The sequence below is a fragment of the Sporosarcina sp. P25 genome, from assembly GCF_002743235.1.
Lineage (GTDB): Bacteria > Bacillota > Bacilli > Bacillales_A > Planococcaceae > Sporosarcina > Sporosarcina ureae_B.
On the sequence record NZ_PDYV01000020.1, the window covers coordinates 1 to 56151 of the forward strand.

The 56151-nt window shown below is 42.1% G+C and carries 62 protein-coding genes and 2 riboswitches; of the genes, 17 read left to right on the plus strand and 45 right to left on the minus strand.

Annotated features, from left to right (window positions below; genetic code table 11):
• Positions 1 to 310 precede the first annotated feature (310 nt).
• A complete protein-coding gene (locus CSV70_RS13815) occupies positions 311 to 1213 on the minus strand; it encodes a DMT family transporter (protein WP_099661074.1) in 903 nt (300 codons plus the stop codon).
• A 125-nt stretch (positions 1214 to 1338) separates the two neighbouring features.
• On the opposite strand from CSV70_RS13815, the gene CSV70_RS13820 reads away from it, so the two are divergent.
• Entirely contained in the window at positions 1339 to 2061 is a 723-nt protein-coding gene (locus tag CSV70_RS13820; RefSeq protein WP_085131414.1) for an MgtC/SapB family protein, read from the plus strand.
• Between the two features lie 102 nt (positions 2062 to 2163).
• Here CSV70_RS13820 and CSV70_RS13825 read toward each other — a convergent pair whose 3' ends face one another.
• On the minus strand, positions 2164 to 3327 hold the full coding sequence (locus CSV70_RS13825; RefSeq protein WP_085131415.1) for an iron-containing alcohol dehydrogenase: 1164 nt from the start codon (positions 3325 to 3327) through the stop codon (positions 2164 to 2166).
• 104 nt (positions 3328 to 3431) lie between these two features.
• Here CSV70_RS13825 and CSV70_RS13830 point away from each other — a divergent pair, with 104 nt between their 5' ends.
• The gene (locus CSV70_RS13830; protein WP_085131416.1) at positions 3432 to 3689 is read left to right on the plus strand and encodes a DUF378 domain-containing protein; all 258 of its coding nucleotides are present in this window, start codon (positions 3432 to 3434) and stop codon (positions 3687 to 3689) included.
• Positions 3690 to 3730: 41 nt separating this feature from the next.
• Here the strand turns inward: CSV70_RS13830 and CSV70_RS13835 are convergent, their stop codons facing one another.
• The 3 genes from CSV70_RS13835 to pruA form a co-directional block, all read right to left on the minus strand.
• Positions 3731 to 4975, minus strand: coding sequence for a Glu/Leu/Phe/Val family dehydrogenase (locus tag CSV70_RS13835; protein ID WP_099627900.1), 1245 nt, complete (start codon positions 4973 to 4975; stop codon positions 3731 to 3733).
• 135 nt (positions 4976 to 5110) lie between these two features.
• Entirely contained in the window at positions 5111 to 6304 is a 1194-nt protein-coding gene (locus CSV70_RS13840) for an ornithine--oxo-acid transaminase (RefSeq protein ID WP_099661075.1), read from the minus strand.
• A 33-nt stretch (positions 6305 to 6337) separates the two neighbouring features.
• Positions 6338 to 7882: an L-glutamate gamma-semialdehyde dehydrogenase gene (gene pruA, locus CSV70_RS13845; protein WP_099627898.1), complete on the minus strand. Its 1545-nt coding sequence runs from the start codon at positions 7880 to 7882 to the stop codon at positions 6338 to 6340.
• A gap of 180 nt (positions 7883 to 8062) precedes the next feature.
• Here pruA and CSV70_RS13850 point away from each other — a divergent pair, with 180 nt between their 5' ends.
• A complete protein-coding gene (locus tag CSV70_RS13850; protein ID WP_099629268.1) occupies positions 8063 to 9364 on the plus strand; it encodes a sigma 54-interacting transcriptional regulator in 1302 nt (433 codons plus the stop codon).
• A 73-nt stretch (positions 9365 to 9437) separates the two neighbouring features.
• Here the strand turns inward: CSV70_RS13850 and yugI are convergent, their stop codons facing one another.
• The 4 genes from yugI to CSV70_RS13870 form a co-directional block, all read right to left on the minus strand.
• Positions 9438 to 9812, minus strand: a complete 375-nt coding sequence (gene yugI, locus CSV70_RS13855; RefSeq protein WP_085131421.1) for a S1 domain-containing post-transcriptional regulator GSP13 — start codon at positions 9810 to 9812, stop codon at positions 9438 to 9440.
• A gap of 117 nt (positions 9813 to 9929) precedes the next feature.
• Positions 9930 to 10196, minus strand: coding sequence for a DUF1871 family protein (locus tag CSV70_RS13860; protein ID WP_099629267.1), 267 nt, complete (start codon positions 10194 to 10196; stop codon positions 9930 to 9932).
• 114 nt (positions 10197 to 10310) lie between these two features.
• Positions 10311 to 10532, minus strand: a complete 222-nt coding sequence (locus tag CSV70_RS13865) for a hypothetical protein (RefSeq protein WP_085131423.1) — start codon at positions 10530 to 10532, stop codon at positions 10311 to 10313.
• 29 nt (positions 10533 to 10561) lie between these two features.
• The gene (locus CSV70_RS13870; RefSeq protein WP_099661076.1) at positions 10562 to 11152 is read right to left on the minus strand and encodes a peptidylprolyl isomerase; all 591 of its coding nucleotides are present in this window, start codon (positions 11150 to 11152) and stop codon (positions 10562 to 10564) included.
• A gap of 495 nt (positions 11153 to 11647) precedes the next feature.
• On the opposite strand from CSV70_RS13870, the gene CSV70_RS13875 reads away from it, so the two are divergent.
• Positions 11648 to 12889: an MFS transporter gene (locus CSV70_RS13875; RefSeq protein ID WP_099629266.1), complete on the plus strand. Its 1242-nt coding sequence runs from the start codon at positions 11648 to 11650 to the stop codon at positions 12887 to 12889.
• Between the two features lie 121 nt (positions 12890 to 13010).
• Positions 13011 to 14864 carry a transglycosylase domain-containing protein gene (locus CSV70_RS13880; protein WP_099661077.1) on the plus strand — a complete coding sequence of 618 codons (1854 nt, stop codon included), beginning with the start codon at positions 13011 to 13013 and terminating at the stop codon, positions 14862 to 14864.
• 45 nt (positions 14865 to 14909) lie between these two features.
• Here the strand turns inward: CSV70_RS13880 and CSV70_RS13885 are convergent, their stop codons facing one another.
• Complete coding sequence (locus tag CSV70_RS13885; RefSeq protein ID WP_085131426.1) at positions 14910 to 15482, minus strand: DUF5366 family protein; 573 nt, start codon at positions 15480 to 15482, stop codon at positions 14910 to 14912.
• Between the two features lie 160 nt (positions 15483 to 15642).
• Here CSV70_RS13885 and CSV70_RS13890 point away from each other — a divergent pair, with 160 nt between their 5' ends.
• Genes CSV70_RS13890 through mnhG form a run of 7 tightly spaced genes read left to right on the plus strand, consistent with a single transcriptional unit; the run spans position 15643 to position 21433 of the window.
• Positions 15643 to 18072, plus strand: a complete 2430-nt coding sequence (locus CSV70_RS13890) for a Na+/H+ antiporter subunit A (RefSeq protein ID WP_199171628.1) — start codon at positions 15643 to 15645, stop codon at positions 18070 to 18072.
• Positions 18059 to 18481, plus strand: a complete 423-nt coding sequence (locus CSV70_RS13895) for a Na(+)/H(+) antiporter subunit B (protein ID WP_085131428.1) — start codon at positions 18059 to 18061, stop codon at positions 18479 to 18481. Before CSV70_RS13890 ends, CSV70_RS13895 begins: the two co-directional genes overlap by 14 nt.
• On the plus strand, positions 18481 to 18822 hold the full coding sequence (locus CSV70_RS13900; protein ID WP_085131429.1) for a Na(+)/H(+) antiporter subunit C: 342 nt from the start codon (positions 18481 to 18483) through the stop codon (positions 18820 to 18822). Before CSV70_RS13895 ends, CSV70_RS13900 begins: the two co-directional genes overlap by 1 nt.
• Positions 18815 to 20299, plus strand: coding sequence for a Na+/H+ antiporter subunit D (locus CSV70_RS13905; protein WP_085133555.1), 1485 nt, complete (start codon positions 18815 to 18817; stop codon positions 20297 to 20299). The genes CSV70_RS13900 and CSV70_RS13905 overlap by 8 nt, the downstream gene beginning before the upstream one ends.
• Before the next feature lie 6 nt (positions 20300 to 20305).
• Entirely contained in the window at positions 20306 to 20788 is a 483-nt protein-coding gene (locus CSV70_RS13910; RefSeq protein ID WP_085131430.1) for a Na+/H+ antiporter subunit E, read from the plus strand.
• Positions 20785 to 21066, plus strand: a complete 282-nt coding sequence (locus tag CSV70_RS13915; protein ID WP_085131431.1) for a Na(+)/H(+) antiporter subunit F1 — start codon at positions 20785 to 20787, stop codon at positions 21064 to 21066. Before CSV70_RS13910 ends, CSV70_RS13915 begins: the two co-directional genes overlap by 4 nt.
• Positions 21050 to 21433 carry a monovalent cation/H(+) antiporter subunit G gene (gene mnhG / locus CSV70_RS13920; protein ID WP_085131432.1) on the plus strand — a complete coding sequence of 128 codons (384 nt, stop codon included), beginning with the start codon at positions 21050 to 21052 and terminating at the stop codon, positions 21431 to 21433. The genes CSV70_RS13915 and mnhG overlap by 17 nt, the downstream gene beginning before the upstream one ends.
• A gap of 18 nt (positions 21434 to 21451) precedes the next feature.
• On the opposite strand, the gene CSV70_RS13925 is transcribed toward mnhG, so the two are convergent.
• On the minus strand, positions 21452 to 21694 hold the full coding sequence (locus CSV70_RS13925) for a hypothetical protein (protein WP_085131433.1): 243 nt from the start codon (positions 21692 to 21694) through the stop codon (positions 21452 to 21454).
• A 70-nt stretch (positions 21695 to 21764) separates the two neighbouring features.
• Positions 21765 to 23279, minus strand: coding sequence for a leucyl aminopeptidase (locus tag CSV70_RS13930; RefSeq protein ID WP_099629264.1), 1515 nt, complete (start codon positions 23277 to 23279; stop codon positions 21765 to 21767).
• A 158-nt stretch (positions 23280 to 23437) separates the two neighbouring features.
• Here CSV70_RS13930 and CSV70_RS13935 point away from each other — a divergent pair, with 158 nt between their 5' ends.
• The gene (locus tag CSV70_RS13935) at positions 23438 to 23914 is read left to right on the plus strand and encodes a divergent PAP2 family protein (RefSeq protein ID WP_085131435.1); all 477 of its coding nucleotides are present in this window, start codon (positions 23438 to 23440) and stop codon (positions 23912 to 23914) included.
• Positions 23915 to 24167: 253 nt separating this feature from the next.
• Here CSV70_RS13935 and CSV70_RS13940 read toward each other — a convergent pair whose 3' ends face one another.
• From CSV70_RS13940 to CSV70_RS13950, 3 genes are all read right to left on the minus strand, one after another.
• On the minus strand, positions 24168 to 24494 hold the full coding sequence (locus CSV70_RS13940; RefSeq protein WP_085131436.1) for a YuiB family protein: 327 nt from the start codon (positions 24492 to 24494) through the stop codon (positions 24168 to 24170).
• Positions 24495 to 24710: 216 nt separating this feature from the next.
• Positions 24711 to 25928 (minus strand): NAD(P)/FAD-dependent oxidoreductase, encoded by a 1218-nt coding sequence (locus CSV70_RS13945; protein ID WP_099661079.1) that lies wholly within the window; start codon positions 25926 to 25928, stop codon positions 24711 to 24713.
• 235 nt (positions 25929 to 26163) lie between these two features.
• Positions 26164 to 26529 (minus strand): HesB/IscA family protein, encoded by a 366-nt coding sequence (locus CSV70_RS13950; RefSeq protein ID WP_085131438.1) that lies wholly within the window; start codon positions 26527 to 26529, stop codon positions 26164 to 26166.
• Positions 26530 to 26649: 120 nt separating this feature from the next.
• Between CSV70_RS13950 and CSV70_RS13955 the strand changes: the two genes are divergently transcribed.
• The gene (locus CSV70_RS13955) at positions 26650 to 27354 is read left to right on the plus strand and encodes a DUF2225 domain-containing protein (RefSeq protein ID WP_198166070.1); all 705 of its coding nucleotides are present in this window, start codon (positions 26650 to 26652) and stop codon (positions 27352 to 27354) included.
• Positions 27355 to 27414: 60 nt separating this feature from the next.
• Here CSV70_RS13955 and CSV70_RS13960 read toward each other — a convergent pair whose 3' ends face one another.
• A complete protein-coding gene (locus tag CSV70_RS13960; protein ID WP_085131439.1) occupies positions 27415 to 27654 on the minus strand; it encodes a NifU family protein in 240 nt (79 codons plus the stop codon).
• Between the two features lie 83 nt (positions 27655 to 27737).
• Here CSV70_RS13960 and CSV70_RS13965 point away from each other — a divergent pair, with 83 nt between their 5' ends.
• Positions 27738 to 28064: a YuzD family protein gene (locus tag CSV70_RS13965; protein ID WP_085131440.1), complete on the plus strand. Its 327-nt coding sequence runs from the start codon at positions 27738 to 27740 to the stop codon at positions 28062 to 28064.
• A gap of 163 nt (positions 28065 to 28227) precedes the next feature.
• Here CSV70_RS13965 and CSV70_RS13970 read toward each other — a convergent pair whose 3' ends face one another.
• Positions 28228 to 29295, minus strand: a complete 1068-nt coding sequence (locus tag CSV70_RS13970; RefSeq protein ID WP_085131441.1) for an NAD(P)/FAD-dependent oxidoreductase — start codon at positions 29293 to 29295, stop codon at positions 28228 to 28230.
• A 139-nt stretch (positions 29296 to 29434) separates the two neighbouring features.
• On the opposite strand from CSV70_RS13970, the gene CSV70_RS13975 reads away from it, so the two are divergent.
• Positions 29435 to 29671 (plus strand): YuzB family protein, encoded by a 237-nt coding sequence (locus tag CSV70_RS13975; RefSeq protein ID WP_085131442.1) that lies wholly within the window; start codon positions 29435 to 29437, stop codon positions 29669 to 29671.
• Positions 29672 to 29808: 137 nt separating this feature from the next.
• On the opposite strand, the gene CSV70_RS13980 is transcribed toward CSV70_RS13975, so the two are convergent.
• The 15 genes from CSV70_RS13980 to CSV70_RS14045 form a co-directional block, all read right to left on the minus strand.
• Positions 29809 to 30576: a TIGR01457 family HAD-type hydrolase gene (locus CSV70_RS13980; protein ID WP_099661080.1), complete on the minus strand. Its 768-nt coding sequence runs from the start codon at positions 30574 to 30576 to the stop codon at positions 29809 to 29811.
• Positions 30573 to 31019 (minus strand): DUF86 domain-containing protein, encoded by a 447-nt coding sequence (locus CSV70_RS13985; protein WP_085131444.1) that lies wholly within the window; start codon positions 31017 to 31019, stop codon positions 30573 to 30575. The genes CSV70_RS13980 and CSV70_RS13985 overlap by 4 nt, the downstream gene beginning before the upstream one ends.
• 97 nt (positions 31020 to 31116) lie before the next feature.
• Positions 31117 to 31470 (minus strand): YutD family protein, encoded by a 354-nt coding sequence (locus CSV70_RS13990; RefSeq protein WP_085133557.1) that lies wholly within the window; start codon positions 31468 to 31470, stop codon positions 31117 to 31119.
• Between the two features lie 18 nt (positions 31471 to 31488).
• Entirely contained in the window at positions 31489 to 32454 is a 966-nt protein-coding gene (gene lipA / locus CSV70_RS13995) for a lipoyl synthase (protein ID WP_099627890.1), read from the minus strand.
• Between the two features lie 196 nt (positions 32455 to 32650).
• The gene (locus CSV70_RS16355) at positions 32651 to 32785 is read right to left on the minus strand and encodes a methionine/alanine import family NSS transporter small subunit (RefSeq protein WP_232319208.1); all 135 of its coding nucleotides are present in this window, start codon (positions 32783 to 32785) and stop codon (positions 32651 to 32653) included.
• The gene (locus CSV70_RS14000; protein ID WP_085131446.1) at positions 32786 to 34306 is read right to left on the minus strand and encodes a sodium-dependent transporter; all 1521 of its coding nucleotides are present in this window, start codon (positions 34304 to 34306) and stop codon (positions 32786 to 32788) included.
• A 160-nt stretch (positions 34307 to 34466) separates the two neighbouring features.
• Positions 34467 to 36035 (minus strand): Na+/H+ antiporter NhaC family protein, encoded by a 1569-nt coding sequence (locus tag CSV70_RS14005; RefSeq protein WP_085131447.1) that lies wholly within the window; start codon positions 36033 to 36035, stop codon positions 34467 to 34469.
• A 193-nt stretch (positions 36036 to 36228) separates the two neighbouring features.
• Positions 36229 to 36404: riboswitch (Lysine riboswitch) on the minus strand.
• A 55-nt stretch (positions 36405 to 36459) separates the two neighbouring features.
• A complete protein-coding gene (gene yunB, locus CSV70_RS14010) occupies positions 36460 to 37227 on the minus strand; it encodes a sporulation protein YunB (protein WP_085131448.1) in 768 nt (255 codons plus the stop codon).
• 47 nt (positions 37228 to 37274) lie between these two features.
• On the minus strand, positions 37275 to 38654 hold the full coding sequence (locus CSV70_RS14015; RefSeq protein WP_233191823.1) for a bifunctional metallophosphatase/5'-nucleotidase: 1380 nt from the start codon (positions 38652 to 38654) through the stop codon (positions 37275 to 37277).
• A 5-nt stretch (positions 38655 to 38659) separates the two neighbouring features.
• Positions 38660 to 39484, minus strand: coding sequence for a sulfite exporter TauE/SafE family protein (locus CSV70_RS14020; RefSeq protein WP_099627888.1), 825 nt, complete (start codon positions 39482 to 39484; stop codon positions 38660 to 38662).
• Positions 39484 to 40344 (minus strand): DUF72 domain-containing protein, encoded by an 861-nt coding sequence (locus CSV70_RS14025; protein WP_085131451.1) that lies wholly within the window; start codon positions 40342 to 40344, stop codon positions 39484 to 39486. The genes CSV70_RS14020 and CSV70_RS14025 overlap by 1 nt, the downstream gene beginning before the upstream one ends.
• Before the next feature lie 174 nt (positions 40345 to 40518).
• The gene (locus CSV70_RS14030) at positions 40519 to 40872 is read right to left on the minus strand and encodes a rhodanese-like domain-containing protein (RefSeq protein WP_199171627.1); all 354 of its coding nucleotides are present in this window, start codon (positions 40870 to 40872) and stop codon (positions 40519 to 40521) included.
• A gap of 163 nt (positions 40873 to 41035) precedes the next feature.
• The gene (locus CSV70_RS14035) at positions 41036 to 41272 is read right to left on the minus strand and encodes a glutaredoxin family protein (RefSeq protein ID WP_099629261.1); all 237 of its coding nucleotides are present in this window, start codon (positions 41270 to 41272) and stop codon (positions 41036 to 41038) included.
• A 247-nt stretch (positions 41273 to 41519) separates the two neighbouring features.
• A complete protein-coding gene (locus CSV70_RS14040) occupies positions 41520 to 42497 on the minus strand; it encodes an NAD(P)H-dependent flavin oxidoreductase (protein WP_099627884.1) in 978 nt (325 codons plus the stop codon).
• A 179-nt stretch (positions 42498 to 42676) separates the two neighbouring features.
• Positions 42677 to 43141 (minus strand): MarR family winged helix-turn-helix transcriptional regulator, encoded by a 465-nt coding sequence (locus CSV70_RS14045; RefSeq protein WP_085131455.1) that lies wholly within the window; start codon positions 43139 to 43141, stop codon positions 42677 to 42679.
• Positions 43142 to 43352: 211 nt separating this feature from the next.
• Here CSV70_RS14045 and CSV70_RS14050 point away from each other — a divergent pair, with 211 nt between their 5' ends.
• Positions 43353 to 43736 (plus strand): hotdog fold thioesterase, encoded by a 384-nt coding sequence (locus CSV70_RS14050; RefSeq protein ID WP_085133558.1) that lies wholly within the window; start codon positions 43353 to 43355, stop codon positions 43734 to 43736.
• Between the two features lie 108 nt (positions 43737 to 43844).
• Here the strand turns inward: CSV70_RS14050 and sufB are convergent, their stop codons facing one another.
• The 13 genes from sufB to CSV70_RS14115 all read right to left on the minus strand — a co-directional run bounded on the left by sufB (position 43845) and on the right by CSV70_RS14115 (position 55476).
• On the minus strand, positions 43845 to 45242 hold the full coding sequence (gene sufB / locus CSV70_RS14055; RefSeq protein WP_085131456.1) for a Fe-S cluster assembly protein SufB: 1398 nt from the start codon (positions 45240 to 45242) through the stop codon (positions 43845 to 43847).
• Between the two features lie 42 nt (positions 45243 to 45284).
• The gene (gene sufU / locus CSV70_RS14060) at positions 45285 to 45722 is read right to left on the minus strand and encodes a Fe-S cluster assembly sulfur transfer protein SufU (protein WP_085131457.1); all 438 of its coding nucleotides are present in this window, start codon (positions 45720 to 45722) and stop codon (positions 45285 to 45287) included.
• A complete protein-coding gene (locus CSV70_RS14065) occupies positions 45712 to 46941 on the minus strand; it encodes a cysteine desulfurase (protein WP_099627881.1) in 1230 nt (409 codons plus the stop codon). Before CSV70_RS14065 ends, sufU begins: the two co-directional genes overlap by 11 nt.
• Positions 46941 to 48248: a Fe-S cluster assembly protein SufD gene (gene sufD / locus CSV70_RS14070; RefSeq protein ID WP_099629260.1), complete on the minus strand. Its 1308-nt coding sequence runs from the start codon at positions 48246 to 48248 to the stop codon at positions 46941 to 46943. The genes CSV70_RS14065 and sufD overlap by 1 nt, the downstream gene beginning before the upstream one ends.
• Positions 48249 to 48266: 18 nt before the next feature.
• Complete coding sequence (sufC, locus tag CSV70_RS14075; protein ID WP_085131460.1) at positions 48267 to 49046, minus strand: Fe-S cluster assembly ATPase SufC; 780 nt, start codon at positions 49044 to 49046, stop codon at positions 48267 to 48269.
• Positions 49047 to 49313: 267 nt separating this feature from the next.
• The gene (locus CSV70_RS14080) at positions 49314 to 50495 is read right to left on the minus strand and encodes a dicarboxylate/amino acid:cation symporter (RefSeq protein ID WP_099629259.1); all 1182 of its coding nucleotides are present in this window, start codon (positions 50493 to 50495) and stop codon (positions 49314 to 49316) included.
• 422 nt (positions 50496 to 50917) lie between these two features.
• Positions 50918 to 51769 carry a MetQ/NlpA family ABC transporter substrate-binding protein gene (locus CSV70_RS14085; RefSeq protein WP_099629271.1) on the minus strand — a complete coding sequence of 284 codons (852 nt, stop codon included), beginning with the start codon at positions 51767 to 51769 and terminating at the stop codon, positions 50918 to 50920.
• 65 nt (positions 51770 to 51834) lie between these two features.
• Positions 51835 to 52503 carry a methionine ABC transporter permease gene (locus CSV70_RS14090; protein WP_085131463.1) on the minus strand — a complete coding sequence of 223 codons (669 nt, stop codon included), beginning with the start codon at positions 52501 to 52503 and terminating at the stop codon, positions 51835 to 51837.
• The gene (locus CSV70_RS14095; protein ID WP_099629258.1) at positions 52496 to 53521 is read right to left on the minus strand and encodes a methionine ABC transporter ATP-binding protein; all 1026 of its coding nucleotides are present in this window, start codon (positions 53519 to 53521) and stop codon (positions 52496 to 52498) included. The genes CSV70_RS14090 and CSV70_RS14095 overlap by 8 nt, the downstream gene beginning before the upstream one ends.
• Before the next feature lie 275 nt (positions 53522 to 53796).
• A riboswitch (SAM riboswitch) is annotated at positions 53797 to 53902 on the minus strand.
• Positions 53903 to 53951: 49 nt separating this feature from the next.
• The gene (locus CSV70_RS14100; protein WP_085131465.1) at positions 53952 to 54251 is read right to left on the minus strand and encodes a thioredoxin family protein; all 300 of its coding nucleotides are present in this window, start codon (positions 54249 to 54251) and stop codon (positions 53952 to 53954) included.
• Positions 54244 to 54597 carry a toprim domain-containing protein gene (locus CSV70_RS14105; RefSeq protein ID WP_085131466.1) on the minus strand — a complete coding sequence of 118 codons (354 nt, stop codon included), beginning with the start codon at positions 54595 to 54597 and terminating at the stop codon, positions 54244 to 54246. Before CSV70_RS14105 ends, CSV70_RS14100 begins: the two co-directional genes overlap by 8 nt.
• 62 nt (positions 54598 to 54659) lie before the next feature.
• The gene (gene gcvH, locus CSV70_RS14110; RefSeq protein ID WP_085131467.1) at positions 54660 to 55040 is read right to left on the minus strand and encodes a glycine cleavage system protein GcvH; all 381 of its coding nucleotides are present in this window, start codon (positions 55038 to 55040) and stop codon (positions 54660 to 54662) included.
• A gap of 76 nt (positions 55041 to 55116) precedes the next feature.
• Complete coding sequence (locus CSV70_RS14115; protein ID WP_099629257.1) at positions 55117 to 55476, minus strand: arsenate reductase family protein; 360 nt, start codon at positions 55474 to 55476, stop codon at positions 55117 to 55119.
• Positions 55477 to 56151: the final 675 nt, after the last annotated feature.

Genomic DNA, 56151 nt, shown 5'->3' on the forward strand with positions numbered 1-56151 from the left:
ATCACTTCCTAGCACTTCACTACAACTCGACACCCAGTAGATGAAAAATCGATTAGCTCGAGTTTCATTTGCTGGCATCAATTAAGATACTCATTTTGTTTATGTCATCGTTAGATGCATAAACTGTATTTCGTTAACGTTTCGCTGTTCAGTTTTCAAGGTTCGTGTTTGTTAGTCGTATAAAAGCGACTTCTCTATCTTACACTCGGTATTTGTCGAAGTCAACAACTTTTTTAAAAAAGTTTTTTATGTTGTTTTCGATTACGTCCGAAGCGACAAGAACTAATATACAATAGATCGTATAGAGAAATCAAGTGTTTTTCGTAAAAGTTTTTTTATTTATTGCTTTTACATCAACGACAAACAGCAAAATCCCTGTCAGGACAACGATTGCGCCTCCTAATTGAAGAGTAGTTATTTTTTCATGTAATACAAAGTATGCGGCGATTGAAGCCAGTACTGGTTCAAATAGAGTGGCGATTGATACTACATTTGTACTCACCCATTTGATCGCCCAGTTAAATAACGTGTGTCCCAACAGATTTGGTAAAATTGCTAGAGCTAAAAACCATCCCCAATCTGCAGTGGGGTACCCGAAGAAAGGCTCTTGCATGATAAGTATATAGAAAAACAGTGCAATCGAACTTACAGAGTAAACAAGAAAGGTGTACGTCACGAGCGATATTCTTTTACGCACGCTCTGACCGATTAATAAATACGCTGTGACAAATGCACAAGCGAGTAATGCAAGTAAATCCCCAAATAACGCTGCCCCACTTACTTGAAAATCTCCCCAACTAATAATGAAGCTTCCTGTTAATGCAATGAGAACAGCAGTCAGCATTTTCCCTGTAATGATTTCTTTAAAGAACAATGCAGTACCCGCTAAAGCAAAAATTGGTTGTAACGTGACTAAAACAGTTGAGCTGGCAACCGACGTGTAATTTAAAGATTCGAACCACAGTATAAAATGAACTGCCAGAAATATTCCTGAACTTGCGGTAAACAGCCAATCTCTTTTTGTTAATGACTTAAGTTCGCTACGATAGGAAAGTAAAAATAACGGAAGCATAATAACAGCTGAAAAAAACATACGATAAAAGGCGATGACTCCTGCATCTGCTGTAGCCAGTTTTACAAAGATTGCGGACAGTCCAACTGTAAGGACACCAATCGCAATGGGTATGTAGGGATGAATTGACGGTTTATTCAAAATATCACTTCTCTTTCTATCTCTCTTCCCATTACAATAGAAGAAGAGGCATGTACGAGTCGATTGCCGTATAAAGGAGAGTATATAGGTAATCTTCCTATTTTGTAAGTGAAGGGGGATAATTTATGTTAACGTTACTTGCTGATTCATTTAATGGAGAAGCACTAATTAAAATTAGTATTGCCCTAGTACTAAGTATTATTATAGGTGTAGAGCGGGAAATCAAAAAAAAGCCTATTGGTCTGAAAACAAGTGCAGTCATTGCTACCTTCAGTTGTTTGTTGACAATTATCTCAATGGAAGCTGCTTATTTAGTCCCCGCTCGTAATGATATTAATATCACAATGGACCCTTTACGGCTATCCGCACAAATTGTCAGTGGTATTGGATTCCTAGGTGCTGGGGCTATATTGCGTAGGGATAATGATAATATCACAGGGCTCACTACGGCTGCCATGATTTGGGGCGCAGCGGGAATTGGTATTGCGGTAGGTGCAGGTTTTTATATCGAAGCATTGTTCACTGTAGTTAGTGTAATGATCGTTATCGAGTTAGTAGCACCATTATTAGGCAGATTTGGTCCTAAGCGATTGCGTACTAAAGAAGCAAATTGTACGATCATTATTACGCAAAAATCTAAAATTGACGACCTCGTACGATACTTGAGTGAAGAACATATGGAAATTGACCATATGCGTATCAGACAATTTCAGACACCTGAACATCAATACCATCACGAATTACATTTCAAACTTATGGCACATCCAAAAAAATCTACTTCTTCACTTTATATAGAACTCACTACACTTTCCTATGTAGAATCGGTAGAACTCGTTATTTATCCATAATAAAACGCCAAGTCGACGTGACTTGGCGTTTTGAACTGAAAGCAAACTCTTATCAGGCTATGCTTTCTGTCTCTTTATTTTGTTGACAAATAACTACAGAAATTACAAACTAGCCTTCAATAAAGTGTGAACTTCATCTTTGGATAATTGAGCAAATCTACCAACCGGTCCATTTACAGCAGCTTTTTCTGCCATTAACTCCAATTTAGAGTCATCAATATCATAATCTGCTAACGTGACAGGTGCGCCGATCTTCTTCCAATAAGCACTTAAACGGTCGATTCCTTCCATTGCAATCTCTTCATCCGTCTTATCAGCTGAATCTACTCCGAATACATTAACAGCCAGCTGTACAAAGCGTTGTGGATTTTTCGGGAATGTTTGCTTCATCCAGTGCGGGAATAAAATCGCTAAACCACCGGCGTGAGGTATATCGTAGACAGCAGATACGGCGTGTTCGATAGTATGCGTACCCCAGTCCCCTTTTGTACCCATCGATAAGAAACCATTCAATCCCCAAACACCCGCAAACATCATAGATTCGCGAAGCTCTGTGTTCTCAGGATCTTTCACGAGTTGCTCTCCAGTCTTCATAACGGAACGCAATGCCGCTTCACATATTTCATCCTGGAACGAAGCATTGTTTGCAGTATGGAAGTATTGCTCGAAAATGTGGGACATCGTATCGACAATACCGTTGACTGTTTGATCTAGCGGTACTGACAATGTGTATTTAGGATCCAATATAGAGAACTTTGGATAGCTTAGCGGTCCACCCCAGCCATATTTCTCCTGTGTGTCTTCATTGGTAATAACAGAACCTGCATTCATTTCTGAACTAGTCGCAGTAAGCGTCAGCACTGTACCAAATGGCAGTGCTTCTTTAGGTGTTGCTTTGCCTGTTACGAAGTCCCATGGATCACCATCGTATTTTGCTGCAGAAGCAATTAACTTAGTACAGTCAATTACAGATCCTCCGCCTGCTGCGATAATTACATCTATATTATGTTCTTTACACAGTTCTGCGCCTCTTTTAGCTGTTGACAGTCGAGGATTCGGTTCCACGCCCGGCATATCTACTACTTCAAAATCATTGTCGTTCAATAATGTCATGATCTCATCATACAGGCCATTACGCTTAATACTGCCGCCACCATATACGAGAAGTACCTTTTTACCGTATCTTTCCAGTTCTTCAGGTAAATGTTTCAGTTGATCTTTACCAAATAATAATTTGGTCGGATTATTGAAAATAAAATTATCCACATCGTACGCCTCCTTCTTCTCATTCCCTATTATGAAAAAGATGTATGAACGATGCAAGTATAGTGTTCTAAAAACAGGATATACTTTTCATAGGAGGAGATAAAATGGAGACATTGCAAAAAGTCACGCTAGCGATTGCGTTAATTGGCGCATTAAACTGGGGCGTAGTCGGGATTTTTCGTTTTGATGTCATCGCCCAACTAACAGAAGGGGCCTATCAGCCATTAGCACGCTTTCTTTATATCGTCATCGGATTGTCCGGTCTTATGGCATTACAAGTTCTTTTTACGTATTGGCGCAGAGAAGAGGAACCGAAATCTACCGAAGAGATCCAATCTGCATCACCTATTAAACACATATAAAAGGCATCTCCTCACACTCGAGGAGATGCCTTTTACCATTTTTATACCCAGCCACGGAAACGGCTTGCTTCCGCTGTTTTACGTGCACCAACCATATATGCTGCTAAACGCATATCGATATTACGTGTAGTTGCGATGTTATAAACATTTTCAAATGCTTGAACCATCTTCGCTGTCATTTTTTCACGTACTTCTTCTTCAGACCAGTAATACCCCATATTATTCTGAACCCATTCGAAATACGATACAGTTACGCCACCAGCGCTCGCCAATACGTCTGGCACTAGTAGAATACCGCGATCTGTCAAGATTTTTGTCGCTTCCGAAGTAGTTGGACCGTTAGCCGCTTCGACTACGATGTTCGCTTTAATATTATGAGCATTCTTTTCTGTAATTTGATTTTCGATTGCAGCTGGAACTAGAATATCACATTCCATTTCGAGTAGTTCCGCATTTGTTAGCGTATTGTCGAATAGTGTAGTGACTGTTCCAAAGCTGTCACGACGATCAAGTAGATAGTCGATATCCAAACCATCCGGATCATACAATGCACCGTACGCATCGGAAATACCGATTACTTTCGCGCCTGAATCATGTAAAAACTTAGATAGGAAGCTACCCGCGTTACCGAATCCTTGAATGATAACACGCGCACCCTTCATATCAATATTACGGCGTTTTGCCGCTTCATTAATAATGATGGTAACCCCTTCAGCTGTTGCGCGCTCGCGGCCATGTGAACCGCCAAGCACGACCGGCTTGCCTGTAATGAAACCAGGTGAGTTAAATTCATCAATTTTACTATATTCATCCATCATCCATGCCATGATTTGTGAATTCGTAAAGACGTCCGGAGCAGGAATATCCTTTGCAGGTCCCATTACCTGACTAAGCGCACGCACATAGCCACGACTCAGACGTTCTAATTCACCCATCGACATTTCTCGCGGATCACATATGATACCGCCTTTAGCACCGCCGTATGGCAAGTCTACAATTCCCGCTTTCAGCGTCATCCACATAGAAAGCGCCTTCACTTCATCAGCGCTTACGTTAGGATGGAAACGAATTCCACCTTTTGTTGGTCCCACGGCATCATTATGTTGTCCGCGGTACCCAGTGAACACTTTTACTTTACCATCATCCATACGGATAGGTATACGCACCTCTACCATAAGAAGTGGTTCTTTCAATAGTTCATACATTCCTTCATCATAGCCTAGCTTTTCAAGTGCATCTTTTATAACAACTTGTGTAGACGTAAATAGATTCAGGTTTTCTGTCATTGTATGGCTCGCCTCTTTGTTTGTTATTGTCTTTCACGGACACATTATAACACGAGCATAGTCAAACATCCACACATCGATTCCAAATTTTTTGCGAATTTTTTGTGCAACGGAATTTTAGTGGCAGCATATTACTCACTTGTTAAATACTGTGCGAATTTTTCCCAATGCCCAATCTAACTCATCTTTCGTAATAATCAATGGTGGCGCGAAACGAATTACTGTATCATGTGTTTCTTTACATAATAAACCGAGCTCTTTTAGTTCCTCACAATATGGGCGTGCTGGTTCCGTTAATTCCATTCCAATAAATAACCCGCGTCCACGTACTTCTTTAATTGCAGGATGAGAGAGTTTCTTTAGCTCATCCATGAAATAGTTTCCTAGTTCTTTGGATTGTTTCGCGAGCCCCTCATCTTCCAACACTTCAATTGCTGCCAAGGATACTGCACAAGCCATAGGGTTTCCGCCAAATGTAGATCCATGAGATCCTGGATTGAATACACCTAAGATGTCATCATTCGCAAGTACACAGGAAATCGGGAACACGCCTCCGCCAAGTGCTTTACCAAGGATATACATATCCGGCGCGACACCATCATAGTTACAGGCAAACATTTCACCTGTACGACAGAGTCCAGCTTGGATTTCATCTGCAATAAAGAGGATGTTCTCTTTTTTACATAAATCCGAAGCTTCTTTCATGAATCCTTCAGGTGGAATAATGATTCCCGCTTCTCCTTGGATCGGCTCAATCAAGAAAGCAGCCGTATTGGAAGTAATAGCCGCTTTCAATGCATCGATATCCCCGTACTCTACTAACTTGATACCCGGTAGCAAGGGACCGAATCCTTTTTTATATTCAGCATCGGATGACAATGAAACCGCTCCCAGTGTACGGCCATGGAAATTCCCTACACACGCAATAATTTCCGCATGGTTGCCTGCTACACCTTTCACATCATACGCCCAGCGTCTCGCTGCTTTTAAAGCAGTCTCCACTGCCTCTGCGCCAGTGTTCATAGGCAATACCATATTTTTACCTGAAAGCGCCGCCATCTTTTCATACCACGGACCCAATTGATCATTATGGAAAGCACGTGAAGTTAACGTAACACGATCTGCTTGGTCTTTCAGCGCTTGAATAATTTTCGGATGACGATGTCCTTGGTTGAGTGCGGAATAGGCAGCCAACATATCCATATATTTATTCCCTTCAGGATCTTTAACCCATACACCTTCCGCTTCAGAAATTACAATCGGCAGCGGATTATAGTTATTTGCACCGTACTTTTTTGTTTGTTCAATAACAGTAGTCGTTTTCGTCATATCGGTTCACCCCTTCAAATTCACTTCAACGATTTACAGCATTTCCGAAGTAGTTTTCCCTTGCATATGCAACTGCAAGTAATCAGGTCCGCCAGCTTTTGAGTCAGTACCCGACATATTGAACCCACCAAATGGCTGGTATCCAACAATGGCGCCTGTACAACCTCTGTTGAAATATAGATTTCCTACGTGGAAGTCTTCACGAGCTTGCTCAATATGGTGGCGGTTTTTCGTGATGACTGCACCTGTTAGACCGTAGTCTGTATCGTTTGCAAATTCAATCGCTTCTGTAAATGATGAGGCTTTTGAGAGCGCGACAACAGGACCGAAGATTTCCTCTTGAGAAATACGCGCATTCGGATCCACGTCAGCAAATACGGTGGGTGCTATGAAATACCCTTTTGAATCGTCGCCCGTTCCGCCTGCAATGAGACGTCCCTCTTGCTTGCCGATTTCAATATACTCCATGATTTTATCGAATGCCGCCTGATCAATAACTGGACCGGCTGTGTTGTTTCCATCGATTGGATCACCCCAGTTATACGCCTTCGTGATTTCTTCTACGCGCTTCACTACTTCATCGTAGACATCCTCATGAATGATTGCACGGGAACATGCAGAACACTTTTGGCCACTGAATCCAAATGATGAAGAAACGATAGATTGCGCTGCCAGTTCCAAATCAGCTTCATTATCGACAACAATCGTATCTTTACCACCCATCTCCGCAATCACACGTTTCAACCAAATTTGACCGTCATGTACTTTCGCTGCGCGTTCGAAAATTCGTGTACCTACTTCGCGTGAACCTGTGAATGAAACGAAACGAGTGTCTTTGTGGTCGACCAAGTAGTCACCAATCTCAGAACCTGATCCTGGAATGAAGTTGACAACACCAGCTGGCATTCCCGCTTCTTCCAGTACTTCAATAAACTTATATGCAACGACTGTTGTTGTGGAAGCCGGCTTCAACAGCACGGTGTTTCCTGTTACAAGTGCACCTACTGTTGTGCCTGCCATGATCGCAAATGCGAAATTCCATGGTGAAATGACTACTCCTACACCAAGTGGTACGTAATCGAATCGGTTATACTCACCTGGTCTGCTCTCCACATGCATACCATCTTTTAAAGTAAGCATCTGTCGAGCGTAATATTCCATAAAGTCGATACCTTCAGCGACATCTGCATCCGCTTCATTCCAAGGCTTCCCTGCTTCTTTTGTAAGCAGTGCAGAAAACTCAAACTTGCGACGTCTGACGATGGCAGCTGCCTTGAATAATACGTCAGCACGAAATTCAGGCTTGACTTTTCTCCACGTTTCGAAAGCTTCTTTCGCGGTATTCATCGCTTGCTCTGCTAAATCGCGACTAGCTTGAGAGACATTACCGATGACCTCTTTTTTATCAGAAGGGTTAGTGGATGCTAACTTCTTATCTGTCATTATGCGTTCACCGCCGATAATTAGCGGATAATCTTGTCCTAGATAACTTTCTACGAGTTTTAATCCTTCTTCATACGCTTTGCGGTTTTCTTCCACTGTAAAATCTGTGAATGGTTCGTGTTTGTATGGAATCATTTGGAATCAAATCCTCCTTTATAAGTAGAACGCAAAATTTATTTGCGTTTGATAGCGTTTACATTTATAATGATGCAAGAAAACATTGCATATTGCAAGTGTTTTGTTGTAATTATTTTTAAATTCTACTAACTTAGCAACTAAAATACGATATGTACTTATGTTAGGAAGGTGTTTCACATGAACATATACGAAAATTTATTGAATATATGCAATCAGTTTGCAGTGGATCATGCAAATATCGGGATACACGCTGTAGATCATACAGGAAGGACTATTATCTATAATCGCAAAATGAAGGATATCGAAGGATTAAATCTCGAAGATATAAAAGACCATTCTATTTTGGAGCTTTTTAACTTTGAGAAAAATGAGAGTACGTTATTGAAAGTATTGCAAAGTGGAGAACCTCAATTACGCGTTAAGCAGAGATACTGGAATGCGAATAAAGTAGAAATCACGACAATGAATGACACGTACCCTATTTATGAACAACAAGACTTAATCGGTGCGATTGAGTTCGCTCAAGATATTACGGCATTGGAAAAATTCGTTTTACAACCTTTACGTAAAAATCGCGGACCGATTACATTTAATCAAATTACTGCCCATTCATCCGTTATGAAATCGGTCATTTCCACCGCTGAAAAAGCAGCAGCGGCTGGCTTGCCAGTATTATTGATCGGAGAAACAGGTGTGGGGAAGGACTATCTCGCCGAAGCTATTCACTACGGGTCTGTGGGAAACAAGCGGGTTTTCCACACTTTCCATTGTTTACATGCTGATACAGACATCATCCAACAACTCGAAGAAACACTGCAACAGCAATCGCCTATGACGTTATTTTGCGAACGTATCGATAGTTTATCGATCTCTTTACAACAAGCATTGCTATATGTCTTGCAGAAAACATCCAGACATCAATTCATTGCAAGTATTGGAGACGATCCAGTTGAGCTGATCGCATCGGGCACATTGCTAAAAGAGCTTTATTACTTTTTCGCGTCTTTCGCTATTAGGATTCCGCCTCTTCGGAAGCGACCGGAAGATATTATCCCTTTCGCTGAATCGTATTTAAAGAGTAGAATAGAGTCGCTAGGAACAGGTTTGACGAAGATTGATGACAAAGTGAAGGAATCACTTGTTGTATACGGCTGGCCAGGGAATTTGCGAGAGCTCGAGCTACTTCTCGACGAAGTTTCATCCATGCGCACAACAGAAAATACGCTGATTTTCGATATGTTGCCTCTGCAATTTAAGATGAAGGTGGAGTCTATAGCAAATGACGCTTCACAACCAAGAGATTTTATCGTGCAGAGCGGTTCGAAACTACTACCTTTTGATCAGTATTTACGAGAAGCCGAGAAGTATTATCTTCAAAAGGCAATGGAGCTACATGATCATAATATTACAAAAACCGCCAGCTCACTCGGTATGAGCAGACAAAACTTGCAGTATCGTTTGAGGAAACTGAAGGAATAGAGAAGTAGTCAAGATTTCAAAAACAAAAAGGACTGACGTAGAAGTTGTATGTACTTCTACGTCAGTCCTTTTATTAACGTCCGGATTGTTCAATCCAGCCCTGTAGTTTATCTTTCAGTGAATTAAAGCCATCCGCGTCTTGCTGATCTACGCGTTCTTGTAATGATTGACGAGAACGGGAGTGATTCAGGTAAGAACTTGGTGGCTCCTGTAATGCACGGATCGACAAACTAATTTTACTAGCTCCTTCATCCACATCCAATACTTTGACGTGAACTTCTTGCCCAACTTCCAAAAACTCGTTAATATCTTTGACGAATCCGTACGTGATTTCAGAGATGTGCACTAAACCTTGCGTTGAAGCATCCAGCGCCACAAACGCACCGTACGGCTGTATCCCGGTAACTTTTCCGGTCAGCTCATCTCCTACTGCAAATTTGTGAGACATGCAAAACAGCTCCCAATCTAAAATAGTATCTAGTCTGCCACTAAGGCCGTTTCATAGTATACCATATTTCAAAGTTTTGAACAAAAAAGAGCCATCCGAAAAGATGGCGTCGAATAGTTAATATTGAACGATGGATTTGGCTTCATATTTAACAGCAATCAATTTATAGGATATGTCCATACAATTCTCTAAAGGTATCCAAATTTCATGGGTGTGCTCATAGACATCACGAATATACTTAGCCAAGTCTGCTGGATGATCTACACAATGAAGTTCCTTCACTATTTCAGTGATTTCCACATTATATGCATATTCCCCTTCTTGGAATGGATCCCATTGTTTAAGAAGTGAGACTGCTTTTTTATTCATTTCACTGGTTTGCATGATTCGTCACCTGATTTGTATTTTCTTTTAATGATAGCACAACAGCTAGTAAGAAAACAGTTAGAGATATTTTGGCAGTTTACGAGGTATCGTGATGTAAAAAGAACATCCCGATCAATCGATGGGATGTTCTTGATTTTTAAGTTGTTGTCGTTCTTTTAAAATACGTTGTTCCAGCTCTCTCGTTTCTTCTTCCTGCCGTTTGGATTTCTTAATAACCCAACGAAATACGAACAGCATTAGCGTCATGAAGATGACGAAAGAAATCGCTGCCGGGATGTATTCTGATTTATCTTCAGGAAAATAAAGAAACGGCATTAATAGAACGAAGTCCATGCGAGTTTCCCCCTACGAATCAAATCTGCTTACTTTTGGATAATTTCGATTGATTCAATTTTAATTTCTTCTTTTGGCTTATTATCGCGGTTAGCTTTAGCATTGGCAATTTTGTCGACAACGTCCATTCCTTCTAACACTTGACCAAATACAGTGTGCTTTTGATCTAAGTGTGGCGTTCCACCGTTTTCTTCATATGCATCTGCAATTTCTTCAGGCCATCCGCCCTTTTTCAATTGTGATGCTGAAGCGCCTGCTAGTGATGATGCTTGTACGATGAAGAACTGGCTACCGTTAGTGTTTGGTCCAGCATTCGCCATAGATAGTGCGCCACGCAAGTTGAATAGATCCATCGTAAACTCATCTTGGAATGTGTTGCCGTAGATACTCTCTCCGCCCATTCCTGTTCCAGTTGGATCTCCACCTTGGATCATGAACTCAGGAATAACGCGGTGGAAAATAATACCGTCATAGTAGCCATTTTCTGCGTGCGTCAAGAAGTTTTCAACTGTTTTTGGAACTTGCTCTTTAAAAAGCTTTATTTTGATTGGCCCCATTGTGGTGTTCATCGTTACTAGTGCTTCGTTTTCTGCTACTTCAGTCGATAATTGTGAATACATGATATTCCTCCTCAAATTTGCGTGCTCGTTCATTTTGATGCGTATTTTCTACATGAAATCAGTCTATCATATATGGTGGGAAAATTCGATAATTGTAACTGTGACAGTTAGTTGACAAAGTTTATTTTGCTAAGAGAAAGCACAATATTAAAAGTGGACAACCTTGATGACTCCTAGGGAAATGCGAGTTCGCTCATTATTTTGTAGTACTGCTCATAGTTCATGTGTAACCGCTCTATGGCCACCTCCAACCGCTCTATATCGGTCCGTTACCGCTCATACTTTACATCACATCGCTCTATGACAAGCTATAACCGCTCATAGCACTCCGCTTTACTACTTCTCATGAATCCAAACAGCCAATATACATCCCATAACAAGATCAGTATTCCCCATTCGCTCTCACTTTTGATGTAAGCACTATATTTTCTTCGGCTACCGAATTGTTTTATACTTAATACCATCGAAGCTTTACAGGAGGAAGGCGGTTCAACGTTGAGTCGACATAAGAAAAATTTCATTATCATCTGGGTCACGAACTTTCTTGTAGCGGGGACGATGACGATGATTATGCCGTTCCTGTCGTTATACATTGAAACGTTTGGAGATTATTCTGACGCGTATGTCCAGAAGTGGGCAGGATTGATTTTTGGTGCTACGTTTATTACCGCGCTGATCATGTCACCTATTTGGGGACGTTTTGCAGATCGTTTCGGCTTTAAGCCCATCTTGCTCATTAATGGTTTCGGGATTACGATTTCGGTCTTTTTAATGGGCTTTGTCAATTCCGTAGAAACCTTTTTTGTCTTGAGACTACTGATGGGGTTGGTTACCGGTTTCTTACCGACTTCATTAGCTTTCATTTCTTCTCAAACACCTCGCGAGGAAGCTGGCAAGATGCTTGGGACGTTGCAAATGGGCGGTGTTGCGGGAATGTTATTTGGCCCCGTTCTCGGCGGTCTAATGGCCGATACGTTCGGTTTTGAGTATGCTTTCATCATTACGTCCGTTTCCGTTGTCATGGCGACGTTGCTTGTGCTATTTGGAATCAAAGAGGAAGCGCGTGTTAAAGTGCGGAAAGTAGTGAAGTATTCGCGGACAGTCATTTTGGGTGGATTGTTCAAACACCGTTTGATGTTCAACGTGATGGTCGTTACAACGCTGATTCAAGTCGGGAATTTTAGTATTCAGCCGTTGCTATCACTTTATGTAGCGGATTTGACTCATGCCGCATCCAATGTAGCGTTCCTAGCAGGGTTGACGTTCAGTGCAACAGGCTTGGGTAATTTACTATTCGCTAGGTATTGGGGGAAGGTAGGCGACGATATCGGCTATGAAAAAATTCTTGGTATTCTGCTCATCATGTCATTCATCTTCATTATTCCGCAGGCGTTCGTTACGTCACTTTGGCAACTTGTATTGTTGCGGTTCTTATTTGGTATCTCAACAGGCGGTATGATTCCTCTTACGACAGCGCTTGTTCGTCGTGAGGCCCCACTGGAAGTTCAAGGTGAAGTCATGGGGTATAACACCAGCTTCCGTTTCCTCGGCAATATTATCGGACCGATGTTTGGCGGAATTGTCAGTGGATATATTGGGATTCCTGCAGTATTCATCGTGACGGGTATCTTATTCATTGTCGGTTATCTGTTCCTATCCATGGCGGTACGACGGCCTACACAAGATTTCGAACATTTCCTAGAAGACCGGCAAGATGAAGCGAATGAACACACGTGAATTTAGCCACACAACCGTCTATCGGTTGTGTGGCTTTTTTATTCCCTATTGATTCAGACGGCAGTTGCCATGTTATGTTATATTTTTCTATAGCTATAAGAATGTACAGGAGGCTAGTCAGTTGAAACAAACGGTTGGATTAGTGATTACGCTTGCTTGCGTACCGCTATTATTATTTATCCAAAATCAAATCTACGCAGAAACCGTGCAGACGGAAGCATTGCACGCCTCCATTCGTGACGCAGTGCAGTTGGATGTGCCTGCCATGGTGTCCCCTATTCAAATGAAAGACCGGAACGGTACACTATTTGCGGAAGAATATATTGAATGGCGGCAGCCGATCCATTTGCAAGATATAACGTTTTTCACGCGACAGTTGTTTTTGAAAAGTGAAGACCGGACGTTTTATGAGCATCGCGGCTATGATATCGCCGCGATTATTCGAGCTTTCACGATCAATGCAGCGGCAGACGAAAAACAGCAAGGCGCTTCGACCATTACACAGCAAGTCGTGCGAATGCGCTATTTATCGACAGAGAAAACGTATGAACGAAAGTTTAAAGAGCTCTTCTTTGCAGCAGAGTTGGAGAAACAATCGACAAAAGATGAAATCCTAGAAATGTATTTGAATGAAATGTATTTCGGCAATCAAGTGTACGGAATTGGTGGCGCGGCAAGCTACTACTTCAGCCGTCCACTTGAAAAATTACATGAAGCGGAAATCGCATTTTTGGCTGCTATTCCAAATAATCCGTCGCTTTATAACCCACTCAAGCATTTTGATCAAACGAAAGAACGTCAAATACGACTTCTTCAAGTTATGCTCAATCAGCAAGTGATTTCGCAAGAGCAATTTGAAGAGTATAGTAACATGCCCATTCAATTAAACGTTAAGAAAAAAGAACAGCGTTACCCCATGTACAGTTCATATGTATTAGAAGAGTTGAAAGAGCTCATAGCGCAGACGGAAGGACTCGATGTGTCATTGAGTAAAGCCAAAACACCAGAAGAACGTCAACGCTGGCAAAATGAAATCAATCGACGGACGCGAGAAGTAATCGGCAAAGGCGTGACAATTGATACGGCACTTGATCAAAATAAGCAACAGCATGATGAAAATCGATTGAATGCACTTATTGGAACGAACGGTGTGCAGGCTGGAGCTGCTGTTATCGACAATGAGATGCGTGAGATTATCAGTCTGTATGCAGGTTCAGGCTATAAAAAAACAGATTTCAACCGAGCTTATCAAGCCGTTCGGCAACCAGGGTCAGTAATCAAACCATTGCTTGTCTATGCACCGTTTTTCGAAAGTGGACCGTATCACGCGGATACGCCTGTCAACAGTAGTGATATTTGTATTGGTGGTTATTGTCCGAAAAACTTCGGCCACTATCAGTTTGGCACGACTACAGTACGAGAAGCCTTCCGGAATAGTTATAACTCGACGGCTGTACGTTTATTGCAACGAGTTGGAATAGACGAGGCTTTCTCGCATATAGCGCCTTTTCATTTTCAGCACATCGTTGCAGCTGACCGTTCCTATCCTGCAGCACTTGGCGGATTCTCCAACGGCGTCACGCCATTAGAGCTTGCCGGTGCGACTACGAGCTTTATCGATGGGACATATTTGACTCCTCATGCGATTCGCTCAGTAAAAGATCATAAAGGCGAGGTATTATATAAATGGAAAGATACGTCAAAAGCGGTTTGGTCCCCTTCCACAGTCAATAGCATCCGCTCCTTGATGAAAGAAGTTGTTGTGAACGGGACAGGCAAAGGTATTGCTTATACAACGAGCTATACTGGAGCGAAAACAGGGACAACTGATTCGTTTAAAGACTTGTGGACAATCGGCATGAATGACCACTATACGTCGGCTGTCTGGATCGGTTACGACAGACCAACCCCCATCCCACGTCTGCGTGATCAAAAAATTCATCTGCGTGCATTTTCCTCGACGATGCGACCATAAAAGCCTTGCACGATCCGTTAGGTCGGATCCGCAAGGCTTTTCAATTTATTTCACTGGATTGGCTAACGGAATGCTAGCGAGCAGCCCATTGTAAAGACGGAAAATGATGTACACCAGTCCCGCCACTAAGACACTCCAGATGATAATTTGAAAGAATATCAAACCGACTGTGTGCGTCAATGGCATAAATGGACTTAATTTGTAGACTACGTAAATAAAGTAGACAAAAGTAGTGATAAAGAAGATCAATGCTAGCATCTTCCATGATTGAATACCTATTACCGATGCAAGTGCGCCGATAAAATAAATGATGACACCTGATTTCGAAGCGCTATACGAGGCATCCGCTTCTTCTTTCAGGAAAAATAATAAGGCCGTTTCATGAATGGTGACCGCAATTAGTTTTAAAGCTGCAAATAACATAAAGAATACTAATGCATACATGGTCAGTAAAAAAATGCGTAATTGAAGGTCTGATAAGAACTCCCTCATGCCTTGATAGAGACCGATTTCCTTAAAGAGGATCAGCGTCTCTCCTACACTATAGACACCAAAGGTCAAACTGAATAGTAAGATGGAGACAAATGGTAAATAGCTGAACAAATATGGATTTTTCATAATACCCCCAAAAAATATTTTTTCCCCTTCTAATAATATAAGAAGGAAGTCGAATAAAGCAATAATTGGTCAACTGTCGTCTATGCAATTTGAAATGTTTTACGCTATACTAACAAATACGCCCACGCTTATGCCTCGGGAATTTGAATAGGTGAAGAACATGGTTGGAAGGAGGATTCTTTTGGAATTCGTGTTATTGATTTTTTTACCTGTAATCTTCGCGGTACTTGTTCCTTTTATTTATAAGAAAATTAAAGGAATACATACGGGTTGGTTTGTGTTAGTAGTACCTCTTGTGTTATTTGGCTATTACGCTAGTTTTTTGCCGTTAGTTATGGATGGTGGTCATGCTATTTCTGAATTGAAATGGATTCCTTCACTTGGAATTGCGTTTACTTCATACATAGATGGTCTTAGTTTATTATTCACGCTATTGATCACCGGAATCGGCTCGTTAGTTGTATTGTACTCTGTGTTTTACATGGATAGGGAGAAAGAAGATCTTGGTAGTTTTTATGTCTACTTACTGATTTTCATGACCGCTATGCTCGGAGTTGTGCAATCTGACAACACGATGACACTCTATTTGTTCTGGGAGTTAACGTCCATTTCGTCCTTCTTATTGATTGGCTTTTGGTATACGAAGGACAAGTCACGATTTGGCGCATTGAAATCGATGATGATTACGGTGTTTGGTGGGCTAATGATGCTCGGGGCATTCATTTTACTCAGCATCATGGGGGAAACGTTCTCTGTACGGGAATTAATTGCCCAAGCTCCTGACCTAGTGAGTCAACCGTACTTTACTCTGGCATTAGTTTTACTTTTGCTTGGTGCTTTTACGAAGTCGGCACAATTTCCATTCTATATCTGGTTACCGGATGCAATGGAAGCGCCCACACCAGTTAGTGCGTATTTACACTCTGCCACAATGGTGAAGGCGGGTATTTATTTGGTCGCACGATTTACACCGATTTTCGGCTCGGCGTCCACTTGGATTTGGCTCGTTACAGGAATCGGATTGCTAACGCTGTTCTGGGGTTCATTCTTCGCAGTAAAGCAAACGGATTTGAAAGCGATTTTAGCATTTTCAACAGTCAGTCAACTTGGTTTAATCATGTCTTTACTTGGAGCAGGTGCCATTTCGTATCATGCGACCGCAGCCATGTTTAGCTTCGCGACGTATGCGGCCATCTTCCACTTGATTAACCACGCGGCATTTAAAGGTGGGCTCTTCATGATCGCCGGGATTATTGATCATGAAACCGGTACCAGGGATATTCGTAAGCTTGGCGGATTAATGAGCGTGATGCCGATCAGCTTTACCGTGGCAGCGATCGGTTCATTATCTATGGCCGGTTTGCCTCCATTCAGTGGATTCTTAAGTAAAGAAATGTTCTTGGAATCTATGGTAGCGCTTCGACACTTTGAGTTATTCAACTTCGATACATGGGGGATTATGTTCCCAATCGTCGCTTGGATTGCTAGTGTATTTACGTTTACGTACAGTATGTATTTCGTTTTGAAAACATTTATTGGACAGAAGAAGTTTGACCAATTGCCGAAACAACCGCATGAAGCACCGATCGGTATGTTAATTTCGCCTATCATTTTGGCATCCATTGTTATTCTGGTGTTCTTCATTCCGAATGTCATCGGAAAGTGGATTATTAAACCGGCTGTCATGGCGATTCAACCGACATTGTACGCCAATCCGTCCGCTATCGATATTCATGTCAAAGCATGGCATGGTTTTGGAGCTGCCGGCTTATGGCTGACTATCGGTGTAGTTGTATTCGGTACGTTACTCTATCTAACCATTCCGAAATGGCAACCGCTTTATCGTATCCAGCCTGATAAGCTATCGCTGAATGAAGGTTATGATGCGATTATGCGCGGAAGTGAAAAAGGATTGAATCGGGTTTCTCGTCTTTATATGACAGGCAAGATCCGGACATACTTATTGTATATGTTTGCCTTTATGTCTGTTACAATCATCGCGATTTTGTTCCTTAAGGACGCATTCGTTCTCGATATGAACAGCTTCGCAGCAATCACATTATACGGATCACTGAATGCCATCGTGTTGATTTTATCTGTCGGATTTGTTGTATTTGCGAAGTCACGTCTTGCTGCAATCATCGCGCTCGGCGGCGTCGGGTATTCCGTCGCGTTATTCTTCGTCATCTTTAAAGCGCCTGATTTAGCACTGACACAACTTGTCATCGAGACCGTATCCGTTGCATTGTTCTTGCTGGCATTCAAGCATTTGCCGGCACTTAGTACGCATGGGGAAACGAAACGCAATAAAATGGTCAATTTGATTGTTTCATTGAGTGTCGGTGTGATGGTGACATTGGTTGCCCTATCCAGCCACTCACAAAAAATGATCCCTTCGATTTCTCAATACTATAAAGATACGGTCAAGACAGAAGCAGCTGGCGGAAATATCGTCAACGTCATTCTTGTAGATTACCGTGGATTTGATACATTATTTGAGATCGCAGTACTCGCTATTGCAGGGATCGCGGTACTTGGTATGATTCGTTTGCGTGTATCGAGAAAGGAGCCGACTGATGAAAACAAATGATGTTATTTTACAAACCACAGCTAAAGTAGTGTTTTTCATCATCTTCTTGTTCTCCATACACATCTTTTTCGCGGGTCACTATGCACCAGGGGGAGGATTCGTCGGTGGCTTGTTGACGACAGGAGCGATTGTACTGTTATTATTGGCATTCGATTTACGGACGATTCAACAGATTCTACCGTTTAACTTTACAGTAATGACTGCGATTGGATTATTGCTTGCATTAGGTACAGCAGCGGGCTCGATTTTCTTTAATGTGCCATTCTTCACGCATGCATTCAGTGACTTTGACTTACCACTGTTTGGTCACACGTCCCTTCACACAGCGATGTTGTTCGATAGTGGCGTTTACTTAGTGGTCGTCGGTTCCGCCATCACGATTATTCAATCGATTGGAGGCGATGACTGATGGAGTTTATTCTTGCGATTCTCATCGGTATATTATTTACGGCAGCCGTCTATTTAATTTTATCGAGGAGTTTACTGAAAGTAATTTTAGGCACTGGTTTGCTCAGTCACGGAGCGCACTTACTCATTCTTACGATGGGTGGACTTGGTGGCTCAGCGCCTCCTGTTCTAATCGATGGTGTGACGGACTTTGCAGATCCCCTGCCTCAAGCATTAATCTTAACTGCGATCGTCATCAGTTTTGGTGTGACGGCGGTCATGCTTGTCATGGCATATCGGATGTATGCTGTACACCAAACAGATAATATGAATGAATTGAGAGGGAATGATGAACATGATTAATCTTCTTTTATTTCCGATCATTATTCCTTTCTTTTTCGCGATGATCTTATTGTTTTTCAAAGAGCAGGTGGTCGTCCAGAGAGTTTTGACACTGATCGGATTGGCTCTCAGTCTAGTTGCTTCTTTTTGGCTTATCGCGACAGTGAAGACAGAAGGAATCCAAACCGTGACACTCGGAAGCTGGCCTGCACCATTCGGGATTACGATGGTGTCGGACATGTTCTCCGCCATGCTCGTCACGACGACGATTATCATCACATTCTTTGTCGTCATCTATAGCTTTTCATCCATTGGTGTAGAAAGAGAACGATTTTTCTACTATCCTGCGATTCTGTTCATGATTACAGGGATCAATGGTGCCTTTACAACAGGCGATATTTTCAATATGTTCGTATTTTTCGAAGTGCTACTGATCGCGTCGTATTTGCTCATTGTGCTTGGCGGCGAGAAACGGCAGCTTCGTGAATCTATCAAATACATATTGGTGAACGTCATTTCATCTGCCATCTTTGTCATTGCGGTAGCGTATTTGTACTCTATCATCGGCACATTGAATATGGCGGATATTTCGGTGAAGATCGCCGAGATCAATCAACCAGGAATTATTTCTGTCATCGCGATTTTGTTTTTGATCGTCTTCGGAATTAAAGGGGCAATCTTTCCCTTGTATTTCTGGTTACCCAATTCGTACGCTGCACCACCGATACCAGTCCTCGCATTATTCGGTGCTTTATTGACTAAAGTAGGTGTCTATGCGATTACGCGTACCTATACGTTGTTTTTCGTGCATGACATTGGATTCACGCATCAGTTTCTGATGGTTCTCTCGTTACTAACTATCATTGCAGGTTGTATCGGCGCTCTTGCGTATTTCGATTTAAAACAAATTATCATTTACAATATCATCATTGCAGTAGGTGTCATCTTGTTCGGTGTAGCTCAAATGAACACATCTGGACTTGAAGGTGCAGTTTACTATTTGATTCATGATATGTTGATCAAAGGTGCACTGTTTGTCTTGATCGGTATCATCATTTACGTAACCGGCACTTCAAACTTGCGGGAAATGGGTGGTTTAATTAAAACGCATGGAACGCTTGGTTGGACGTATTTAATCGCTGCGTTCGGTCTGGCTGGTATCCCTCCGTTGAGTGGATTTATCGGGAAAGTACTCATCACAAAAGGTGCGTTTGAAGCGGATCATGTAATCGGTAGTATCATTATTTTGGCCTCTAGCCTAGTGGTACTACTGTCTGTCATTCGGATTTTCATTTATGCATTTTGGGGTACTCAGAAGAACGAGCTGCCTGTTCGCGATCAGCGCACGTATCGGCATATGATGTTCCCAGCTATTATGTTGGTACTCATTACGGTAGCGTACGGTGTGGGTGCGGAGTGGCTTATGCCATATATGACGGATGCTGCTGATGTCTTAACAGATCCATCCATCTATATAAATGCGGTGTTAAAGGAGTAGAGGTCAATGGCTTTTCAGATACTATTAAATTTCTTCATTGCAGTCGTTTGGATGTTCATGTCAAGTTCATTGACACCTTCTACGTTCATCATCGGATATCTTATTGGGCTGTTGATGATCATCATGACACGCCGTTATTTCAGTGGACGCTTGTACATTTGGCGAATCTGGTCCGCACTAAAACTGACAGCGATTTTCCTAAAAGAACTGATCATGTCGAATATTTCCGTGTTGTTACTAGTGATCAAGCCGGATTTATCGACTATGCGACCGATGTTCTTCGCTATGCCAACAGAACTTGAAAAAGATTGGGAAATTACGTTGTTATCTAGTTTAATTACGTTGACACCTGGTACGGTCGTCGTTCATGTTTCAGATGATCAGCGTACGTTGTATATCCATGCGATTGATGTAGACGATGTGGATGAAGCAATCGATTCTATTAAAAACACATTCGAGAAAGCCATTATGGAGGTGAGCCGAGGATGATTATATTTTATTCTGTCTGTCTCGTGCTAGTCATCCTGTCTATGCTCGGATTATTATATCGTGTATGGAAAGGTCCTTCCGTGCCGGATCGTTTAGTCGCTCTCGATGCGATCGGTGTCATGCTCATATCGGCAATTGCACTGTTTTCCATCTTGTTCGACACACCATTCTTCATCGATGCCATTCTATTGATCGCCATTATGTCGTTTATCGGCACAGTGTCCTTCTCAAAATTCATTGAGAGAGGAGAGATTATCGAACGTGGATCTGATCGCTGATATTATTATTGTGTTACTCGTTACAGCGGGGATTGTTTTTACGATCGTCACAGTCATTGGAATCTTACGGCTTCCGGATGTCTATACACGCGCACATGCTGCTTCAAAGAGTGCTACACTTGGGGTCATGAGTTTATTGCTCGGAGTTTTCCTCCACTTTTGGTGGAATGAAGGCCACTTTAGTATTCAGCTACTGCTCGGTATCGCCTTCTTATTCATCACTTCTCCAATTGGTGGTCACTTAATGACACGTGCTGCTTATATGTCGGGTGTAGAACCTACCAAATTGACAATTGGTGATGATCTAAAAGAAGCTGTAATAGAACATCGCAAAGAATCAAATAAAAACACACCGGATGACAAATAGTCATCTCGGTGTGTTTTTTTAATAGTATGGATAATAAGGGTAATACGGTTGCGGATAGTATGGATAGCTGTTGTAGTAAGGTGGATAATATCCTCCACCGTAACCATAGCCCGGGGAAATAGCATTACCTAAAAATCCGCCAACTAAACCACCTAGGAAAGGACCCCCGAATCCGCCGAAACCACCAAATCCGCCGCCATAGCCGCCACCATGATGACCACGACCGCCACCGTATCCACCTCTATAATTATGTCTTGTCATCCAAGCTCCCCCTTTCCCTCTATCCTATGACCAACCGGGAAGAAGGAGTGAGGAAAGCGCCTATATCAAATTATTCTTGTTGTTCTGTTTCAGCAGCCAAGCGCTCCACAAAGGTCGCCAATGTACGGACCATAACGCCCGTCGCACCTTTCGGACCGAGCGCATGTGGACTGGCCGCGTCAGACGTACCTGCAATGTCTAAATGAATCCATGGTGTATCTCCAACAAATTCTCCGACAAAGCCGCCTCCGAAGATCATATGGCCATCTCGTCCTGGTGAGTTATTTACATCGGCGACATCACTTTTGCGAATCCGCTTACGATCACTCTCAGTCAATGGCAGTTGCCAAATGAATTCCCCTGTTTCATCTGCTGCTTCTTGAAATTTTTTATAGAATGCGTCATCGTTGGTCAGTGTGCCCGTTTTATCATTACCGAGTGCTACAATAACACCGCCCGTTAGTGTCGCTACATCAATCAAATACTCAGCGCCCGCTTGCTTCGCATAGGTCACTGCATCAGCCAGCACTAAACGGCCTTCCGCATCTGTATTCAACACTTCAATTGTCTTACCGCTTAATGATGTGATGACATCATCCGGCTTGAACGCTTCACCTGAAATCATGTTATCGGAAGAAGCAATGACCGCCATCACATTTTTCTTCGGTCGTGATTCCCCAATGATCGCCATAGCGCCGAGTACAGCCGCTGCGCCACCCATATCACCTTTCATGCCAACCATGCCGTCTTTAGGCTTCAATGAATAGCCACCCGTGTCATACGTGATACCTTTACCGACTAAACCCACGACATCTTCCCACTGTTCCGTCGCTTGATACTTGAGAACAATGAGTTTCGGTTCTTCTACTGAACCTTGATTGACCGCAAGAATCGCTCCCATACCAAGCTCTTCCATTTCGGCTTTACCCAGTATATCTATTTCCAAGTCATAGCTTTCCGCTAATTCTTGTGCGTATTCCGCCATCTTAGTTGGTGTCAACAAATTGGGTGGTACATTGACTAGCGTCCTAGCTTCGTTCACCGCATGTGCGGAGATCATGCCCACTTCTCCTGCAGCAGTAACACGCTCTTCATCTTCCGTTGTAATAAATGTAACCGTAGTTAGGGAGATATCTACTTCATTGGATGACGTCTTGAATCCCTCATATGTGTATGAGCCCATTCCGATACCCTCAGAGGCTAGGAAAGCTACGTCCTCACTATTTATCTCTTCATTGCAGAACGGCGCTATCCAGACGCCTACAGTGCGCACACGGTCTTGGTTTAGTTGTTTACCTACCTCAGCGAATAATTCACGCAGTGGCTGTTCTGTCAGTCGCTTCTGATTGCCGACGCCTACAAAGTACACGCGGTCGTAACGTTGCTTGGATAGTGCAGGCATTTTGGTAATCGTCTTAAACTTCTGTTGAACGTCCTGTGATTTAATCCAATCCGGCAAAAGAGGATGGAAAGATTCAACGAACAAATCGAAGCCTTCTACGTTCTCTGGATGATCTGGTATGCCTATAATAAGTACTTCTACTTCTGTCTGATCGATTGCGGATGCTGTTTCTACGTTTATCATGTGTGGTTCCTCCCCTTTTCTTTACGCTTTCCCCATACTAGTATAAACTAGTCTGATTAGCACTAGCAACGGCAAGTATTGTTGGTTGAATACAACGAGTAGATCCAAATTATGTTATACTAATTGCTAAACTACCGACAGTAAAGGAGTGGAACCACTTGGCTATTTTTGAAAATATACCGCTCCTCGCAGCGCTATTCGCCATCTTTTTTGCCCAATTTGTAAAAATTCCTATTCATTTTTTATTAACGCGTAAACTCGATTTCGGACTCATGACTTCCACAGGCGGCATGCCGAGTTCTCACTCAGCAGCAGTCACCGCACTCACAACTGCCATCGCATTCGAAGCGGGCCTAGATTCACCACTATTCGCCATATCCGCTATATTCGCAGTCATTGTTATGTTCGATGCAACCGGCATCCGCTACCAAGCCGGACAACAAGCCGTCATCATCAACCAAATGCGCTCCGACTTCCAAATATTCGTCAGTGACTTGAAAGACTGGCCGAAGAAAGACAATGACGCCAAAATTCAAGAACTCAAAACTTTACTCGGTCACAAACCAAACGAAGTATTCTTTGGAGCGCTAACAGGTATCCTCATCTCGATCATTACGTATACCGTTATCTTGTAACGTCGCAGCCATTACGGGGCTTGCGGACGACTCATGTTTTATAGTTGGAAGTATTTTATACGTCACTCTATTTAGAAACATATACGAGTTGATCGTAAGTGAAAGCATTCGCCTGAAGCGTCGATCAACGGCGCCCTTCTTCTCTACTCTTTTTATCTCTAAAGCAACGGAAAAAACGGAACTGTCACAAGATGTCGTAATTCACGACTTCCTGTCCAGCTCCGTTTTTTCATGTCCATACCTAGCAAAAGCATTAGAACATCTGATAACCCATTTTGCGTAAAACCTTCATCACGAAACCTGCGATAATCGCACCGACCATACCGCTCGCCAAAATCACGATATCTACGGCATGCAGCGACATAATATTCGCCCCTAGCTCACTAAAAGCAAAACCAGGCTTCGTAATGTATTCATACATCGATACATCATCAATAATAAAAATCACGATAATCGGATAAATGATAGCCATAAGCCACGTCATACGTAACAGCATATTTAATAAAAAACCGATACCGAAAAACATCACAATAAATATCAAGATCGATAGCATCACTTGTGCTATGGATATAGTTTGCATGCTTGCTAACCTCCAGTTCATCACTTCAACATTTTACAGGATGAAGCGATGGCTTTCAACAGAATGAGACAGTGTACACAGAACGTTCTTTTCAGATGTCATGAATTATTAAAATTTGACAGATGTTTTTCTCTACTTCGACTGCTTTCACGGTTGACTTGTTGTCTATTTTAATGCATACAAAAAGCACTCGCTGATGCGAGTGCTTTTCGATATTCATTTGAGAACGTTGAATTTACCTTTTTTAATCGTTAATCCTAGACCGCCGATCATGAATAGCGCACGATTATCGATCATTTTCTTCATGAATGACGCTTTCGTACCCGTCACTTTTTTATCGAATACTACACCAATCGCATCAGAATCACCTAGAGAACACACGCTACCTTTTAAATCCGGTACGAATTCTTTAGTTAGGTTTCCTTTCATCAATGCGATGATATTGTTAGCAATTATTTCGCCTTGTTGCATAGCGATTTGTGCAGTTGGTGGATACGGACGATTAATCGCTTCGTTGATCATCAATGCACAGTCACCTACTACAAATACATCGTCGAATCCTGGCGCACGCATATCTTTTTCAACTTTCACGCGAGCACGCATGTTTTCTATACCCGATTCTTCGATCAAATGGTTACCACGAACACCGGCAGCCCATACGACTGTTCCCGCTTTGATGAATTCAAACTCATCTTCGCCTTTTTTAATCTTCACGCCTTCAGGAGTTGCTTCTACAACCGGTGTACCGATAGAGAATTCTACACCTTTTGCGCCTAATTGACGCACTGCATATTCCACAAGTTCCGGATCGAAACCAGGCAATACCATTGGCGCAGCTTCTACACAGAGAATGCGCACCTTTTTGGCTGGCACATCATATTCTTCACATAATTCAGGTACACGGTTTCCTAGTTCACCAAGATACTCAATTCCTGTGAAACCAGCTCCACCTACGATGATAGTCAAACGGCTATCATCTTTTACTTCTTCAGTAGACCATGTAGCGAATTGATATTCCATATGATCACGAATATGACGAGCTGCATTGACATTGGCAATAGACAGTGCATACTTGTCCAAACCTGGAATTCCGAAAGTTTCGCCTTCGAAACCAAGGCCGATTACTAAGTAGTCATATGTGTGAGAACCGAGGTTCGTCTTTACGTTTTTCGTCGCCACATCGATGCCAGTAACTTCTGCTTCGATGAACTTTACTTTATTGCTATTGATTACGCTTGAAATATCATAGCGAACTTGTTCTGGAGATAATGTTCCAGCTGCCGCTTCATGCAACCATGTAGATTCATAGTGATAGTCATTTTTGTTGATCAGAACGATATCTGCTTCATCTGTACCTAATGACTTTTGTAAATTCACAACAGTCATTAAACCGCCATAACCTGCACCCAATACTAAGATTGTTGGTCTTTTCACGTAAATCGAACCACCTTTTAGTTTCTTAAACGCCGAGTACGTGTAAAATCAATCTTAATTGGTTTTGCAGTGTCGGCATTTAGTTTGATAATATAGAATCTTACTTTCATTACTTATAGTAGACCTTTTGAGCATGTATTTCAACAGAATTATTATTGTGCAAATAATCAATTTAGACTAGTAGTATATCATTTTTATAATTCCATCAAATCCTGCTCGACTGATATGTTTTAATTTATTCGCAATCTGCCGGTGTGCCAGCTTTTTTAGCTGTTCTAAATGAAGTACCACAACCACAATTTGCAATGGCATTCGGATTATCGATGGTAAAGCCACCACCCATTAGTGATTCTTTATAATCCACTTTTGTACCTACAAGAATAGCTGCATCCTCTTCTTTAATCACTACAGGGATGCCATGCGCTGTATAAGAAAGGTCATCGTCTTCTTTCTCTTGGGCAAAACCAAGACCATATGTTAACCCGCTACAACCTCCGCCATTAACGGAAACGCGCAAGAACGATCCTTCTTCTTCATTATGAGTCATCATTTTCTTCACGTGAAATGCTGCTGCTTCTGTAATCTCTACTGTATTCGTCATTCATACCACTCACTTTCCACGTTTTCTTTTTATCATATCAATCTTTTTCATCACAATGCAAACAAATAGTCCCCCTACTAGGTCTATTTTAATGTATAATAAGACTTAGGAAAGAAAGGAATGATACTAGTGGAAATCAGCCCATTTTATGAGAAGAAGATGCAGTGCTTACTGTGTAAAGAGCATTTCCCTACTACTAAAATTCGTTCTCGCCAAGTAAGAGTAGTTGATCATGATAGCGATTTTAGACCTATTTATATGAACAAGGAAGTTAATCCTATTTTTTATAATGTTGCCGTTTGTCCGACTTGCGGTTTTGCATTTACTGATGATTTCGTTCCGTACTTTGCGCCCGGCACAAAAGAAATAATCGCCAAAAATATAACAGCCAAATGGCATAGTCGCTCATTTGGTGGCGAACGGACGAAAGGGCAAGCGATTGAAGCCTATAAATTAGCGTATTTAAATGCCCACTTTAAAAAAGAAAAGCATTTAACGATGGCAGGAATGATGTTGCGTATAGCCTGGATTTATCGTAATGATGAAAACCGTCAGAAAGAAATGCGTTATCTGGAAATATCACGTGACCTGTACATAAAAGCATTTTCTGAAGGTGATTATATGGGAACACAAATGTCTGAAACTCGTGTGCAATATATAATTGCAGAATTATCTTGGCGCATCCATGATCGTGAAGAAGCCATACGAAACTTCTCACGTGTAATTGAAACGCAAAAAAAATCGACCGAACCTACAATAATCCAAATGGCGAAAGATCGATGGCAAGAAATCCGTGATGAAGAACCCGCACATAAAACGAGCTGAATAAGTAAAACCGTGCAAAGAAGGTCATACTTCATTGCACGGCTTTTTTATTTAATGAAATTAAAAAACCTGTTCTACTTCTACTACGCCTGGTACTTCTTCAAGTAATGCACGTTCAATACCCGCTTTTAATGTAATTGTCGAACTAGGGCAAGTTCCGCATGCTCCTAAAAGGCGAAGTTTCACTATACCTTCATCGATATCCACTAGTTCGCAGTCCCCTCCGTCTCGCAAGAGGAATGGGCGCAATTTATCTAGCACTTCTTTTACCGGCTCATATAATTTAATATCTGTTGTCATTGTAATCACACTCTCCTTTCCTTATACTTATTATAAACTGCCAAGCAGAAAAAATCCAATAATGAATCGGAGGTTTGAGTAATATGTCACAATCCCCAGTAACAATCGAAGTATATGGTGCAGAAATCGTCTGTGCCAGCTGTGTAAATGCACCATCTTCTAAAGATACGTATGAATGGCTACAAGCAGCGATATCAAGAAAGTACCCTGAACAACCGTTTACTATTACGTATATTGATATCGACCAAGATTTAGCAGAATCCAGGCAGCGTGAAATTGTCGAGAAAATTCGTGAAGACGAGTATTTTTATCCACTCGTACTGATTAATAACGAAATGATTGGAGAAGGTCATATTCAACTGAAGCCCGTTTTTAACGCATTAGAAGCACATGGTTATCAAGCACAATAAATAGAGAAAATGATAATTGGATGTATTAATTGAGAACAATACATTCATTGAAGTGGTCGTTCTACATTGAACTGACCGCTTCTTTTTTGTATCCAATTAATGAAATGCACTATCAGGGCTAAAGAAAAAGCCACTTCATGGAAGTGACTTGCAAATAGTTGAGTTACCCGTTGTGCCATTTGTACATCCATAGCAAGCCAGATTTCATTAAACGTGCAATTCTTCCTGTTACGGTACGGTCTGCTAAGTACGCAAATCCTTGCTTCTTTCCTAATGAACCCATAAAGCCTTTTAGTTTCAGCTCTGGCATTTCAGGCATCAACGGTTCACCTTTCCAAGTAGAGCGTAAAACTTGAACGATTTGCTCTCCTTGTACTTCTGCCAACTGAGCGCTTGGTGCGTGTGTGAGCGCGGCAATATCTCCGACAACGTAAACGTTTCGGTAACTTGGAACTTGGTGATATTGATTGAGTACGATACGGCCTGAACGGTCTTTCTGAATGACTAAATCATCCACCACCTTGCCTGGCTTAATACCAGCTGTCCAAACTACTGCATCTACATCAATTGTATCTTCATGGTTATACAGAATATGTTCGCCTACTTTAGTAATGTTGGAATTCGCAACGACTTCTACTTCGTTCTCATCAAACCAACCTTTTACGAAGTTACTCAATCGTTCAGGGAAGTCACGCAAAATACGCGGGCTACGATCGAATAATTTAATTTTCAAATCGGGACGACTCTCACGTAACTCACTCGCTAATTCAATACCGCTAAGTCCCGCACCCACGATTCCTACGGTTGCGCCATCGCCTAATCCGAGTAACGTTTGATACGTCCGACGGGATTTCCCAATCGTTTGGATACTTAGCGTATGTTCAGCTGCCCCAGGCACGTTGTGGTAGTTATCTTCACTACCTAGTCCGATAACTAATTCGTCGTATGCAAGTGCTTGTCCGTTTGCCAACAACACTTGTTTTTCTTCGAGCTTAATTTCTTGAATCTCGCCTTCTACTACTTTCAATTGATCATGAATAGGAATGGCGACGCGGACTTCGGAGTCAGAAACGGTTCCTGCTGCCAATGCATAAAATTCTGTTTTCAAACTATGAAATAACGTTCTATCGACAAGTGTAATTTCAATATCGCTTGGTAATTCTTTATTTAACAAACGCAATAAAATTCTCATATTACCATAGCCGGCACCTAGTAAAAGTAATTTTCTCATAATGTTCTCCTTCTATGTCTATTTTCTCGTGCATCTCTATTTGTTATTATAGCAGTTTGTGATAACTTTCACAATATGTCATGTTCATTGACGCTTTTGAGAAAAAAGAGTACCATTTCTAGTAGGCGAGGTGAGAAAGATGAATCCCATCGTGGAATTTTGTATGAGTAATTTGGCAAATGGAGCCTACCCCGTATTTGAAACGTTGGAGCGCGATCCAAACATCGACGTACTGGAATATGGCTGTTTGAGCTATTGTACGAAGTGTAGTGATACGTTGTACGCGATTGTTAATGGTGAACTTGTCGAAGCGGATACTGCGGATGAACTGACGAAGCAAATTTATCAGTTTATTGAAGAAAATCCACTTTTTTAATAAAAATAAAGTCAACAGGATGTCTTGGAAGCTACTGCGCTTTTAAGGCATCTTTTTTGCGTTTCAGATTGAACATTTACAACAAAAAAGCCATCACAAGAAGCCGTAGCGGTACGGCTCCTTAGATCGCTTCTTAATTACTTCAGCCAATCTGCAAGTGAATGCAGCAAATAAGTAGGTTGTTGTGCCTTCTTTAACACTTCTTTCATAGGTGTGACTCCGGTTGCGACATACGCCGTATCTATACCATAGCGAATACCCGCCATAATGTCCGTATCATAATTATCGCCGATCAGAAGCATTTCTTCTTTCTCGTACCCACCTTGCTGTCGGATGAACTCCAGCATATGCGGCTCTGGTTTTCCTACGATAAGCGGCTTCGTATCAGTCGCCGCTTCCATCAACTTTAGAAAAGAACCGTTAGCTGGTACTAGTCCTTTTTCGGTAGGGAATTTGATATCTTGATTGGTACCTAAGAAATGGGCACCGTTACGTATCGCCAGACAAGCATCCGCAAGTTTATCGTATGTAATCTGACGATCGAGTCCCATTAACACCACATCAGGATTCGTCGTAGTGATTGTGATATTTTCAAGTTCCAACGCTTCACGCAATCCTTCTTCACCAATCATCATGACGTGGGCGCCATCATAATGCAGTTTGCAATAACGAGCCAGTGTGGTAGCTGAATTTATGATGAAATCCGTTTCTGTTTTCACTCCAAAACCAGCTAGTTTCTTCTGTTGCGCAGTGCGTGTCAAGGCAGCGTTATTCGTAATGAAATACGTCCCCTTACCTTCAGCTTGGCATGCTGCAACGTAATCTACAGCTTCTTGGATCGGTTCACTACCGCGATACATCGTGCCATCCAAATCGAAGCAATACGCGTTATATTGGCCCATCATTCTGTTGGAAGAAACGCCGAAACTGGACCTAATTCATTCGTTAAGTAGTCTCGAACTTGTCCTGGGAATTGTTGTAGTTCATTAAGCGTTTCTCGAATGGATAGGACTACTTTATCTGCATCGACTTCCACGAATTGGCGGACAATCATTGGACGTAATGAAATAAAAGCTTTTAATGGAATAGCTTGTTCAGATTTTATCACTTTTTCATCTTCAAGAATATCGATAATATCGTCGTAACTTCCAGGATCACGCATGATGAATCCGTCGATCATAGAATTTCCTACGTCAATGATTCCTTCAATCAAGCCATGTGCAATTCGTTCTAAAGCCAACTTATTTATATCGCTTTGAAGCCAGTTTGTTTCCTTTTCAAAAATATCGATTAACTGCTCCATATACACTAACGTTTTATTGATTTGATTTTGATCTACAAAATACATAATGTTCTTCCTCCTCATATACTTCATACTTCTATCTTACCATATTTATTGCAAAACGAATGAAAGCTCCGAGCAAATTTGCCCGAAGCTTTCCTTTTTATTGTTCTATTTTTGGAGTAGATGCCGTTTCAGGTGCTGCTTCGGCTACAGCTTCCACTTCTGTTTGTTCTGCTTTTACTTTCCCAATCTTTTTCAAGATAAAATAAGCACAACCGAAATTACAGTATTCATAAATATAATCTTGGACAGTGCTGATTTTCGTTTCATACGTGGATTTGGAATTACGGTCTTCGAAAAAGCCTTTTAATCGTAATTGTCCATATCCCCAGTCACCCAAAATAAAGTCATACTTTAGCAGTACTTCGCTAAAGCGTTCGTTCAAGGCTTCTTCATTAAACCCATCGCGAAACTCTTCTGCAATTTCATACTGCATATTCTCTAAAATAACCATTCTCTGCTTCACTTCCATTTAACTGCTCGCTTGTCCTTCAAGTTTCAGCAGTTCGTCACCTTGGCGCTGTTTTTCTTTAGCCGAAGCATTAACTTGCTCGTCTGCGTGGTAACTTGAACGCACAAGCGGCCCCGCCTCACAATGAGAGAACCCTTTAGACATTGCGATTTTACGCAATTCACCAAACTCATCAGGCGAATAATATTTTACCACTTTAGCGTGTTTTTTTGTTGGTTGCAAGTATTGACCAATTGTCATGATATCTACGTTGTGTGCACGAAGATCATCCATTGTCTCAATAATTTCTTCCACTGTCTCTCCGAGTCCTACCATTAAGGAAGATTTCGTCGGGATCTCAGGATACATGTTTTTTGCACGTTGAAGTAATTCCAGTGATCGATCATATGTTGCACGTGCACGAATTCTCGGAGTTAACCGGCGTACTGTTTCGATATTATGATTGAGGATATCTGGTTTTGCATCCATCAGACGTTGCAAGTTTTCTATGTCTCCACCCATATCCGATGGCAGTACTTCAATAGAAGTAAATGGATTTTTCCTGCGAATCGCACGAATGGTTTCCGCGAAAATCGCAGATCCTCCATCCTTCAAGTCGTCACGTGCTACAGCTGTGACAACGGCATGTTTCAAATTCATCAATTCAACTGATTCTGCTACGCGTTCCGGTTCAGCGGTGTCAAGTTCGTTAGGTAAACCTGTTTTAACTGCACAGAAACGACATGCCCGTGTACACACAGCCCCTAAGATCATAAAAGTAGCTGTACGTCGCTCTCCCCAACACTCGTGAATGTTCGGACAACGTGCTTCTTCACATACGGTATTCAAGTTTTTTTCGCGCATTAATTTCTTTAAACCTGTATAGTTCTCATTGGTGTTTAGCTTAATTTTCAGCCAATCCGGCTTTCTAACATGCTCAGATTTTCTTCCTGTTTCAGGTTTGCATGACAACGCTACCGACTCCATTCTGTTGATAGATTCTACTCATGTCAATGTAACATAAATTCAGATAACCTTCAATTATAGACAGCATTTGATATGCACTATAAAGACGAATTCTGCTAGAACAGCTCCACTGGTGAAACAACTGAAAGGAGCTCATGCCAACTCACAACAAAAAACACTTGCAACCAAATGTCCGGTTACAAGTGTCCATCGTTTACTATTCGATTTTGAATTTCTTTCGAAACTTACTGAGGATCGTAGCGTAAAAGATGCTAATAAATAGACCGCCCCAGATGATGGTCACACCGAGTAGCATCATGAGAATTGCAGAGCCGCTCATTCCTGTATCCATTTATAGCCCTCCTTTATCTTCTTCATAATCTGATACGATTCTTGTGTTGTCTTTCCATTTTAATGAGGTGAAAACGATCGACATCACGAATGCCCCAATTGCTACCGGCCAGCCAATCGTCCATAAGAACGATGTAGGATACCCTTCATAGTTTTCTGCAATATTGTCTTTAATCAGGAAGAATAACATCGTACCCAATACTAACGGTGTGATGAATGATAACGATACTTTCCACCACCAGCCAAGACGAATATCTGATACTGCATTCGCATGCTGTTCGAACAATCCGAGTTTTCTGAACACCCAAGCTAGTAAGATAACTTCCACTAAACCGATGACCGCGATACCAAATTGGTTGATGAAGTAATCTGCCACGTCTAGGAAGTATAACCCCCCGTTCGTTGCATACAGCATGGAGATGACTGCTGAAAGTCCAATACCGATCGTCACCGAGCGACGTCTTGAAATATTGAATTTATCTGACATACCTGCAATGTACGTTTCACAAATCGAGATGAGTGATGTGATACCAGCAAGTGTCAGTGACAGGAAGAAGAATGCACCGAACAGGCCATTTAATCCTGGCATTTGATTAATAATTTCAGGGAACACGACGAATGCAAGCCCTACACCTGCAGTAGCTACGTCTGCTACATCTACTCCTTGATTTGTTGCCATGAATCCTAGTACGGCGAACACTCCGATACCTGCCAGTAACTCGACAGAAGAGTTAGCAAAACCTGTAATAAAGGCGTTATTTGTAATATCCGATTTCTTCGGTAAATAACTAGAATACGTGATCATAATTGCAAACGCGATCGATAAACTAAAGAAGATATGTCCATACGCTGCAACCCATACACGGGGGTTCAGTAACTTATCGACATCTGGTTTAAAGAACGCATCCAGTCCAATCATGGCTCCATCAAGTGTGATGGCACGGATGACGACAAATAAGAAGAGTAGGAAAAGAACAGGAATAAATATCCGATTCGCCAACTCAATCCCTTTCTTGACGCCGCCAATTAAGATGATGTAACAAATCACCCAGACAAGGAGCAATGGTAGTACTACGCCTCCAACGAGTCCTCCAACTTCCCCAGGGTTATCGGCTAAGCTCAGAACGTCTCCAAAGAAGAATCCTTCCGGGTCTTTTCCCCACGATAAACTAAATGAGTAGACGGTATATTTCATGGCCCATGCAATGATTACGGCATAATAGGTAGAAATAACGAAGGATACAAAAATCCCCCACCAACCTAGAAACTCAGCTTTTTTACCATTCAAACGGAAGAATGATAGTGGGGCTGATCCACGGTATTTATGACCAATCGTGAATTCCATGATCAGAATCGGAATACCAGCTGTTAAAAGTGCAAATAAGTACGGGATAAAAAATGCGCCGCCGCCATTTTCATAAGCGACATAAGGAAAGCGCCAAATGTTTCCGAGTCCTACAGCCGATCCCACCGCAGCTAGTATAAAACCTGCTCTCGTTCCCCACTGTGAACGATTCTCCATACAACTTCACCTCTCTTTTGTTATTTTACAAAACTTTCACCATTCAATTTATTCTGACAACTTTAGTTCTGTATATTTAGTATAAACAGCCCAATTAGAGATGTCAAAACAAATTTAGACTAAGAATGAAGTAATTATCACTCTTAGTCTAAAAGGGAAACTATGCTATTTGTTCTGAGCGTTTCTTACCTTTAGTGCTCAAATACGTAAATAAAACTATCAGAGTAATAATAACAGCTACTAAACCGATCCAGACAGAACCAGTCACTCCGAGAACGATGTACCCAATTGCAGCTACACCAGCTGCGACAAGCGCATAAGGTAACTGTGTGGATACGTGATCCATATGGTTACAACCCGCTCCAGTAGAAGAAAGTATAGTCGTATCAGAAATCGGTGAACAGTGATCACCAAATACCGCGCCTGCAAGTACTGCCGCCAATGCCGGTAATAATAGTTCAGGTGCTGCATTGACCATGATCGTACCCGCAATTGGCATCAAAATACCGAAAGAACCCCATGAAGTGCCTGTCGAGAACGCCATTAATCCTGCTAATACGAAGATCAATACCGGAAGGAAAGTGACAGGAATATTCATACGCTCTACCATCGTAGAAAGGAATAGACCTGTATCGAGGGAAGCGATTAGTTCAGTCAATCCCCAAGCGAAAATCAAAATAAGAATAGCAGGCATCATCGCTCTCACTCCGCTAATCAATGCACGGCCCATCCATGATACACTTGCAGTTTCGTTCTTTTTCATTTGTAGAATATATAACAACATAGCTAGCAAAGTAGCTGTAACACCACCAATTACTAGAGAGAACGGTACATCAGTATTTTCAAATATTGCCCAAATATCGAAAACGCCTGCTTCTTTATAGCCCGTGAAAATCATCATGCCGAGTGTCACCGCAATTAACGTCAAGATCGGCGCAACCAAATCGCGAACTTTTCCATGCGTATGCTCAGGGAATTCTTCTTTCAACTGACCTGGGATTTCTTTACTTGGGTCATATAGTTCACCTTTGTTCATGGCGCGATCTTCATGCTTCTTCATCTCAAAGAAGTCATTATTCGTCCAAGCAAAGAAGAAGACCATGGACAATGTCGCAATGACATAGAAGTTCATCGGTGCCATCAAAACGAATGCAGTTAATGGTGAATAGCTCACCGCTGCCGTCGTACCTAAAATAAGCGCAAGTTGTCCAATCAAGAATGCGCCCCAGCTTGAGATGGGCGACACGACACAGATGGGTGCCGACGTAGAGTCGATGAAATAGGCCAATTTCGCACGAGAGATTTTGTGCTGATCTGTAATTGGTCTTGCAATTTGTCCAACTGCCAAAGCATTGAAATAGTCATCCACAAAAATTGCAATCCCAAGCCCCATCGTCAACAGCTTGGCTCCACGTTTTGTACGGATACGAGTAACTGCCCAACGTGCAAAAGCGGCGCTTCCTCCGGATAGACTGACGAATGCCGTAATGACACCTAGTAATAATAGAAATAGCATAATAAATATATTGTATGTATTAAGCCCGCCATCCCAAAATGAAACTGTCATGGCCTTCCATATACCTTTCAGTGTCTCAAATGGAGCAAAGTTCGCTAAAAGTAAAGCCGCTGTAACAATTCCCGCTCCTAATGATAATAATACTCTCCTTGTCACTAACACCATCACGATGGCGATAATAGGAGGCAAAATAGAGACCCATGTTCCGATCATTGTAATTCCTCCTCTTTCTAGTTGCTAGATGATATCGAAATGCAGAAGATCTTTCGAAGAGTGGAAAGCAGATACTATCTTGTAATTCCAAAATTTCCCGATAAAAAAGCCAACCCCACAGGCAGTAGCATACGTGTAGGAGTCGGCCAGTCAATTGGTCAAAGCAAAGTATTGAATAAATCGCAGTACAATTGGCAACTGTAGCTCTCCATACATTTATCGCTGTATGACAGTGTCATTCCTCTTCGAAATGACCCCAACTTGAGAAGTTGACTCTTCTCAAACTTCGGCATTGCCTCCTTTCGCTCGCGGTCATAGATGTCACTCTCTCGCCAGGTACTCATAAACAATGCAGCCTCTACGTAAGTCTCGATATTCTTCTATACTTAGTGTAGCAATAATCGACATTGTTCACAACACCCATTTACTCCGTCTTCTCAAGTGGGACTTCGATTTGTGCTGGCGTTTGCTCTCCTTTCGAATAGATTTGAGGTACTTTCCCTCTAATTAATCCCATTGCGATAGGAATTTCCTGTTCTACGACACTCTTACTTGTCGCTAGCGGAACTATGATTTGTACATTCACTTGCAACATCAGATTCACTTCTACATACGCATTGTTAATGCCGAATTCCCGTATATTTGTTTCAACGTTCGCATGTACATCACCCACGACATGAAAACGTATAGGGATTTTCGGTCCCAAGTTACCGATTAGCGGTATATTCGTCGCTTGCCCAAGTGGAACGAAGAACACGATACCTTGTTCTTTTTGCATGCGATCTGGATTATACTCGAGATCTCCGAGTGGCGGTAACATATCCAAATCTCCGCCTTCAGCACGCTCTAGATGATCTTCTACGAGTTGATGAATTTCTGACATGACTTGGCTGATGATTTCTGCGTTAAATTTAGTCGTCACCGTATCTGTCGTATTATCGGGAATATTTTCGATAATTTCATTAACATCGTAGACACTCGTGGACCGATTTTTAATAGCTTGACTGATAACGTGACTAGCTATTTTCTGCGTTTGCACTTCGGCATATTGTGTATAGATTGGCGTTAACTGTTTATTGACCGTATAGAAAAATATCGCCACTCCCACCAAAATAGTCGGGATGACAAAGCGCAGTATAGTTTTGCCATAATTAAATTTCTTTGGTCGTTTCTGATTCGTATAAAACCGCATGAAAACGCCTCCTACTTCACATTATGCGAAATAAGAGGCGGACATAACTAGCGCTCATTGAAATATTTTCTTCCATACCAACCGAGAATATCGCGAATCATTTCTGGCATGATATATTCTTTTTTCGCTTCCTTTAATAACGGATAGAAAAAGCCGAACGTGAACATATCAAGTGTGGCCAACGTATACATTTCACCAGGCTCCACCAAACGATTGCCTGCAAATAATTTTCCGTCCATGTTGCGGTATAAATGTTCATGTATCATGCTACCCATCAGCGTACCACGAAATCCTAAACCTCTTATCGGAAGTTCTGTCCACTTTGGATCAAGTGACTCCTCGTAGATCGTCAACAAATCAGCACCATCCAGATGGATAAGGCAAGGATTGATAGGGTGTGGCAATAAAGAATGCAAATCCCCTTTCGTCACCCACCCTTTACCTAAACTACCAAGGAAAATCCCTGCATTGAATAGTGCACAGTCGGCATCGAGATACGTAAGTAATGCGCGACCAAACAGCGACGATAATGGACTATCTCCTGTTAAGCGCTGTGATAATGGTGCAGGATTATAAAATACTGGAGCTTCTAGAGCCTCTTCTCCTTTAGCAAATAAGCTATTCACTTGTTCAATATCCGCTTCTGACATTTCCATCATCTGTGTTGGAAAAACCTCTGCTTTCATATGAACGACTTGACCTGTCATACGGTCTACATCAACTTGAACATGACCGACATAATGACCAAACTTTTCTGCTGCCGCAAGTAATGTGTCATCGATCCATTCACCATGTTGTAATAAATGATGCGTGTGTGCACCTAAAATAACATCGATTTCCGGACATTGCGCAGCCAAAAGACGGTCTTCATTGATGCCTAAATGCGAAAGACAAACGATGACATCGCATTGCGGACGCAAGTTGCGTGCCATTTCCTGCAACGCCGTGTGCGGTTCGCCTACGCTCCAGCCAAGTTGTTCATAAAACGCGTAGTATGGCGCCGTGGCACCTATGACACCGACGCGCACACCTTCTGTAGTCTCAAATACCTTGGACGTTTTCGCCCAGTACGGCAGCTTACCATCCAGTTCAGTCAAGTTGCAGAGCATTACATCAAAGTGCGCGTCTTCATATAATCTATTCAGCGCTTCCTTAGACATGGTGATTCCTTCATTATTGCCAATCGTTACTGCGTCATATCCTGCGTCGTTTAATAATTCGATATTTCCTTTACCTTCTGTTCCTTCGGTAAACGGATGTGACCGATCAATATGGTCTCCAATATCAAATAGAAAATAAGACTCCCCATTGGCTTCCGCTAGTTGCTTCCGCTTTTTAAGAAAGTGATGAATTTGCGGCCAATTTTCGAAATGACTATGGATGTCATTCGTATGATAAATATGAATCGTCGCTACTGTTTCCTTCATATGTGTCAACCCCAAATCCCCTCATAAATGGAATGTAGTCCAAAGACGAGTAAAATGATGCGTATGACTAAAACTAATGTCTCTGATTTCATTTTGCTATTTAAATAGGCTCCGAGCATTCCACCGAAATAGGCTCCCGGCACAACAGGAATCGTATAGAGCCACGGCACATGACCGAGTGAAATATGCGAAATCGAATTGACGATTGCTGATAAAAATACCATCAGCATGGATGTCGCGACAGCCACATGTGGCGGGAACAAGAAGAGTAAAATCATTGCCGGCACGATCATCGTACCGCCACCAATTCCGAATAACCCCGATGTAAATCCAATGAACAACGCCAATAGGATAGCAAACCAAATTGGGTATCCATAGATATGCGTTTTACCTTGGGGATCAGTAAATTTGATCTTTTTTCCGTTGTCCACAAACCATCTAATCGGTTTCAAATATTTCCTCGTTAATAACAGTGTAGATAAAACAATGAGCAATATACCAAAATATAAATTAAATGAAGACAAACTTACGCTTTTATTGACTAGCGCACCGAGTACGATCCCAGGTATACTCGCAGCGAAAAATAAAATGGCACTACGATAATCAATTGTCTTTACTTTCATATAGGACAGTGTCGATCCAAGTCCGTTCGCAATCATCATGATGACCGACAAGCCCACTACACTTTGTGGTGTAATATCAGGTATCATTCCTAAATTTAATCCGACAAATAATGTGACAGGAACCAAAATTGTTCCGCCACCCAGGCCAGCAATCGAACCGATAATACCCGATGCTAAACCAATGAAAGCAAGTACAACAAACTCCATTAGTGATCCTCCTCAAACAAATCCATTTGCTTGGTGAGAGGCTGACCGTATTCTATGTTGAGTAATCCTGCAAATTGTTTGGCGTTTTTCGCGGCATGCTGGCCGGAGTTATTATTAAAGATGACAAATACTTCTTCTGTCTGTTTCTCAAGATGTTTAACGATTTCACTCATACTCTCTAACTCTTTTTCATTGTAATCATAAAGATAGCGAACTTTACGCCATGCCTTACTATCTCCCATTGTATTGACCCATCCTTTATCATTGCGCCCGTGGAGACGTAACAGCACTTTCGGATCAGTCGCAACGGGGACTAGAGGCACACTGCCGTCCCCTACTTGTGGCTCATCACAAACGACGTGGATGATGTGCAAGTCTTTTAGAAAGTCGAGTGTTTTTTCTCGATAAGCTGGAGAATACCACGTTTGATTGCGAAACTCCACAGCAATCGGTAACGGCTGTAATTGTTCATGCACATAGCGAATGCGATCAACGTTTTCCTTCTTGCAATCAAACCAAGGCGGAAACTGTACCAGTACCATCGCGAGCTTCCCCGCTTCAACAAACGATGTCATCGACAGTTTAAACAGCGAGAACATCTCTTCTTCAGAATCATAGGGTAACTTTCCCCGCTGATGACCTGTAATGCCTTGATACGCCTTCACGATGAATTGGAAATTAGCAGGCGTTTCCTCTGTCCATTTATCCATGACTTTCTTTGATTGTATAGCATAAAACGTCGAATCTAGTTCGACGATTGGAAAGTGTTTACTATAGTCAAGTAGTTTTTTATTTGCGACTGTATTTTCATTATATAGGCTCGGATGGTCTCCCCACCCTGTCAGACCAACATGTATCATGGAAAGACCTCCTCTTATTATCTTTAGCTTAGTGTATCATATCTTATGTATTTTTAGAAAAACCGTACTTCTTGACTTGATTTTACTATTCTCTATATTTCCTAGGTTCCGATCAATTGTATTTCCAAGTAAAAAGCGCCTCGAGATAGAATTCTCGAGACGCCTCTTTACTATTTACCCTTGCCACGCATTCATTCCACCACGTACATTCGTTACATTCAAGAATCCTGCTTTTTTCAGTTGGCCTGCTGCATTCGAACTACGCATGCCACTTTGACAGATGACAATAACTTCTTGATCTTTCTTCAGCGTTCCCATTTTATTCGAAAGCACATTCAATGGGATATTCTTAAATTCCTTTATATGGCGTCCTTTATATTCAGCCGGTGAACGCACATCGATAAACTGGACGTTCTGTTCTTTTATTCTAGCTTTTAATTGTTCAGTCGTGATTGAATGCACACCTTTTGCAGGCTTCATTCGCCAAACGACTAAGCCGACGATGAGTGCTATGACGATCCATCCCATAATGCGTACCTCCTTTAGTGAGTCCATTCTATGATGACGAGAATCACGCCCATCACCGCAAACGCTATGTTGCCGATACAAAAGCGCGGAAATAATTTCTTTTCCATTTCTTCTGTTGATTGGATTGTACAGCTTCGGTTGAATAAAATCTGCTGGAATTTATTCATGCATCTAGTGCAGCGTGAATACTTGCTGGATCAAAGCCGATAATCCACTTTCCATTCAACTGAGTTTGCGGAACGCCCATCTGTCCTGTTAATTCCACGAGACGTTCTCCCGCTGCAGGATTTGTAGAGACATTGATCGTCTCATAAGGCACATGGATTTCATCAAGATAATTTGTCATCATCGTACAATAAGGACAAGTAGAGGATACATATACAGTTGCTTTTTCATTCATATGAAAAACTCCTTTCCATTCGTTTATACATGTAGTATATACCCCACTAGGTATAAAATCAATCAATTGATTCTTAGACGCGAAGGTGTTTGTCTTTAAAGAAGAGCAGGCTACTTACTTCTTTAACCGAATGCAAACCAAATCTATTCACAAACACTACATATCAATAGAAAAAACAAGCATGTCTGAATTAAACCATACTTGTTTTTTCATGATTCTATGGACGTTTTAATTTTACGCAATATTCTTATCTGCTCGCTGTATTCACTCTATCGCCTACCAACTTATCCTTTGCTTCACTATACTCTTTGGCTAATTGTGCAACATAATCTTTTGTCGGTTGTACTTTATCGATTATACCGATTCCTTGACCACAGCCCCAAATATCTTTCCAAGCTTTTTGGCCTGCATCTCCGCCAAAATTCATTTTACTAGGATCACTTTCCGGTAAGTTATCTGGATCTAAGCCCGAAGCACGAATGGACGTAGCTAAATAATTTCCGTGTATTCCAGTGAAATAATTACTGTACACAATATCATCCGAAGTTGCGTCTACGATTGCCTGTTTATATTCTTCAACTGCTCTCGCTTCTTCAGTAGCGATGAAAGGTGACCCGATGTATGCAAAGTCTGCCCCCATAGCTTCGGCTGCCAATACGCTTCCGCCAGTCGCTATAGAACCTCCAAGTGCCAGTGGCCCATCGAACCATTCACGGATTTCTTGAACGAGTGCGAACGGACTTTTAGGACCCGCGTGCCCTCCCGCTCCTGCAGCGACTGCAATTAAACCATCTGCACCTTTTTCAATTGCTTTCTTTGCGAACATATTATTGATCACGTCATGCAATACAATTCCGCCATAACTATGGGCTGCCTCGTAGACGTCTTCTCTTGCACCTAGAGATGTAATAATGATGGGAACTTTATACTTCACACATAGTTCCATATCTTCCTGCAATCTTTCATTAGACCGGTGAACGATTTGGTTGATCGCAAATGGCGCAGCTGGTTTAGTAGGATTTTTTGCGTTGTAGTCAGCTAATTCTTCTGTGATCTCGATCAACCACTCTTCGAATTGGGCAACCGGTCTTGCGTTTAGAGAAGGCATAGAACCGATTACTCCTGCTTTACACTGCTCAATCACCGTCTTAGGATTACTAATAATGAACATCGGGGATGCGATCACCGGAAGACTCATACTCTTTTTCAATTCTACTAAATTCATCAGTAACACTCTCCTTTTGTCGTAAGCGCTTTCAAAATGTGTTCAATGTATTTCTGTAAAGAACGTACACTGCTACTCTTCAAAAATATTCATTCTTTGATACATGTATATACATGTATTTTACTTGATTTTTTTGAGTTGTCAATCATTTTATGAATGAAGATTCATTTTTATGTGGTTCAACTTTTAAATTCATCAATCACTTTCTGTAGTGACTCCAACTTCTTCAGTAAGTCCATATACTCTGATTTGCCGATAGCGCCTTCAATTTGTTCCTGCACTTGTGTCCAGATAGGAGTAGCCTCATTTAACTTCCCGTAGCCTAATTCTGTTATCGTGACTACTTTAGTTCGCGAGTCCTGTTTCGCTCTCTTGATCTGCACAAAGCCGGAATCATGTAATATGTTCAAGTTACGCGTAACAGTCGTTTGATCCAACAACATAATCTCGCCTAATTTACTAATCGAAATATCTGGCGATGTATAAATATTGCCGAGCATATAATATTGAGTGATTTTCAATCCAGTAGGTTTCAATAAATGATTGTACAGTTGCGTTAGTGAACCAGATACCGTTCGAAGATTTGCACTAGCACACACGTCAATAATATAATTTGCTTGCTCTTGATCCAACTCTTTTGTCATGATGTCCACCTCTTTCCTTACAATGAAGATCGCAATGTTTCAGCCGTCTTGATAATTTATTCTAATATATATGTATGTGTATACTTTTAAAAGTTGGATTTCTCTTGACTCTTAGTAGTATGCTTCTATTACATGTATATACATGTAATAGAAGTATATCATTGAAATGGAGGCAGGGAAAATGATGAAAGAACTTAATTTATTGGATAGTATGGATTTAGAACAAACATTGATTGGCGCATTGGGAATTACTTTTAAAGAACTTGATCCTGACAAAGTCGTCTGTGAAATGCCGGTTGGTCCGAAAACCATTCAGCCTATGGGATTGCTGCATGGAGGTGCTTCAGTAGCTCTCGCAGAAACTGCGGCTAGCATTGCAGCTGCTTTAAACGTAAATCCCGAAACGCATTATCCAGTCGGCCTGGAAATCAATGCGAATCACATACGAGGTAAAAAAGATGGCATCGTCACCGCTACTGCCGTTCCATTCCATAAAGGACGCACATCAATGGTTTGGGATATCCAAATCACGGATGAGGCAGGTAAATTAATTAGTGTTTCGAGATGTACGATTGCTGTTGTTGAGAAAAAGTGAGATAAATACAAAAAAACGTGCCGACCATCCGAATTGAATCGGCATGAAATCGGCACGTTGCTTTATTCAACTGTTAGGAATATCGCATAAACGTTGAGTTAACAACCCTTACCCAATACTACCTTCCATTTCGAACTTGATCAGACGGTTCATCTCTACCGCATATTCCATCGGTAGCTCTTTTGTGAATGGCTCGATGAAGCCCATAACGATCATTTCTGTTGCTTCCAATTCAGGAATACCGCGGCTCATCAAATAGAAGAGCTGCTCTTCAGAAACTTTCGATACTTTTGCTTCGTGTTCCAATGAAATATTGTTATTCAAGATTTCATTGTATGGAATTGTATCTGAAGTAGATAGTTTATCCATGATCAACGTATCACACTCAATGTTGGCACGAGCTCCGTCCGCATTACGTCCGAAGTGGACAATTCCGCGATACGTTACTTTTCCGCCGTGTTGAGAGATGGATTTTGAAACAATAGTAGAAGACGTGTTAGGTGCCAAGTGCATCATTTTCGCGCCGGCATCTTGGTGCTGTCCTTTACCTGCTAATGCGATCGATAACGTCATACCACGTGAGCCTTCACCTTTTAGGATGACTGCTGGGTATTTCATCGTCAATTTAGAACCAATGTTGCCATCAATCCATTCCATTGTCGCATTTTCTTCACATACTGCACGCTTCGTTACCAAGTTGTAGACGTTGTTCGCCCAGTTTTGAATCGTTGTGTAACGGCAATATGCATCTTTTTTGATGATGATTTCAACAACCGCACTGTGTAGTGAGTTAGTTGTGTAAACAGGTGCTGTACACCCTTCTACGTAGTGAACGCTTGCGCCTTCGTCTACGATGATCATCGTACGCTCGAACTGTCCCATGTTTTCCGAGTTAATACGGAAATAGGCTTGTAGCGGTGTTTCTACTTTTACGCCAGGTGGTACATAGATAAATGATCCACCAGACCATACAGCAGAGTTTAACGCTGAGAATTTATTGTCTGAGTTCGGTATTACCGTACCCCAATATTGTTTGAACAACTCTTCGTTTTCACGAAGTGCAGAATCCGTGTCTTTAAAGACAATTCCTAGATCAGTTAGTTCTTCTTTCATATTGTGGTAAACCACTTCAGATTCATACTGTGCAGATACACCTGCCAAGTATTTTTGTTCTGCTTCAGGAATACCTAGTTTATCAAACGTACGCTTGATCTCTTCAGGTACTTCATCCCAAGAAGTTTCTGCACCTTCAGATGGTTTTACGTAGTACGTGATTTCATCAAACTTCAATGAATTCAAGTCTCCGCCCCATTGTGGCATTGGCTTACTATAGAAAATCTCAAGAGATTTCAAACGGTAATCCAACATCCATTGTGGTTCTTCCTTCATTGAAGAAATTTCTTCCACTATCTCACGTGTTAATCCACGCTCTGAACGGAACACAGAAACGTCTTTGTCATGGAAACCGTATTTGTAATCGCCGATTTCCGGCATTTGTTTTGCCATTATTATTCCTCCGTTCCATAATTGCTCGTACTATGGCCAAGGTCATTGCGACTCGCCAGAGACTCCCTTTTCCATCGCCTTCCAGCTCAATGTTGCACATTTAATGCGGGCAGGGAATTGCGCGACACCCGATAATGCTTCTAGGTCGTCGAGGTCAATCGACTCGTCCAACTCTTTGCCTAACATCATGTCTGAAAAAGTATGTGCTAACTTAACTGCTTCTTCAGTTGTTTTACCTTTGATCATCTGTGTCATCATAGAAGCGGATGCCATGGAAATGGAACATCCTTCCCCTTCAAACTTGACGTCTTTGACGATGTCATCTTCTACGTTCATCGTTAAACGAATGACGTCACCGCAAGTCGGATTATTCATGTCAATCGTGACATTACCATTCTCCAAAACGCCTTTGTTTTTCGGGTGTTTATAATGCTCCATGATTACAGATCGATAAAGTTGATCTAGTTTATTAGTAGACATCGTTAAAATACTCCTTTGTTGTGCGAAGTCCTTCCACGAGGCGATCTACGTCATCAGTGGTGTTGTAAAGATAGAAGCTGGCACGCGCTGTTGAAGAAACTTCTAACCATTTCATCAATGGTTGTGCACAGTGATGACCGGCACGAACAGCTATACCATTCATATCGAGTACAGTTGCAACATCATGAGGATGGACATCATCCAAGTTGAATGTGACCAATCCTGCACGTTGATCAGGATCTCTTGGTCCATAAATGGTCAAGCCGTCGATTTCAGACATTTTATCCATAGCATAACCAGCTAGTTCGTGTTCATGCTGTTCGATTGCGTCCAAACCGATTTCTTCCAAGAAGTCGATGGCTGCACCGAGTCCAATAGCTCCTGCAATAATAGGTGTACCACCTTCGAATTTCCAAGGCAATTCTTTCCATGTGGATTCGTATAGCCCGACAAAATCAATCATTTCGCCGCCGAATTCAATAGGTTCCATATTATTGAGTAAATCCTTTTTACCGTAGAGGACACCGATACCGGTAGGTCCACACATTTTGTGTCCGGAAAATGCAAGGAAGTCGCAATCTAGATTCTGTACATCTATTTTTAAATGTGGAGCTGCTTGTGCAGCGTCCACACACATCACTGCACCGTGTTGATGGGCAATTTTTGTGATTTCTTCGATTGGATTCATCGTGCCGAGAACGTTGGAAACATACATGATAGAAACAATTTTCGTTTTATCGGTAATCGTTTCCCGTACTTTATCAAGTGATAACGTACCGTCTTCTTCTAAATCAATATATTTTAACACTGCGCCAGTTTCTTTAGCGAGCTGCTGCCACGGAATGATATTGGAGTGGTGCTCCATATGTGTAATGACGATTTCGTCACCTTCCGAGACATTGGCACGGCCATAACTTTGCGCAACCGTGTTAATAGCTGTTGTTGTACCGCGCATGAAGATGACTTCTTGCGTGGATTTAGCATTAATGAATTTACGGACTTTCTCACGAGCACCTTCATACCCATCTGTCGCGCGATTTCCAAGTGTATGCACCCCACGGTGAACATTGGAATTATCAAAGCGATAATAGCGATCTAGTGCCTCAATTACTTGCACAGGCTTTTGTGAAGTCGCAGCGCTATCCAAGTAGACAAGTGGATGTCCATTGACTTCTTGGTCTAATATAGGGAAATGATTGCGGATGTCTTTGCTGAGCATTAGCGCACTTTCCTTTCAATAACCTCCGTCAATTGTTTTCTAACTCCTGCGATTGGCAATTTGCTAACAACTGGAGCTAAGAAACCATGAATGATGAGGCGTTCTGCTTCTTCTTGTGTAATACCACGGCTCATTAGATAGAACATTTGTAGTGGGTCCACACGTCCTACTGAAGCGGCGTGACCTGCCGTTACATCATTTTCATCAATAAGCAAAATCGGGTTCGCGTCTCCACGTCCTCTTTCACCTAACATGAGAATACGGGACTCTTGTACCGCGTTGGAACGAGTTGCCCCTTTTGCGATTCGGCCGATTCCGTTAAAGATAGCAGATGAGTTTTCTTTCATAACACCGTGCTTCAAGATGAAACCATCTGTATCAAGTCCCCAGTGGACGATTTCAGATGTGAAGTTTTGTTTCTGACTACCGCGTCCAACCACAACGGATTTCATATCACTAGATGAGCCGTCACCGACTAAATGCGTGATGTTTTCAGAAATCGTATTGCTGTCGTTCATTAATCCAAGCGCCCACTCAATGCGTGCGTGAGGTCCAGTAACACCGCGACGGTTGACATAAGTTGTCATACCTTCCGCTAATACGTCGACTGATCCGTAGACAATTTTCGCATTGGCCATAGCAAATACTTCAGCTACGATGTTTGCTTGTGTTGCTGCATGGTCCATAGTAGAAAGATAGCTTTCTACGTATGTTACTTGACTGTTTTCTTCTGCCACGATTACTACGTGGTTGAACAGTGATGCTTCTTCATTATCGTGAATGAAAAGGACTTGTAGTGGATCTTCGATTACTACGTTTTTAGGTACGTAGACGAATACCCCACCGTTGATCAATGCTGCGTGAAGAGCTGTTAACTTATGCTCATCCACTTTCACACCGTCAGTCATCAAGTATTTCTGTAACAGTTCACTGTGTTCACGTGATGCTGTAAAGATATCCGTCAAAATAACGCCTTGTGACTTCAAATCTTCAGACAATGAAAGGTATGCAGGTGTGTTATTGTGCTGCACGTAAATATTTTGTTGTTGTTCGTCATCGATTAATGCTTTCGCTTCAGTTGGCAATTCTTCCAATCCTGCGAAAATCGAGCTCTCAACTGTATGTGAAGGGAATTCTGTGAAATTCCATTTTGTAATTTTAGTTTTATCTGGTCTTGGCATTTCGAGCACTTCAGCTTTTGCTAGAGCGTTCGAACGAAAATCTGCCATCCAAGCAGCTTCCTCCACTTTTGCGGAATAAGAGCGGACGTCTTGTTCGGTCAATGCCAATGTTGTTTCAACCGTCATTTTGAGTCGTCCCCTTTCTTATGCTTCTTGTCCAACAGTTTCGTCTTCGATACCTAGTTCATCTTTGATCCAGTCATAACCTTCAACTTCAAGTTTCTTAGCTAATTCAGAACCACCCGTTTTCACGATTCTACCTTGCATGATGATATGCACTTTATCCGGCGTGATATAGTCTAACAAACGTTGGTAGTGAGTGATGATCAAGCAACCAAAACCTTCGCCGCGCATTTGGTTGATTCCGTTAGAAACAATTTTCAATGCGTCGATATCCAGACCTGAGTCAATTTCGTCAAGTACTGCAAACTTCGGTTTCAACATCATAAGTTGGAGAATTTCATTACGCTTTTTCTCTCCACCTGAGAAACCTTCGTTTAAATAACGAGTTGCCATATCTTCATCCATTTCAAGAACTTCCATCTTGCTATCCATTTCACGAATAAATTTCATCAAAGAAATCTCATCGCCTTCTTCACGACGTGCGTTCACTCCAGAACGGAGGAAATCTGCGTTTGTTACGCCAGTGATTTCACTTGGATATTGCATAGCTAGGAATAGACCGGCTCTCGCACGCTCATCTACTTCCATCGCCAATACGTCTTCTCCATCAAGAGTAACTGATCCGGATGTAACTTCATATTTCGGGTGACCCATGATTGCTGATGCAAGCGTAGATTTCCCCGTACCATTTGGCCCCATGATTGCATGGATCTCATTTGTATTTATTGTTAAGGTAACACCTTTTAAGATTTCTTTGTCCTCAATTCGGACATGAAGATCTTTAATTTCCAAAATTGCCATTCCAATACCTCCAGTATAATCGCGTTGAATGGTTATTATCCATTCTCTATTTAGTATCATTCTAATCTTAACCCATATTCGAGTGGGTTGCAAATCTTTAAGAATCATTACACATATTGACTAATTTCATTGCAACCACGCGGATGAGTATATTTTTCACGATATTTATTTTTCATTTGACAACTAGTGAATGAGAATCAATCAGATCTTAGTACATAAGAAGTAGACAGCAAAAAAGCCGGTCAAGTAACCGACTTTTCTACTATTCTATACTTTTTTAGTGAAACGGTCGACGATCATCGCAAGCGCCCCGTCACCTGTAACGTTTGTTGCTGTTCCGAAACTATCTTGCGCTAAATACAGTGCAATCATTAAGGCTACCATGCTGTCACTGAATCCAAGCATAGTCGTGAGTAGCCCAGTAGCCGCGACAACTGCGCCACCCGGCACACCAGGAGCGGCAATCATCGTAACACCTAGCATAAAGATGAATTGCAAATACGAACCAAAACTTACATCAAACCCGTTCATCAGCATAACCCCGATAGAACAGGAAACAATCGTAATCGTACTACCCGATAAATGGATCGTTGCGAACAACGGTACCGCGAAATCCGTTACACGTTCTGAAGCACCCGTCTTTTTCGCTTGACGCAACGTAACCGGAATCGTTGCAGCAGAAGATTGTGTTCCAATAGCCGTCAAATACGCAGGTAGCATCGTTTTCATCAACACGAACGGATTCCGTTTGTTCAATGCACCCGCCACTGTGTACTGGAATGTTAGCATGGTTAAATGAAGAATGATGATCATGATGAAAACAAATACAAAGACTGAAAGCACATTCGCTACTTCACCTGTATACGTCATATTCAGGAAAATCCCAAAAATATGGAAAGGTAGTAATGGAATAATGACGACAGAAATGACTTTATCGATAATTAAATTAAATTCATCGAAGAACGACATCATCGTCTTCCCTTTAATCGCTGCCATTCCAATGCCAAGCACAAATGCCAATAGCAAAGCGGTCATGATCCCCATCATTGGATCCATTTCCATTTCGAAGAACGCTACTCCAGCTTCACGCGCGCCTTCTGCAATGTCCGTCTTCGTCGTGGGTTGAATGAAGTTCGGCAAAATATTCGTTGCTGCGAAATACGCAAGCAATCCCGCGATCACCGTAGATCCATACGCAAATGCAGCAGACATTCCTAGCAATTTCCCGGAACCTGCTCCAAGCTTTGCAATACTTGGTGCGATAAACGCAATGATAATCAGTGGAACGATAAAGTTCAAGAATCCACCGAATAACATATTAAATGTAGCTGCTAAGCGAACGAACCAATGCGCAAATCCTTCATGGATCATCGGCAATACTAAACCAAGTCCGATCGCCAGCCCAATGGCGATTAGAATTCGCCAAATGAGCCCTAGTTTAAACTTCACAATACGTCCTCCTCAAATACACATATGTATTACTCAAACAAAATCAACTTTATCACAAGTCGATAGAATAAAGAAGATTTTGTTTGAATTTATTTGATGTTTTTCTTGTGGGTTGTGAGGAAGTGGATCTAGTGGAGTTGTTTGGAAGTTGGATGGTCTGCGGTAGTGGGGATGTTACTACTTGTTGAGCGGGGCTTGTGTGGGATTGAACGGATAACGCGCTTGATAGAGCGTATAACCCCACACATTGAGCGGGCCACGCGCTCCATAGAGCGGATAAACCAACTCATTGAGCGAGTTACGCGCGGGATTGAGCGGATAACCTCACACATTGAGCGTATACACCACCCCATAGAGCAAATCTCCCAACATATATACAAATAAAAAACCGGTAGCTGCGATAGCTACCGGCGGGCATTATTTTATTTCACGGGAACAACGGATCCAGACCATTCTTTCAAAATGAAATCTTGAATTTGCTCTGAAGTCAATACTTCTACTAATGCTTTGATTGCATCACTGTCTTCATTACCGCTCTTTACAGCAATTACGTTAACATATGGAGACTCTTTATCTTCCAATGCGATCGAATCTTCCATTGGATTCAAACCTGCATCGATTGCGAAGTTGGAGTTGATTAATAATGCGTCGCCTTCATCGTTATTATACAACTGAGGCATTAGCGCTGCTTCGTAGTTCGCATCAAACTCCAAGTTCTTTGGATTTTCTACGATATCGCCTACTTCGGCTTTCACTTTTTCCACGTCATCCGCTAGCTTGATCAATCCTTTTTCTTCAAGCATAGCAAGTACTCGACCGTGATCTGCAACAGAGTTACTGATTAAGATCGTCGCTCCGTCTGGAAGTTCTTCCAATGAGTCATATTTCTTAGAATACACACCGATTGGCTCGATGTGGATCGCGCCTGCATTGACGAAATCATAACCGAAATCGGCAATTTGGCTCTCTAGATAAGGAATGTGTTGGAAATAGTTCGCATCCAGTGTGCCTTCGTCCAAATCTTTGTTTGGCAGTACATAATCTGTGTAACTTTCAATTGTTAAATCATAGCCTTTTTCAGCTAATAATGGCTTAGCTTCTTCCAAAATTACAGCGTGTGGTGTGTTAGATGCGCCGACTACCAATGACGTTTTCTCGCCTTTTTCTGCTCCATCTGATGCTGCATTATCTTTACTACCTTCGTCTTTCGTTCCGCAAGCTGCCAATGCAAGCACTAGTACGGCTGCGAATAGACTGAATAAAAACTTCTTCATATCCACATTTCTCCCTCTCCATTATGGAATATTTCTATGGGTAACAGGTCTCCCTGAAAATCCTATTATCGCTTGTCCAAACGTTTTGCGATGAAATCACCGATAAATTGAATGATAAACACGATAATCAATACCAAAATCGTTGCCATTATAGTCACATCTTCACGGCTGCGCTGGAACCCTTCCAAATACGCGAGTGTACCTAGACCACCTGCACCGATCACTCCTGCCATTGCCGTATATCCGACAAGTGCAATCGAGGTTACGGTAATTCCCGAGACTAGTGCCGGCATGGATTCAGGTAACAATACTTTGAAAATGATCGTCGACGTCTTAGCCCCCATTGAGCGCGCTGCTTCGATAACCCCTTTATCGATTTCCTGCAATGCAATCAATACCATACGGCCATAAAACGGAGCGGCACCGATAATCAATGCAGGCAAGGCGGCATTCGGTCCACGCATACTATCGAATAATAATTTCGTAAGAGGAATCAATAAAATAATCAAAATGATAAACGGAATCGATCGGAATATATTCACGAATGCGCCTGTAAAGACATGGGTTATTTTATTTGACCATAACTGACCAGGACTTGTTAAAAACAACAACAAACCAAGTGCGATACCGAAGACAAATGTAAAGAACGTGGAGTAGGCAGACATATAAAGTGTCTCACCGGTTGCTTCCCACATTTTATCCCAATTCACGTTCGGGAACCATTGCTCAATCATGGATCAGCACCTCCGTCTTCACTTCATTGGCATCCAAGAAAGCAATGGCTTCCTCTATAATCGCCACGTCTCCTACTAGTTGCAAGACGAGTGTGCCGTAAGCGCCGTCACGTGTCGTTGAAATATTTCCTTGCACGATGTTGACGTCGATTGGGAATTTGCGGATCAACTCAGCAAGTACTGGCTGCTCTGTACGTTCACCAATGAAAGCTAGCTTGATCAACTTGCCATCAGGTGACTCTTGCTGTAAATGCGCCATCGCTGCGTCCGTATCACCGGTATCAGTCACCTGTGAAATGAAGCGCTTAGTAATTTCCGCTTGTGGAGATTGGAAGACATCCAGTACATTGCCGATTTCCACGACTTTCCCCGCTTCCATGACCGCCACGCGATGACAGATCTTGCGGATGACATGCATTTCATGCGTAATCAACACAATCGTTAGTCCAAGACGTTCATTAATGTCCGTCAATAAATCAAGAATCGCATTCGTCGTCTCAGGATCGAGTGCGGACGTTGCTTCATCACAAAGTAAGACTTCAGGATCATTTGCAAGCGCTCGCGCAATGCCGACACGTTGCTTCTGACCACCAGATAATTGCGATGGATATGCCTGTTCACGACCTGTCAATCCAACGAGATCGATCAATTCCTTCACTTTTTGCTTACGTGCCGATTTCTTCACGCCAGCAATTTCTAGAGGAAACATGATATTTTCTTCTACCGTTCTAGACCATAATAAGTTAAAGTGCTGGAAGATCATGCAGATTTTTTGACGCGCATCGCGCAGGCCAGCACCTTGTAATGTCGTCATTTCTTGTCCGTGAATCAGAATACTGCCGGACGTCGGTGTTTCAAGACCGTTCAATAGTCGAATTAATGTACTTTTTCCTGCTCCACTGTACCCGATGACGCCGAAAATTTCTCCTTCTTCGATGGCTACTGTCACATCATCTACCGCGACAATTTCTGAACGGTTCAATTGGTATTTTTTATGAACGTTTGTTAGTTGAATCATTTTCCGCACCACCTCATTAAGTCTTTTTAATATGTCTTTCAGAACACTACTAACGCCTGTCGTGCCTACACGGCGCTTTCCGCTTTAGTATCATCCAGCTACAAGCGCCAGGCTCTCGGGTCGTTTCAGACTTTCCAAAAAGGCAAAGAGCGCCTTTGTGGTAAGTCTTCCAACGCCTGTCGTGCCTACACGGCGCTTTCCGCTTTAGTATAAAAAAAGCCTTCCTGCAGACAAGCAGAAAGGCCGAACGTATGTAGTTATGTACGTTACCATTTCTCTCATCTATCAAAGCATTACGCTTTGAGTGATTTGGCACCATTTCACATATGTGACGGTTGCCGGGCTTCATAGGGCACTTCCCTCCGCCGCTCTTTATAAGAGTTACATATTCATTTGATTAACTACTTATACCATACATCGACTTCTATTGTCAACTGAGCTTCTCTAGCAAATACGGGACGGATTGAAAGGCGTAAATTTTTTCTATAGGCTGTCCTTTGCGCTGAATAAGTAAACAAGGAACGCTTTCTATCTCATATTCTATTGCGATAGCCTGGACATAGTTCAAATCCGCCTTTCCAATCGGTAGTTTCGGACGCATTGTCTCGATTACCGTAAGCATTTTTGAAGCGACTGCGCATGTTCCACACATCGGTGTATATAAATAAAAAGCGGCTACTTGCTCTGCCGCCTGTGTGCGTTGCCAGTCTTCAATTGTCCAATTATTCATGTGGTCCACCTGCCAAGTATTTGGAATGTACTTTAAAATTAGCAGCAGCTAAAATGCTTGCCAATAGCTTAACGGGAGTCGTTTCTACTTCGCGGTAGAGACGATCCGTATATAAATGTCTCGCTTCAGGGTACAGTTGTTTGAACAACTTACGAATGGACTCGCCGGAAGCGTCCGCATCCATAAAGACGAACAGGTCCTGCTGCTCATACGGTTCAAGCAGTTCTTCAATATGGTACGCACTGATGGTACCATTCGTACAAAGAATCTCTACAGGCTCTGCAAGGATCGGCACTAGCCGCTTACGATCCGAACCGCCTTCTACAATGAGAACTTTCGGGTCCATCTGTTTCCTCCTAGCGTATAAAAAAGCGCTGAGACGTTCCAGCGCTTTTTTCTTTTAGAATATTATTCAGCTGTCATTTCTTCATACTGCTCAGCTGTCATTAACTCATCAAGTTCAGCTTTGTTATCGATTTCAACTACTACCATCCATGCGTCTTCATATGGTGATTCGTTAACCAATTCAGGGCTATCTTCAAGGTTTTCGTTCACTTCTACCACTTTACCAGTTAATGGAGCGTACAATTCAGAAACAGTTTTCACTGATTCAACACTTCCGAAAGGCTCGTCTGATTTTAATTGATCGCCAACCTGTGGCAGTTCAACGAATACAATATCGCCTAGTTCAGACTGTGCGAAATGTGTGATGCCGATACGGTATTTACCGTCTTCTTCTTTTACCCACTCGTGCTCTTCTGAATATCGTAAATCTTTTGGTGTGCTCATGTCGTTACCTCCAAAAATATAATAGTTTATCTACCTTTAGTTTGCCATAGTTCCTGTATAAAGACAAGAATCTAAATCACTTCTTCCACGTTTCCGTGAATGTGTTTTCATTAAATCCGACTGTCACTTTTTGGTTATCAGAAACGATTGGACGTTTGATGAGCATTCCGTCTGAAGCGAGGAGTGCGATTTTTTCATCTTCTGTCATGGTTGGTAGCTTGTCTTTCAAGTTAAGCTCACGATATATCTTGCCGCTCGTGTTGAAGAACTTTTTCATGTCAAGTCCAGAGTTCGCGATCATGTTGCGCAGCTCGTCTTCGCTTGGAGGTTGTTCGGCGATGTTCTTTTCTTCGAATGAAATCCCTTCGTCCGTAAGCCATTTCTTCGCTTTGCGGCACGTGGTACATGTTGGATAGCCGTAGTATGTCATAGTCATAATAGTCAATCCCTCCTTTTTTTCAGTATAGCAAATAATGGTGTGTGGGTACTAGCTAAGCGCAAGAAGAATAAGCTAATACGAGGCTAGGGGTGGGAATTGGCGCTACGGAGGGGGACGCTTTCCTAGAGGGCCCGCGTTGAGCCAACCAGTCGCGTTGCTCCCTCGGTTGTCTCACCTGTCGGGCTGATCCTCTGGGAGTCGCCCCCTCCTACGCGCCAATTCCTTGCAATGTGTGCGTGTGTTACTTTTTTTGTGTATGGAAGTTAGTGTTGTGATTGATGTTGAACTTCGGTACTTGAACTGAAATAAGTCAAGACACAACAATAATTAACATAGGCTCTCCAGTAAGTGATCTAAGTCCCCTCACTATCCACGTAGGATGGAAGCGGATGTTGGGGCGACTCCTATGGATCAGCTCAAGCCGAGCCCATGGGAAAGCGTCCCCATCTGCAGCTTCCATCCCCACACCAATGCACTTACTTTTGAACGTAACCATGTTCAAAGACAACAATAACTAACACACCACCTCCAGTAAGTAATTCAACTACCCCCACTATCCACGTAGGATGGAAGCGGAAGTTGGGGCGACTCCTGGAGGATCAGCGTGAGTTCGAGACCCTGGACTGAACGAAGTGAGGGAAGCGGCTCGGGCCACGCCCTCAGGAAAGCGTC

Coding starts and splice junctions, on each gene's coding strand:
- CSV70_RS13885 (WP_085131426.1), bottom strand. CDS start 15,482: ATGAAAAATCCATATTTGTTCAGCTATTTACCATTTGTCTCCATCTTA.
- CSV70_RS13960 (WP_085131439.1), bottom strand. CDS start 27,654: ATGACAACAGATATTAAATTATATGAGCCGGTAAAAGAAGTGCTAGAT.
- CSV70_RS13985 (WP_085131444.1), bottom strand. CDS start 31,019: ATGTATTTTGTAGATCAAAATCAAATCAATAAAACGTTAGTGTATATG.
- CSV70_RS13915 (WP_085131431.1), top strand. CDS start 20,785: ATGATTATATTTTATTCTGTCTGTCTCGTGCTAGTCATCCTGTCTATG.
- CSV70_RS14065 (WP_099627881.1), bottom strand. CDS start 46,941: ATGCTCAGCAAAGACATCCGCAATCATTTCCCTATATTAGACCAAGAA.
- CSV70_RS14040 (WP_099627884.1), bottom strand. CDS start 42,497: ATGAATTTAGTAGAATTGAAAAAGAGTATGAGTCTTCCGGTGATCGCA.
- CSV70_RS14005 (WP_085131447.1), bottom strand. CDS start 36,035: ATGATCGGAACATGGGTCTCTATTTTGCCTCCTATTATCGCCATCGTG.
- yugI (WP_085131421.1), bottom strand. CDS start 9,812: ATGTCTCACAAATTTGCAGTAGGAGATGAGCTGACCGGAAAAGTTACC.
- CSV70_RS13910 (WP_085131430.1), top strand. CDS start 20,306: ATGGCTTTTCAGATACTATTAAATTTCTTCATTGCAGTCGTTTGGATG.
- CSV70_RS14025 (WP_085131451.1), bottom strand. CDS start 40,344: ATGATACATGTTGGTCTGACAGGGTGGGGAGACCATCCGAGCCTATAT.
- CSV70_RS14045 (WP_085131455.1), bottom strand. CDS start 43,141: ATGACAAAAGAGTTGGATCAAGAGCAAGCAAATTATATTATTGACGTG.
- CSV70_RS13950 (WP_085131438.1), bottom strand. CDS start 26,529: ATGACGAATACAGTAGAGATTACAGAAGCAGCAGCATTTCACGTGAAG.
- sufB (WP_085131456.1), bottom strand. CDS start 45,242: ATGGCAAAACAAATGCCGGAAATCGGCGATTACAAATACGGTTTCCAT.
- sufC (WP_085131460.1), bottom strand. CDS start 49,046: ATGGCAATTTTGGAAATTAAAGATCTTCATGTCCGAATTGAGGACAAA.
- CSV70_RS13830 (WP_085131416.1), top strand. CDS start 3,432: ATGGAGACATTGCAAAAAGTCACGCTAGCGATTGCGTTAATTGGCGCA.
- CSV70_RS14030 (WP_199171627.1), bottom strand. CDS start 40,872: ATGGGATGGATCGTCATAGCACTCATCGTCGGCTTAGTCGTTTGGCGA.
- CSV70_RS13835 (WP_099627900.1), bottom strand. CDS start 4,975: ATGACAGAAAACCTGAATCTATTTACGTCTACACAAGTTGTTATAAAA.
- yunB (WP_085131448.1), bottom strand. CDS start 37,227: ATGCGGTTTTATACGAATCAGAAACGACCAAAGAAATTTAATTATGGC.
- CSV70_RS14100 (WP_085131465.1), bottom strand. CDS start 54,251: ATGAATAATTGGACAATTGAAGACTGGCAACGCACACAGGCGGCAGAG.
- lipA (WP_099627890.1), bottom strand. CDS start 32,454: ATGGAGTCGGTAGCGTTGTCATGCAAACCTGAAACAGGAAGAAAATCT.
- CSV70_RS13980 (WP_099661080.1), bottom strand. CDS start 30,576: ATGATGGGCCAATATAACGCGTATTGCTTCGATTTGGATGGCACGATG.
- CSV70_RS14015 (WP_233191823.1), bottom strand. CDS start 38,654: ATGAAGGAAACAGTAGCGACGATTCATATTTATCATACGAATGACATC.
- CSV70_RS14020 (WP_099627888.1), bottom strand. CDS start 39,484: ATGGAGTTTGTTGTACTTGCTTTCATTGGTTTAGCATCGGGTATTATC.
- CSV70_RS13890 (WP_199171628.1), top strand. CDS start 15,643: ATGGTTGGAAGGAGGATTCTTTTGGAATTCGTGTTATTGATTTTTTTA.
- CSV70_RS14085 (WP_099629271.1), bottom strand. CDS start 51,769: ATGAAGAAGTTTTTATTCAGTCTATTCGCAGCCGTACTAGTGCTTGCA.
- gcvH (WP_085131467.1), bottom strand. CDS start 55,040: ATGAGCACACCAAAAGATTTACGATATTCAGAAGAGCACGAGTGGGTA.
- CSV70_RS13865 (WP_085131423.1), bottom strand. CDS start 10,532: ATGGACTTCGTTCTATTAATGCCGTTTCTTTATTTTCCTGAAGATAAA.
- CSV70_RS14000 (WP_085131446.1), bottom strand. CDS start 34,306: ATGGAGAATCGTTCACAGTGGGGAACGAGAGCAGGTTTTATACTAGCT.
- CSV70_RS13990 (WP_085133557.1), bottom strand. CDS start 31,470: ATGGTTATTTTAGAGAATATGCAGTATGAAATTGCAGAAGAGTTTCGC.
- CSV70_RS16355 (WP_232319208.1), bottom strand. CDS start 32,785: ATGGATACAGGAATGAGCGGCTCTGCAATTCTCATGATGCTACTCGGT.
- CSV70_RS14095 (WP_099629258.1), bottom strand. CDS start 53,521: ATGATTCAACTAACAAACGTTCATAAAAAATACCAATTGAACCGTTCA.
- CSV70_RS13965 (WP_085131440.1), top strand. CDS start 27,738: ATGTCACAATCCCCAGTAACAATCGAAGTATATGGTGCAGAAATCGTC.
- CSV70_RS14050 (WP_085133558.1), top strand. CDS start 43,353: ATGGATTTAGAACAAACATTGATTGGCGCATTGGGAATTACTTTTAAA.
- CSV70_RS13860 (WP_099629267.1), bottom strand. CDS start 10,196: ATGCAAACCAGTGAAATGAATAAAAAAGCAGTCTCACTTCTTAAACAA.
- CSV70_RS13850 (WP_099629268.1), top strand. CDS start 8,063: ATGAACATATACGAAAATTTATTGAATATATGCAATCAGTTTGCAGTG.
- CSV70_RS13970 (WP_085131441.1), bottom strand. CDS start 29,295: ATGAGAAAATTACTTTTACTAGGTGCCGGCTATGGTAATATGAGAATT.
- pruA (WP_099627898.1), bottom strand. CDS start 7,882: ATGATTCCATACAAACACGAACCATTCACAGATTTTACAGTGGAAGAA.
- CSV70_RS13840 (WP_099661075.1), bottom strand. CDS start 6,304: ATGACGAAAACGACTACTGTTATTGAACAAACAAAAAAGTACGGTGCA.
- CSV70_RS14105 (WP_085131466.1), bottom strand. CDS start 54,597: ATGGACCCGAAAGTTCTCATTGTAGAAGGCGGTTCGGATCGTAAGCGG.
- CSV70_RS14035 (WP_099629261.1), bottom strand. CDS start 41,272: ATGAATGAAAAAGCAACTGTATATGTATCCTCTACTTGTCCTTATTGT.
- CSV70_RS13820 (WP_085131414.1), top strand. CDS start 1,339: ATGTTAACGTTACTTGCTGATTCATTTAATGGAGAAGCACTAATTAAA.
- CSV70_RS13955 (WP_198166070.1), top strand. CDS start 26,650: ATGATACTAGTGGAAATCAGCCCATTTTATGAGAAGAAGATGCAGTGC.
- CSV70_RS14090 (WP_085131463.1), bottom strand. CDS start 52,503: ATGATTGAGCAATGGTTCCCGAACGTGAATTGGGATAAAATGTGGGAA.
- CSV70_RS13930 (WP_099629264.1), bottom strand. CDS start 23,279: ATGATAAACGTAGAAACAGCATCCGCAATCGATCAGACAGAAGTAGAA.
- CSV70_RS13975 (WP_085131442.1), top strand. CDS start 29,435: ATGAATCCCATCGTGGAATTTTGTATGAGTAATTTGGCAAATGGAGCC.
- CSV70_RS13870 (WP_099661076.1), bottom strand. CDS start 11,152: ATGTATTCACAATTATCGACTGAAGTAGCAGAAAACGAAGCACTAGTA.
- CSV70_RS13940 (WP_085131436.1), bottom strand. CDS start 24,494: ATGCAAACTATATCCATAGCACAAGTGATGCTATCGATCTTGATATTT.
- CSV70_RS13895 (WP_085131428.1), top strand. CDS start 18,059: ATGAAAACAAATGATGTTATTTTACAAACCACAGCTAAAGTAGTGTTT.
- CSV70_RS14115 (WP_099629257.1), bottom strand. CDS start 55,476: ATGACTATGACATACTACGGCTATCCAACATGTACCACGTGCCGCAAA.
- sufD (WP_099629260.1), bottom strand. CDS start 48,248: ATGACGGTTGAAACAACATTGGCATTGACCGAACAAGACGTCCGCTCT.
- CSV70_RS13925 (WP_085131433.1), bottom strand. CDS start 21,694: ATGACAAGACATAATTATAGAGGTGGATACGGTGGCGGTCGTGGTCAT.
- CSV70_RS13905 (WP_085133555.1), top strand. CDS start 18,815: ATGATTAATCTTCTTTTATTTCCGATCATTATTCCTTTCTTTTTCGCG.
- sufU (WP_085131457.1), bottom strand. CDS start 45,722: ATGTCTACTAATAAACTAGATCAACTTTATCGATCTGTAATCATGGAG.
- CSV70_RS13900 (WP_085131429.1), top strand. CDS start 18,481: ATGGAGTTTATTCTTGCGATTCTCATCGGTATATTATTTACGGCAGCC.